Here is a 57,671-nt window from a genome sequence, read left to right as displayed (position 1 = left end):
TAAGCTTTTCGAAACAGCGATCAATGGAACGGCGAGCGCAGATTTAGGAATGTTGTCAGGAGCTGCAGAATACGTCGGCTCCATTTACACAACGGTTCAAGATTTTTCGATCTACATTTTATTTCCTCTGCTTCTGGTTTTGACCGTATTGAGTATTCTAGTCTTTAATCAAAAAGGTTCGTTCATGAAAAAGTTCGGGCGTTATGGAGTTCGTGTATTTATGCTTTTCGCAGGTCTGCCGCTGATTGGTGCCACGTATACGGGCGTTATTAAAGATTTAAACAACAAAGTGGCAGTTGGTTCTGAGTATGCGGATTACCTGGTTCTGTCCTCGTACGTGGATTTCGAAAACTGGGTGAAATATTCCCGGTTGGCCCCACCAGAAGAAAGTGAAATTCACAATCCTCGTTATGAGGAAGACGAGCGAAGAACGTTGAGTAACCGGAAACTTATTCTGGAGATCAACGGAACCCGAGCAGCAAATACAAGAGCTGAAGAACTGAAAAATCGGTATTCGGGTACATCGAATATTAGCGAGATCTTTAATGAAGGTGGCGGTCGTACGGATGTGGACGCGCCTGGATCGACGGTGCCTGGTATGCCGCCAGGCACCCCGGGTTCGCCTGCACCAGGCGATGTAAACCGGGGTTCTTTTTCTAAAGTGTTCAGTGTATTGAGCCGTCATATGACGAGCACCCTCTATTCGGGGAGTGATTATGATGGTGAGGTTGCTGGCCAGATTCAAAAAATACGTGCGTCGAATCCTTCAGAAACGAACGACCAGGAAATAGCACACATGTATTCACTCTCGGCCAGCGACAGTCGGACATGGAGTTCAAAGCTTAGCTCGTGGAGTAACGATCCGGAATGGATGAGACCGATCCACTGGAACGGGGAAGACAACAAAGTGGGTAGCAGTGCGAAAGGATTGTTCACAGAAGGAGCTGCGCTTAACCCACTATTTCAGTTTGGTATCTACAGTTATAACATCTATAACGCGGGCAATTTGCAATATAGTGCGACCAAAGGATACCACGTACCAGATATGCCTCCGATCGTGACACAAAAGGTGGCCCCGATCGGTAGCGACAAGACGGGGACGATTGGTGGTCTTTCCCCGATAGCGATGTACAATTTCTTGAATACGACGTTCTCAAACACCGGATTGACGGTGTATTCGCCTGCTAAAACCGCGAGTGATTTGTCTCGTGATTCCTATGCGTCTGTTGCATTTGGTGGCTCAGGTATGTCGTCGTTTACAAGATGGATCGAAAATATAACAGTCATGCTTAGCTTAGCGATCCTCTCCATTATGTATGGTATCGCAATGATCAGTATTGCAATTAAAAGCATTCCTCGTATTCTTTCCGGAGTGTTCGGAACGGCTCTCGGTTCGATAGCTTTTATTACAAAGCTACTCATTTCTACGGCCGTGCTGATCGCTCAGATCATTGGTATGATTTTCTTCTATGCGCTGAGCGAAAATCTTATTATGACGGTGCTGCTTAATTTCAACGATCTTATTGACTCGGGAGGAAATTACTTCGGTTCTGGTGTGATCTTTGATTTTGTTGGTAGTTTCCTTACGATCGCGATTACGGCAGGCATGACCATCTTTATGATCAGAAACAAGACAGTCTTTAACGAAATGATGGAAGAAGTTGTGTCTGGTGCGATTAACCGTTTGATGGGTGCCTTGGATAAAGGAACCGGCGGCAACGGTCTTGATCTGGGAAGAATGACCGATGGTCGTATTGGCGGAAATGGAAGGCTGACGCAGGATGCCAGAAATGCGGACCGTGGTGGACTGTTAGGTGGTGCAGCTAGTCTTCTGAGTGCTGCTCATGGTATCGAGTCTAGACGGGAACAGCTCGGCGAAGAACTGGGCAAGGATGGAGGATCGATTAAAGATAAAATTAAGGCTCGGATGGATACAGCAAAAGACCTTGCGAGCGCGAAAGGGAAAGATATTGCAAAAGGAGCAATTGGTATCGAAGGACAGTCGCTTGCTCGGGAATTGGCGGCTAAGGAGGCTGGTATCAACGCGCTACCGTATAGTCAGCTCTCGCAGGATGAATTTGATGATGCTCGTGGGGGCCTCGGAGGTCAATTGCCGGATACCACAAATAGCGGGCAACGGATCGACGAAAACGGCGAAATTATGCATAACGCTGAAGGCCATGCTATCGACAGGGAAGGCAATCCCATCAGTGCCATGTCTCCAGTAGGTGCTATTGGCGCCCGAGCCATGGTAGCAGCAGACGGATCTCTTATTGATAGCCAGGGCAATACGTACAGAGACGAAGCAGGAAATGCCTTCTATCAAAATGATCGAGGTCAGCTTGTCGATCAAAAGGGTGCGTTCGTAGCACTTGGTAAAGACGGTGTTTTAATTCCTATCGCGGACGTTCCGGGCGGAAAGGGTAAACCTGTATCGGCTGCTAAAGAAGCCAAAAAACTGGATAGTATGCGGTTCAATGCTGGGGAGTTTGCAGCAATGAAGGCTGAGCAGGACGCGACTCATTTCGGTATGAATAAAGATGGGAATGTCGTAGGTAAAGACGGCGAATTACTGAAACATCGTACCGGTAACAGTATGGTCCCGGTTACACTTGATGAGAAAGGATTCGTGACGGATCGGAATGGTAACCGCGTGGACGCTGGATCGATTGTTGGAGCTGTAGACGGCCGAGGTTTTGAGGAAGTTCTTGACCAAGAATCGGGAAGAACGCATCTGCGTCACAAAGGTGATGGAGCCATCAAACCTACGGCTTCAGTGAATGGAACAGAAGCAGGTGGTGCTCAAAATCTGACGGCGCTGGCGAAGAATTCTAATCGTGCTGATGAGATTGCTCAGCGAGCGAATGCTCGCGTGGAAGAACTTAAAGCGAATGGAGCCTCGCCGTATGCTGTAATGCAGGCGCAGCGGTTTGCGGATAAGGCTGGTAAAGACGCAAAAGTGGCCCAAGGAGCCTTTAATAAGGCGATGGAAATGAGTTCGAGTATGTCGCCTGCAGCTGCCCAAGCAGCTACGTTAGCGCCTGTCTCACTCGTAACGAACGATCATGTGTCCAGTGCATCTCGACATTTGAGTGAACAGCAATCAACCCTTCAAAAAGAAGTAGGCCAATTGAGAGAACTGCAAGCGCAGGGAGCTCCGGCGAAGGAAATCTCACGCCAGCAGCGTAAAATCGATGATCAGCGTCAAGTTGTTCAGAAGGCAATGGCAGCGGAGCAAGATATGAAAATGGCTCAAGCGGTGGGTCGTTCGTATGGCGAAGTCAGTGGAGCAAGGAATCGAGTGGATAAAGCTTCAAAGTTCTTCCTTAATGCACAGGCAGCTCATGCTCAAGCTGTTGCCACGAAAGCGCCGCCAGAAGTGATTGCGAAGCATGAACAACGCCTTAATAAAGCATCGAAGTACTTGTCAGATTCACTGTTTAACCGTGATCGGGTTTCTAGGGCACCAAGTGGAACACCTGCACAGATCGACCAAGCGACAGCTAGATTTGAACAAGCTCAGGTGCGATACAAGCAATCACAGAACCGAGTAGAACAACTCCTTCAAAGTGGGGCGCCTAAGAACGAAGTTATGGCCGCTCAGCGTGAGCAAGCACAGGCGAAGCGAAAAGCATCGCAAGCGTACGCGCAGAAGTTGAAATTGACTAGTCCCGAGGGATGGAATAATCTGCAATCACTATCCGTCCAATCTACACCGAAAGTGAATGCAAATAAAAGCTTTACCGAGCTGGCTGCAGCGGGAATTAATAACTACGGCGATTATAGCCGTGAGGTAACCTCGCAAGCGGCGACGATTAAACAAGGTCAATCGAAACTGAAACAAGCCCAACAACGTTTAGCATCATTACGAAGTGAGGGTCGTTCACCGCTCCAAATCGAGCATGCAGAGTCCGAGATACGTGGACTGCAGAGTCAAATTAAACATGCTCAGGGAAAAATGGGGCATTTGATGGAACACGCGCAAGGACTATTGAAAACAGGAAACTTCCAACCGATAGTAGCGAGCCGACCGATTCGTAAGGACGGATCTTCTATCATTAATCAATTAATAAATTTGAGTCACACGCAAGGATTGCATGATGGTCTTTTGCATCGCGAAAAAGCAGGGACAATCACACAAACGGAACGTCAGCAGCTCGAAACTTTGGGTGAACGGCTTTCATCCCTTCGTCAAGGATTGGTTGGTGCAGGTATTCGTGAAGATGCGATCCGTGATCAGTCGCGAATCGTGGAGAGTACCAAACAGATGCAGCAGTCTTGGGAAGCGTTTATACAAGGTAAAAGCATTGAGTAACTAATGCGTTAAATATTTTTTGTAACTGAATAATAAAGCTTGTAACCAATAAAAGAAGTATGTAACTGAAAAATAAAGAATGTAACTGAGCAGTAAATGAGTTTTGTTCTGAGTAAGGAGGACGTGCGATTTGTTAACCTAAGTATGCATGTTGTTTACCAAATCGTATTGTCTTCCTAAAAGGGATATGATACAATGATCACGTTATTAAATCACTGAACGCTCAGTGATTTATACATAATATTAGATTCAATTCATTCACATTTTATCTATGAAAGAGGTGCAAAAATAGCTCATGGATTATACGTTGAAAGAGAATGTTTTTAAAGTGGATTATTTAACAGGTGCTTGGGACCTGGGAAGTTTTTTAGAAAATGCCCGTGAGACGCTGGGGGTTTGGGGTAGCAGTTTTATAATGATCCTCGGTGTACTTGCCTTGATTTATTCTGTTTATCAAATTGTTACAGGGCTTTGGTCTCAAGGGAAAAAGCAGACCAATTGGTTCGTTGTAATTCTCTTACTGATCGTAGGTGGTGTTATATCGGTTCCTACGGGCTTTGAATTTGTCAAAGACATTGCTGGTGGTGGACGGAAAACGATCGAAGATCTGGGCGGAGGAACAATTTTATTTCTTGATTATTGGAAATATTACTTCTTCAAGTGAGTTTCGATATTCACGACTGAAACTAAAAAGAGCGGGTTAACCGCTCTTTTTTTTGCCTATAGAGCCTAAAAAATTCATTATATTTATTCCACCTTATGGTTACGCAAATGCTAAATAACATGATATATTAATTAGGAGTGTTATTAAAAATGCTTTGTATTCAGTGTTATTAAGATATTTTAAAATTATATTTAAAGTAGAAAGGAGCGAGGTTGATTTGGGGAAGAGGAATATGAAGGGACTTAAAAATCGAGAGCCTGAAATCGTTGAAGTCGAAAGTACAGATAAAGTACCTCTCTTTGAACATCTCACTCGAATGCGTGATCGATTTAAACTCGGGCCTCATCACCGGATGGAACGATTTACGGTTACGCTGAGTGCAACCATAGTATTTCTTCTTTTGTTTTCGGGTTTGTCGTTAGCACAAGACAGGTCGAATGCGGCGCGACAGGTGTCGGTTCAAGCAAAGTATACAGAGAGCTTTATTTTTTCGTTGTCGGGCCAGAAAATGTTTGTAGAAGGTGTTTTCGGCGATTCAAATCATACGGATGTCATGGTGCTTTTGCGTTTGCAAGATCCAAAAGGAATGTCCGTAGATGCGAGCAATTATCAACTTTTTATCACAGGATTAGATAAAAGTATGAACTCGGGTCCGAAAACGACCTTCTCAATGTTCGGGTCAACTGGTTATGCAATTGTCCGTTTTCAAAGTGATGAACCGATTCCAAAAAGGATCTTAGACGTAACGATTCGAGCGAATGAACAACTGTCTGCACAAGGGGAATCGAAATCAAGCGGCGATAAGAACAACACTGATGGATCGTTCGCAAAGTATGATCAGGGTCGATTCTATGTCAATCCTGGTGCGGAGAATATTAAAATATTGGATTGGTTAAATCCAGGGGAAAAGAATCCAACAAAGCTGTATACAGCTCTGGTAGCTGAAGCCAAAGATGATCAAATACGTGAACAGATTAAGAAACAAACAAGCGAAATGAAAAATCTATTGAATCGAGCTAAAGAGTATACGAATCGTTTGGTGGCAGCCGGTTATGAAGCGCCGAAAACACCGTGGTTTGTGGAAGGCGATTATATCGACGAAAACAGGGGATTGGTGGCAGCAAAGAATTTGGCTGGTGCGCACCTTCTTGATTATTCAACGATGACCATCCGGGATGGATATATCAAACAAGTGATGGGGAGTTTCTCCGAATTTGATTCGTATATGAAAAAGAAAACAGAATCAACGAACCTCGCAACGGACGATAAAAAGGCGGATCGTAAGGAGCGAGTTGACCAAGTGGACACCTTGAATAATGATGACGGATCGACACTTGATTTACGATTGGTATCGACGGGCAGCAGCCCATCAGCTCAGGTGGCGGCGAAAGATTCGACGGAGTCCCTTGTACAAACATGGCGATCTTACCTCACGATTAAACAAAAGGTTCAGCGTGATTTGATGCGTAGCTTGTTGGTGCTCGATGCGGATGTGTTATCTCAAGAACTAGGCTTCTCAGAGCAGCAGAATGAAAACAGTGTAACGTATTACTAAGCGTATCTTTTACTAAAATGCACATGAAATGATTGCCTATAGAGCCTGTTGAGCGAAAAAGGGTTTCAACGCTCGGCAGGCTCTTATTATTACTACATAATGCAACGGGGTCAGAGAGAGGAGTAGTAGCATGGGGAACGGGGGAACTGGGAGAATGAACCCGCCAGGAGGCGGTAAGGATAGAGGATCTGTTGACAGATCTGTTTCTATCAATAGGGAAAGCAGCGCGGTTGAGACGCCGAACACCGGCAGTGATACAAGATCAAAACTTGCCAGCGGTGTTCGAAGCGGCTCATCAGCCCGGGGGAGGAATGCTTCAGATAATGCAAGATCAGGTCACTCGAAGTCGAAATCAGAAGCAGGCGCGAGAAGCGCTTCGAATAAACCGGCAGGCACTGCGAATGCTGCGAGAGAGAAGGATGGTAAATCTGATCGGTCTTCAATGTCAGCAAAAAAAGGTTCCGCTGCTGGTAATCCGGAGTCTACTCCTTCGAGTAAAGGGGGATCATCTGGTGTCAATAGCGCTAACTTAGGCTCGGAAAAAATAGAGAACACGAAAAACAGTAATGGATCTGAGGGTTCAAACGGTGATCCTAAAGCCAAAGATATGAATTCTCAGGCATCCGGTGATTCTAGCGATAAGAGCAAGAAGAGCAAGAAAGATTCACTCGAAAACCAGGCAGCGGATGGAGTAATGAATCTAATACCTGGTATCGCGCAAGCGAACTCTGCGCGAAAAAAACTAAATGAGTTGAATAAAGGAAAAAAAGAGTCAGGTAAAGCAGACAAAGGCAAAGCGGATAAAGCGGAAGAACCATCAGAGAACCCTTTGAAAAAAGGGGTCAAAATTATGGCTGGTACAGCGGCCGGCAGCAACGTTGCAGGACATGCACTCTTTGGCCTCATGTTGATGAAAATGCTAATGATGCTCAAAGGGTTCGCTATGGCCATTATGAGTAAGGTATTGGGTGTATTTGGAGCTATTTTTAATGCGATTAGTTCGTTTATTGCTGGGGTCCTTGGTGTAGCAGCTGCCATAGCGAACGTGATTACGGCGGGTGTGGTAGCTGTTTCGGTTGCAGTCGTGAGTGTATTCGGTTACGGAGTTGCCGAAGAATTAACCTTGAAAGACGATTCGTTCGGAAATTGCGTTCCCGAAAGGACCATCGTAAGATCCGGATCGCAGGATTACTTGCTGGATGGGGCATTGGAAGTGATTCGTGAAGAGAATGCTGTGAAGGTTTGGTCGGTATATGAGCGGCTCGGCGGGTCGAAGGAGCAGACAGCTGCAGTGCTTGGAAACTTGCAACACGAAAGTGGACTTGATCCAACGGGGGTCGAAACCATTTATAATGAGCCTTTTGAAATTGGTCCCCGTAAACTGTCCGCGATGAGTGCGGGATTCCTCGTTAGTAAGATTGATGCGAAATATGCTGCGAAGTATCCGGCCATTAAATATGTTGGTATCGGGCTTGGCCAGTGGACGAATGGACGAAATACGTTATTGCTCAAATATGCGCAGTCCCAAGGGGCAAATTGGTATGACTTCGATACACAGATTAAGTTCATGCTTGAAGGTGATGATACCCTTCGTAAGCGGCAGTTGATAGATTTTCTGGAGACAGCCCCGAGCAACGTAGAAAAGGAAACAGAACGGTTTATGAATACTTGGATTGGTCTTAGCTCTCCAAATAATTCGCTCTCGCAGCGTATTAAAAATTCGGTAAACCTCATGTTTGTCCTTGAACGCTCTACGACGGATACGGCCTATGCCGATAGCATCTTGAGCTCGGTTAACGTAGGAAGATCCGAAGGGAACAGTGCAGTTGCAGCGTACTACCAGGACGACGGCTGCGGAAATCCGATTAAGTCGCATTACGGGAACCAATCGATTGATGGTACGGGGGAGGTTCCTGCTGATTTGGTTTTGGTACCCTGGTCGCGAGAAACATTACCTGCATCGCTTCAAGCCTATGCAAAGAATCCGGAAGATGCGGGGCTTGTATGGGGAAATGCGACAGGATGGGCGAATGGGATCATACCGGACCAATGCGCGGCACTTGCGCACAGTTACTTTATGCGCCTGTATCCGGATTGGAATCAGGGAGGAAGGCAGACAGAGCGGCCGTATGGTGACGGAAAGGACGTTGCGGATAATTGGGCCAAGCATTACGACCAAGCCGTATCAGGGATACCAGCTGCCGGCGCCCTATTCAGTGATGCGACCACAAGTCGGTATGGTCACACTGGAATCGTGCAGCATGTATTTGCCAACGGTGACATTCTCGTTGTTGAACAGAACATTCGAGGCGTTAGTGGACGAAATGCGCCTGGCCTTAGTTACTCTTGGAGCTGGCGTGTAATTAAAAAAGATCGTTATGAGAAAGATCATTGGAAATTCTTCAAACCGATAGATGGAATACCACAATGGATTGAACCCGAGTACATTTAAATTGTTGTTAAAACGCTGAGTGTACAGTATAATTTAGATATTATTTATTAAATGCTTAATAGATTTGGCATACAATATGATATAAAATGCTAAATAAATTTAGTGAAAAAATACGGATTATATGCTGTGATTAAAAACTACCTACATCATGAGCAAGAAAATACATAAAAAATGAGAATTGGATTTCGAAAAAAATGAATACCAAATGGGAAGGGGTTTAAGTAAATGCGGGGTCGATCCGTTGGCGTTACAAAAAGATATGGAATACCGATCGGTTTGTTCTTGATTGTTTTAATCATGGTTGTCTTAATCTGGGGGCAGAACAAAAAAATAGATAGGTTGAACATTGATATGGCTAGCACGAAAGAGTTACTACAGGAAGCCGTGGCGAAAAAGGAAAACATGGATCAACCGTTTGACTCAAAGGAACATGAAAAGGTACTAAAATCAAGAACGGTTTCGGCAAAGAAAATTGGAGCGGAAATCATTGCAGTTGAAAATGAGCTCGCCTCATTTTATAAATCGAATGAGTCGTTGCCCGAGGATCAAGCAGCATATGATGAGTTGATCAAAAACCTTGAGAGTGCGAAAGCTGAAAATACCCGTTTAACGAATGCAACCGAAGGCGACCATATTCAAACGTGGAAGTTGAATCCCGAATGGACACTCAAGCTCGAATCCATTGTAACGTACCAGGATACCGACAACGTTCCCGTGTTGTTCAGTATGACGACAAAGAGCGGAAAATCGGCGGGGTTAATATACGCCGTTTATGATGTGGTCAATTATAAACTGACTAATATTAGCCGGCACTATACGACGGATGGTTTGGATGATGAAGTCGATGTTGGGGGGGCGTGACCGATGGGAAAAGTTCTTAAAGTAAATTATTTTATAACGGTGACATTTATACTGTTGATCGTATCAGTGTACATGTTCTCAAAGAACCAGAATGAGATCAAAAAACTTAATGTTGAATATACAGCGCTAACTACTCAGCTGAATCAAACAGAGCGCGATATTGCGACAAAACAGGCTGAGCTATCGGCCAAAAAAACGGAGTCCGTTAAAAAAGTAACCGGTCTTGATCCAGCTCTTATTCAAACGGATTCTTCTGAAGCCGAAAAATACTTTGTAGCTGCCTTCAGCTGGAGTAACGGGGCCGAATATGAAGGCGTGCGTAATCAGTATATTGAATCGCTTGGCGAAGATAATTCATTCACGAAAACGTATCTTCCACCGGATACCAAGATTGAAACGAATGAGGGTATGCTGTCCTATATTGATTTCAAGAAGTTACGAACAACGATGGACAGTATTTATGTTGTTCCTATCACCGCAGAAGGTAATCGTGTCCGTTATGTAGCTTTTGTGCAATATATCATGCACAAAGATCAGAGTGATTTAGTGAACACGAATGCGCTGGAACGAAGTGAAGCTATTATTGAATTTACTGCTGCTGGTGACCTTGCTGATGGAAAGCGGCGGATTACAGAGGTTAGCGCGAGAACTGGATATAGTGCGGGGCTGTTAAACAAATAAAACAGGGACGAGCAAAGGAGACTGCAACTTCGATGAAAAATAATAAAGTCCAATCTCAGACCGAACGAAAGTTTAATGTGGTTTCAACTCAAAAAGCACTAGAGGACGACATTTTGACTTCAGGGGAGCCGAGAATGAGTAAAGCAGCGATGTTTGTGAGTCGATCTGTAGGTGTGTTCACACTCGGCATAAGCGTTTCACTTTTTGTGCAACTTGTCCCGTTTATATTTCTCTTTTTAGCGGGTTACATAGGTGTTCCGGCTGATAAATCATTAAATAACTTGAATTCGATGGTTTGGATTCTTACAAGCGTCACCGTGATGATTGTGACCGTCTACGGATTTATCACCTGGATGAAGTTTGTTTGGCACCGCTTGATCAACCAGCCGAAGTCGTTTTCTTTATTTATCAAACGTCGAAAGAAAGATGCCGAGTAATCGGCTCTTTTTTTGTCTCCGCTCCGTGGCTGCGTAAAGCGAAGGGCAGGAACGTACAACCTCTTAGCGGCTTTGCTGCTTAGGGGTTGTAGTTATCGCGCTGAGAAGTAGCCAGCGGCGCGTAGTGGCCCCTTAGTCGGCGTTCTGGGTCGACTTAAGAGCCATTAGCGTGAGCCCTTAAAAACATAGAATTGTTTTTCGGTTAAATTTTGGTTTTTATTATCTTTTGTTTAGAGAAACATGTGCAATTTGAAGGGACTAGACGGTACATATCAATATTTCGATGCCCTGACTCCGGCAACCGAAATATCCGGTGACTTACCTGCAGTTACAGGCCGGTTGAGCAGCTCGGGCGGATTCACATGAGCTACCAGGAGGGTGCCAGCCGTTGGAAGACCGATCTAACCGATGTCTGCAGAGCGGAATTATGCGGTATAAGTGATTGTTGACCTCAGTTGCTGAACTGGCTTATGACTCTTGTCTCTAAGAAATAATAAGACCAACTTTTACACGATGGTGTAGAAATTGGCCTTATTCGAGTTTAATACATTTTCAATGAATATTCTACCGAGTACAATGCACTCCAGGCCATTCTCCAATTGCTGACTATTATTAAAAGAAGTCGATTATTGCCTCTCATTATCGCTCCTCAAATATATCAACTTAATTTGACAATTATATTCCTCAAGCTACAGAAAAAACCAATTATTTTCCGTATTTACCCCATATCTTTATTTTATATGGTATAATTACCATTAATCGGGTAATTTTATCTCATCTAGTTTATAGGAATTTGAAGATATAAAGTCATAAGTAGCAAGATAGGTTTGGTCGACCATCACTATGTTCCAAACATTTTTCTCTTTAATATAAATTTTCACAGGTTCAGCTTCTGGATCGTGAGGATTAACTCCTACAATAAAATAGTCTTTATTATCTTCATTGTGTTTTTCTATCACTTTAATGTATGAGATGACCATTTTATCCGGTTTATAAATATCCATAATTACAAATGATGCTATGATCATCACTCCGATAATGAGCAGGAAAAGAATTTTCTTCTTTCTTGGCACTTCATCACGACTCCTTTTTCTGTTTATTATAAAATAATTTTAGCAAAGGAGATAGTGAAAATGAAATCAATGTCAAAAGTTACAAAATTATTCACGCTGGCTCTGGTATTTTGTCTGACTTTCTCTATGTCATCCTACACTGCAGCAGCAGATGGGGACACACCTTCTCCGAAAACTTACACAGAAGATGAATTGGACCAGATTCTCACAGATTCCGGAATGACAGATCGGGATCTCCAAGAGTTAGATTTCTATGAAAAGGAATTCATTGTTCAATCCTCTGGAGAAGACTTAGAGTTTCTAGGTACAAGTTCAACATATTATATTCAAGATTCTCAAACAGGCGAGCTTAAACCTGTTGGAGATGGGATACAACCACTGGCAATCCCAAGCTTAAAGGTTGAGGCTACGAGTTATGGGGTTGTTGTCGGCGGGGTTCAAATGAGAGATATCTATGCAAGCTTTGAATGGCTGCAAGTTCCTTCTATGAGTCCTACAGGTATTTATAAAGATTCCATTGGTATTTCTCTTCCTGGTGGTTGGGAAATTCAATCAAGTAGGTACTCAGGAGCTGTTCAAGTCAAACTCATTTCTGGTTGGCAACCTACAACTTCAAGTGGTGTAGGGACAAATGGTCAACCATCTGAGCACCACATGTATGGAGCGGTTTGGAATATCGGATCAAGTCATGGTACTCCTAACCCATACAAAGGAACTGTTAAACTAACGGCCAGAAAAACGACTAGCAGTGCATCAAATAGAACTATTGCTACTTATATTCAAGCTCACAACGATCCATTAGGTAATTACCAGGCATCATTTACTTTCGGCCCTCTGAGCATCACGCCGACTCCTTCAAAAGGTAAAGCCGATAAAGCGACCGATGACTTTTCATGGTAAAATGATAAGAAAACAGACCGCCTCCAAATTTGAGGTGGTCTGTTTTTAGTTGTCCCGTCATTTCGGCTTGCAGAGATCTCTATAAAAGCTGCAACGTCAAGATGCCGCCGAGCAAGAGAGAGTCAGCTGAGAACCAAGGAAAGACATGGAGTGGTTTACTGCAACTGCAAAATACATGAAAATCACGGTCTTAAACCCATTTAGGTATGGCATGAATGAAGACATACTTGACTATTATCTTATGTTGATTGTTTAACAAATGTGCTGAAATGTTCCGCTAAAACGCTTGTCGCTCAGCATTATTAGCGTATAATTGAAATATAAATGGTGTTTAAAATGAAATATAAAGGAGCGAATAACTCATGGCGAAATTTAAAAAAGGTCAGAGTTTTAAGAATCAGCGCGTACACGTCGCAGCTGTTTATGATCAAACCGGGAAAGGCATGACTGGCAAGAATGTATCGTTTAGTATTTCAAACGACACTCGCGAAGGGGATGGCATATTTACAGACCCGATGCTTGTCTATGATACATATACCCGAGATGGGAAGCAGCAAAATTCGTTCACGGCAAATTATTCGGCAAAACAATGGGAAGCCATTGAAGCTGCGGCGAATAAAGATGGTGATGCTCTGGTAATTGAAGCGGATCTCTTTGCGAACAAGAATGGCCCTGGCCTCCTGGTGAACACGAACACATTAAAAACACCTGAGATTCCTTTTAACAAAGAAAAGCATAAGGCCAATACGTTAGCCGCACGCGAGGCAAAGAAAGCAGCTATGGCCGAACAGAGAGCAGAACAGGAAACGCAAACAGAGGGAGAAAAAGAACTTTCGGTGTAAGTGGAAGATTAGGATTATTAAAAAGACACGGGTGATTATCGACCGTTGTCTTTTTTTGATTAGAGAAAAATCGATTCGAAAAGATACTTGAAAACATTGACTGTATAGTTATTTGACAATCGATTTTTCTATTAATCCATCCAATGACGTGATATAATGAGGCTAGAACGAAACAAGTCAGATACCATCGGCGAGCTGCCGAAAGAGAAGGGACGATAGAAAAGATGGAAGTGTTCTCTTACAATCGAGCGAGTCTTGAAGGAGTGCGTATACGACGACTCCTTGATGTTCAATACAATGAAAGCCAGCTTGACATGAATGGCCAAACCAAAACGTTCGGGATTTATCCGGTGCCGGCCGTCATGCATAGCCGGGTAAATAAAGTGAAATTTCTATTCAATAGCAACTTGTCGGGGCTAAAACGTCCTCAAATTCACGTTGAAGCAGATGTGGAAATGGCATGGGGAGACTTCGCTGACCACATCTCGCAGCTGAACTTTAAGCATGATAAGCAAGAGCTCCCGCTCACATATGTGCAGCCGCTCGAAGACGACACGCTGAAGGTGTTGATCGACGCTGGGTTGTATCGAGACGATCGATTCGAACTGTTGATGGACAAGCTGATGAACGGGGAGACGTTTGATGCCGAAGGAGACATGAATCTTACATATCTGGACGTAGCGGACGCTGTAGGCTCGGAAAGAACGGTTCCCGTAGTACTGGTTGAACCAGTCAACATTGTGCATGACAAACAAGATCCATCGGAACGTACGAATTTGGCAGATCTTGTTCGTATGGCTGCGAAAAATGCCATCGAACTGCAAAACGAAGGCGTTAAATCGGAAGACTTGGTTCGGACAGAACCTGTAGAAACGAAGGAGATTATGATCGAAACACCGATTCAAGATGTGGTTATGGCCCGCCAGGAAAAGCAGATTATCGATGAAGTAGATGAATCATTGAAAACCTCATCGGAACTGTTTGGCCAAGAAATCGATATCACCGAACAGCTCAAAGGTGTATTGAATTTGGGTCGTTTGAGCGAAGATGATCGTATTCGTGATGTGAAAGAGCGTGAACGTCATGAACAACTGCAAGAGCAGCAGCTGGTAGCGGAGGCGATTGCTCCGGAAGAGATAAGTGATGTCAAAACAATTGAATCCGAACGAGAGCTTGATCCGGATTTATTTGTGGGAGGAATCGGTTCAAGCCGGCGATCGCGGGATCAAAACGATGATCTCATCCGAGATGAAGACGGTCCGAGTATATAAGGAGTTCGTTCCTAATGTGCGTAAGCGATAAGGATTATCCTTATCGCTTTTTTGCGGGAAAGGAGATGCCGCGATGGGTTTGAAGCAAGACATCGTGATTAAAAGTGAATATACCAACAATGCACGCAGCAGCCCTGGGAAAGGATCGAGGGGATCGTCTCCTGGTCAATATGTGATGCGCTATATGGCGCGTGAAGAGGCTACAGAAGTGCTTGCGCCGGTTCGAATGTCGTCGGCGCTTGGAGCTAAAGGTGCTGATGGATATGATAGTGCGGCGTTCACCAGGTATATGGCTCGTGATCAGGCGACCGAGCGTCTGATCGCTAAAGAGGATGAAGATCTGCAGGAAGCGGATGCGTACGGTTCTCCGCTCGTGTTGAAACAAAAATTCCGTCAGATCGATAAGTTGTCGGGGCGAGCGTTCGGGCGGGGTGGGATTAGCTTGACGCATGCGGAGTTAGAAAAATCCTCACAGAATATCCAACAAGCCTTCGATGAAGGGCATTCCGTTCAAAAAGTGGTATTGAGTTTTACTGAGGATTACTTGAGAGAAACCGGTGTACTTGATCCTAAATTCAAACATAAAGGAAGAGGTTCGTACAAAGGGCACATTGATCAGCTCAAGTTAAGGCAAGCCATTATGCAAGGTGTAGAACGGATGACAAAGGCTGGGCGGTTTATTGACCCGGAATGGGTCGGTACAATCCAGCTTGATACGAGTCATGTTCATGTTCATATTGCCCTGGCAGATACCCAGTTTTCGAAGTCGCGAATGAAAAGCGATGGGGCGGATCGAGGAAAAATTAATGAGCGTGAAAAAGCGATGCTTCGCAAAGGTATTCATTTCGCTTTAGAAGACATGAAGCAGTTAAAATCATTCAATAGTCAAGCTTCGGTTGAACGGCGGAACGTCGTCTCTTTCGTCAAGGACTACGCTTACGCGACACTTCATGAAAATTCTCAAATTCAGCTTTTAATCGCCGGGTTGCCAAAGAATAAGAGGGATTGGAGATACGGAACTAATCGAAAATCGATGAAACACTCCAATGCACTTGCTGTACAGATCGTTGAGAAAGTGTTTGCGGAAGAGCCTGAAAAAAGCGGGTATAACAAAGCGATGCAGGCTGTACTTGATTATGCGGATGAATCCAGCTTTAAAAACAAGTTGGATGATAGCGCCAAAAAAAAGCTGATCAAGGAAGGCCGCGATCGGATTATCGAGCGCTCCGTAAACGGGCTATACAAAATGCTTAAAGGGATTGATCCTGCAGAATTGACGACTCGGACGAAAATGACTGACATTCAATCTAGTTCCGATGAGGAACTGGCACAGGCAATTAAACAATCGAGTCAATCTGCAGCATTTGATCCGGCTGCTTTTGAGCTGCGAGTGAGAGGCTACAATAAACGGCAAGAAGTTCACACAGTAAGCGTCAGTACCTTCTATGCGCTGACTACCGAATATGATATCGCCAAAGAAAATAGGCTTACCGATGAAACGTCCCATGTTATGAAACTCTTTTATGAAGAAGAACTGGAATTCCATATGGGGCTCGTCGATAAATACCGGACCTTCTTGTCCTTTCATCATAACAGGGATATGGATCGGGTTAAGCGGTTGAGACCGAGGTATGATTCGCTGGTATCTCGCTATAATCTGATCACCAAAAAAGAATCAGAGACGCAGCGCATGGATCTACAAAGCCGAAATGAGTATGCGCGTGATTTGAGGGCTTACACGTTTGAGTGCTTCAGACAAGGTGTAGGATCGCTGAAAGAGTGGAGGGCCATTACAAAATACGATCGGGAAGCCGGAACGGTGGAAACCCGTTTCGTTCTACCGGTTAGGCCGAAGACGCCAGCTGAAAATTTAACTCCGATTCACTTTGATGCCGTTAAGGCATGGGATGTGCATCACTTAGGGCTCGATTATTATAACAAGCCCGATGCGCGGATCGATACGAAGAATGCGTTAACGTTCGCTGCTGTTTTCGAAGCTCGTAAGCATCGAGTTGAAGCAGCGGAGATTTATGTAAAAGCGACCGGACAGGAACTTCAGGCGCTTACTTCCGCAAAGCGTGATATTGACGACATGGAACAAGCGGTAAAAAAAGCGGTGGATGAAGGGTTGATCCAAACCGTGATGCTTACGGATCTAAGCTCACAGGATGAACGTCAGCTGTACACGATACCGCTCGATCGTTCAGTCGATGTAGCGCGGCAGGTTCGACAAAGCCTGGAGCATGTTGAAATGATGGAACAGATGGAGGAAGAATTGGAGTAATTCATCGATTTTTTATAGTCCGAAATACGTTAAATAAGGATACGAATCTATCTATAATATGATATAATAAGTTAAACATAACACTGAATACACAATGTTTTTGATACAACTATTTCGATATTATGATCACGAATGTAGAAAATATTTGATTTAGGAAGGTTTGAAATGGGAAAGCAAATTTATTTAACAGAAGATCAAGTTGAGTTGCTTCGCCGAATTCTTGCTCCGGAGAATTTTTCATGTGAGACTGAAGATGAAGAACACGACATTAAGATGTACTGTATTCGAGATCAACTTATTGAGAAGTTACAGAAGAGAGGATGAGCGCATGATGTCAAAGGATTTTGCAATGCTGGCTGCTGTAAAGCGATTGGATCAGTACTTCTTGCGAGAATTTGGTAGGTTGAACGAGATTGTGCATGTAGATGATCCATTGATACAAGAGGAACGATCGATCCGTATCTCTGAGTTCAATGAGTTATCTGTTACGTTGAATGAACTGTTTGGTGCACTTACAGACAGTCCGGAGTCGAAGCTGTTTGCAACCTATCAGGAGCAGAAGGGAGAGAGTGATCCCGGAGGTCCGTCTGAAACTGCGGAGTGCGCCGATTTGGTAGGAAGTAATTCCGAAGATATGAAAGAACGAGTTGATGAAGATGCGAAACAAGATCAATGGACGAATGCTTCAGAAATCAGATATACAACCCCTGCGCAGCAGCGCGCCGATCGAATACTCAAAGAATATGCGGAAGCAACACCACGTGATATCGCTCGTCATCTCCCTGAAGATTATCGCCCTTTTGAAATGCTAAACGGGATACCGGAAGCGGCAACGGTGGGCGACTTTGACAGCCATGATGTGAAGCATCCCGCCGAGGCCATCCCGCTTGACGATTATGGGGTACAATCTGCGGCTGTAATCCCAAGAGCGGAAAAGGGTGGCGAAGAAGATTTCAAAGGAACAGATATTGATCTTAATTCTTATTTAACTAGAAGTAGCAGTCCGATTTTTACAGTCGAACTTATGGAGGCGGATATTCGTAAGCTGCGCTCAGATCATATTGAAGACCGGCAAGGTGTCGACATGGAATAAGGACACATAAGTTATTCGGAATTTGCCGATGTATGGCCTCGATTTTGAAGTAGAACAACTTCAATGAATAGGAGAGTGTATGAAATTAAAAATTTTAACTTAGTTGAATGGATCGATCTCATTGATACTTCTTATGAAACGATCAAAGGATCAATTAAAGATTTATATAGACTTAAAAATCAACTGGATAGTGAACTATCAGAGTTGTATGTAGAAAAACTAACTGATTTTTATAGTCAATTTCTCCGTATGTGGGATAAGTATAGTTTAGAGGGATCTGAAACTGAATATCAAATGACTATTCAATTCGTAGTCGATATAAAGAAGTTCATGAACAACTATTCAAATTTGTTATATTTTCAAACTATCGTTAAGGATTTTACCGGAAACGAATTTGACTATCCTAAATGCATACGTGACATGTGGATGATCTTCAAAGAAAAAAACATAAGGGATTTTCATTCAGTTGATGAAGAAGAGATAGAAATTATATACCAAGGAACATAACGAATAAATCCGTGTATTAGAAGCTAACGTATACGGCCACATGGATCAGACATTTTGTGTCTTGTCGTGTGGCCCTTCTCATGGCCTGATATCACATCCCCTGCTTTGAAATATAAATGTGGGGTCCTATAAAGATGACGGTTTCAAAGTTATAGAGGGGGTAACCTTATGGGTCTGACAATAGAAGCGAATAAGTTGCAAACGGTGTACAAAAAAGAAGAGGGATTTGACGCAAAGGAATACCCGTTTCTTGCGAGATACGCCACGTTTATGCTACCACCCAGCCGCCCGGTTCTTGGTCGAGAACACGAGATACGCCGGCTGCTGGCGTCGCTTAACCGCGCAGAGTTGTCTAATGCTTTTTTGCTGGGAGACGCGGGCTCTGGTAAAACGATGCTGGTGCAAGGAACGCTGGCGCGGGATGTTGATCGAATCTACGTTGAAGTAGACCTGGCGAAGATGGCAGCGAGTGAAAACGGGGAGGATGGAGCTACACAAATGGCGTCTAGGGTTAAAGGATTGTTCGATGACGCGGAAAGATTCAAAAGTGATGTGGAGCGAAAGGATGGAATGGCTGAAGCAGGATATTACTCCCGCGAACAATCTTCAGAGCTCGTTTTGTTTATGGATGAATTCCATTTGCTTGTGCAGCTCTCTCCCGCTGCAGCTCAGGCGATCAAGCCGGCGCTTGCTGAAAGCGGACGCCGAGGTATCAAAGTGATTGCCGCTACAACGTTTGCTGAGTTTCACCAATATATCGAAAAAGATCAAGCACTCATGCAGCGGTTGCAGCGTATTAATATCCGCGAACCAGATAAAGAAACGGTGGTTGCCATTTTAAAGTCGATTGCAAAAACGCATAAAGTTGCGGATTTTATCTATGATGACCATTTATATGATTTGATTTATGAACTAAGTAACCGGTATGTGCCGGCGGATTCACAGCCGCGTAAAAGTATTCTGATGCTCGATAGTATGATTGGCTGGATGCGTACGTATCCCGATGAACACAAAATGGACAGGAAGCTTCTCGGTGATGTGATACACGATAGTACGGGGGTTCAGGTCTCATTCCAGGTTGATGGCCGGACAATTGAGGAGCAGCTCAATGATCGTGTCTTTTCTCAAAAATTCGCGATGAAAACATTGGAAAACCGACTGCAAATTGCGGTGGCTGATCTACATGATAAAACGCGTCCGATATCCAGCTTTTTGTTTACTGGGCCCACAGGTGTCGGTAAGACCGAAACGGCTAAAGCGCTCTCTGGGCTCCTGTTCGGGGATGAAAGAGCATTGATTCGTTTCGATATGTCTGAGTATGCTCTAGAATCTTCCCTTAATCAATTTCGTGAGGAACTGACAGATCTTGTTTGGAACCGATCGCATAGCATTGTGCTTCTGGATGAAATCGAAAAGGCACACAAGTCTATTACACGATTATTGCTTCAAGTGTTGGACGATGGCCGGCTTTCGAATGCACAGGGAAGAGAAGTTACTTTCCTTAACACCTATATTATTTTAACGACAAACGCTGGTAACGAAGTCTATAAGGATATTGCCCATTATGCGTCAAGCGATGATGGCTCAGATGGTTTGCAAAAGTATCAGAAAGTTATTCGGAATTCTTTGATAAATCATAATTCGTTTGCGCCGGAAATTATCAATCGTATGAATGCCATTATTCCTTTTCAGCCTCTTTCCGAACGAACGTACGAAAATATTCTTACTAAAAAGCTTGAAGATCTGCAAAAGGTAGTTTACCAAACGCACGGCGTCAATCTTTTGATCGATAAAAAGGTTGTAACGTATTTGGTTCAGGATGTGTTCGACGTTGATACAAATTCTGGAGGAGCGCGGGGATTGGTTGCTTTGATGGAAACACATGTTGTTGCGCCGCTTTCTCGATATATCAATAATCATCCGGATGCTAAGAATATAGGCGCATACGTCAAAGGTGAAATGGCGATCGGCAATAAAAGCAAGCTAAAATCATCTGCTGTTATTGAAATCGGGACCGTTGATATTAAGAGAATGAGACGAATGTCAAACTAGATTACTCTAAATGACACTCGCATTAATAAGCCGAAAGACCCAACCGGCCACAAAAAAATAATATATATTATTGATAAAACAATCTAAAAACGTTGTCTGCACAGTGAGTTGATTATTGTATCCATATATTTTATGTGATAGAATAATTCTAGGCATTATGGCGTGTTTTTTGTTTTAAATAAGGGGGAACAAGTAAGATATTGTGCGGTTTGGATTGATAGTGTTTATGTCTTGGCACTATTGAGGTACAAGGATCACTGATGGTACAGATAAACAGCAGATTGACACTTGCGATGCTTACGGAATTCCTGATGTATTTGATTAAAAGGGAGAGAGGGTTCGTTTAATGGGATTATTCAGACGAAACAAAAGAGATAAAGCGAGCGATACTGAAGAAAGTGCGGTGGCGGTCGCGGTCGCGGATAATGATGTTGATGAGAGATCCGGAGATAAAGGATCAAAACGTTTGGGTCTCGGTGGGAAGAACACCAAAAAAGATAAGGGCAAAGGAAAGCTTTTTGGTGGCAAGCAAAAAGATATGACACTGGTTGAACGAATGCAGCTCGAAGAATCTGTTGCTGCATCATCACTGGACGTTCTACATGAATTGGTGAGAATCGGCAACTCTGCGATCCGTGAAGTAGATGATGGTCTGTTGATTGTCGTTATTACGAACGACATGCTTGTTGCATCCGGTGTAGACTCATCTGACGAAGAGTTCGGATCTTTTGCAGAAGCGCTTCTTTCCGAATCGATTGAATCCATCACATTAGCAGATGACTTGGAAAATGGAATTATTGGTATCATTCCTTCCAGTGAGACGTTGATTACTCTTGACGAATTTGAATTTATTCACGATATGCCACTTCAATGGGCGATTGTTCCTTTTGATTTAACCGATGATTCCCAGTTGATCCTACTCGATTCGACGGTTCATCTAGACCGTTTGATAGAAATTGCTAAATCCCCATCGATTGAGCTTCATGTGAAAGGTAATGAAGTTGTAGATAGTGGAGATAACGAGCGGACCTGGCAGAATGAAAGCTCTGAACAGGAGGATGAAGACCAGGACGTCGGGGATTATGACGGTGATGAAACATCATCGTACAGCTCTGCGGATGATGCGCATTTTGAATCATTCGATCCTTTTTCGGCTGAAAACAACGTTGGATTTGGTGTTTCAAGCGAGGAAATGGATTCTCTTCTTTCCGGTGGCCACGATGAATTTTCTGACGGTGATAATGAATTTGAGGAATTCGAGGATTTTGAGGAATTCAATACCGGTCAGGAAGAGGAAGAAGTATATGGCGCAAGGGAAGAGCAAGAGCTGGATGTTAGCGGTGGGTATGCTCCAAGTTCAAGTGATCAAGCATCCAGCATGACGGCTGAGGAATCAAAATCAGTTGTCACCAAGGCGCTGGAACATTCATTTAACAATTCCGAGTTGAATTTATCCATCGATCTTAGCAAGTTTGATGATTACTTTGCTTCTTTTTCAGTAGTTAGGTTCGATGAAAAACCAGCTGACGATAGCGAACTTCAACGTGTGGTTTCAAATTTTCGTAAAGATGCTAATGTGGAGATTTCGAAGTTTCACGAAATTGAGATTTCCATGTTACGCAATAATTACATTACAAACCTTCGCGATATTCATGCTAAATTAATAACTTCTCTTGATCATAATGATAATGGTACTGTATACGGAAGACGTTTCAATGAGATAGATACGGCGTTTGATGCTGCTATGTCTGATATGGATAGGCTGATAGCTGCCGAAGTTAAAAGTATTCATGCTACATATAACGAAGAACGGGAAGCCTATGGAGAAAATGCGAAGCGTGAGGCACTGGCAGTTTATGATACTCGGTACCGAGACGAGCGAAATCGCAAGATCGAGGCCGTCAAAGACACTCTAAAGAGTGAGATTAAGTCGAATCGAGACGTAGCTCGTGGTGAACTGTACAATGATCGCCGTACTGTCGCGAGCAGCTTGTTTGATAAGGCTACTACGCACCTCCTGAAGAGTTTGCATGAAGACTATCAAACCATCATGGAAAAAGAACTGCACATGTACGATGCTTTCCGTAAGCAGATCGAAATGTACTTGCGTGAGCATTTTGCCGATGAGGTGCTTCGGGCAAAAGCGGAAGTCGAAAGACTCAAGCAGAATGAAGAGGCTGATTCCGTACGTCGTGAGTACGAACTGATGCTTGCGACAAAAAATAAGTCGCTTGCAGAGGCGGAAGAGCAATCACAAAAAGCGCTTCAGCTGTTGGAAGTCAAACATCAAGATCAGATTAATGAATTGAAAGCTGACTATGAACATAACATGGACCGTGAAAAAGAAGATAATAAAAATTTGCGGGAAATGCTGCAACAAGCAAATGAGAGTATCACTAGAATCGGAGAACAAAAAGATCGCGAGGTTAAACACCAGTTGAAGGTATATGAGGACCAAATCGAAGCACAGAAAAAAGAATTGGCTTACGCGAATGATCGGGCTGGCAAAGGTCTTAAGCAATCGATGTTGGTTTATATCGCGATCGGATGTGCTGCCCTTGCGATTGGAGTCCTCTTTGGTTTCCTATTTGGTGCGAACTCAACTCAGCAGCAAATGCCTGTCGCGCCTGCGGCACAGGTACAGCCGGTTGGCACCGTTGATCGAGCTGACATTCCATCGATAGGCATGGAGCCTATAAACGGCAGCGCAGCCTAACGCTTACGTTTTGAGCTTGAACCGCTCCTATTTGGGGCGGTTCTTTATTTTCAGGCGTCCTGCAGTAAATGTTGTCCAATAAAGGAATCGGAGGAATTCTCAATGTCAAATGCAATTGAGATTTATATTTGCACTATTTGCAATAGCTATTGTGATGGTGAAGAATGTTTCTCGTGTAATGAAATGTCTGGTGTTCTCACTGAACTGGAAGATACCAGCGAACAGGATCTAGCCTTAATTAAGCAAACTATTTCTACAAATGAGAATGTAAGGCTATACCTGAGTTCTTTTGGTGATGCACCTGGAGAAATTGCTACCATCGATTATGGGACAGACAGCTTGCTTTCTCTCCTTCAGATGAATAAGTTCGTATTCAATAAAATCTCATCCGTATTGGTTAAAGGACAAATGCAAAATTGCCTGGGGATAGCTTTTCTGAATCCAGTAAAGATTCAACATAAAGACCTATCTGATCTAGAACCTATCTATGGCATTATGATTTTCACAGAGTAAACTTGATACGCTAAAAGATCACGTTATCTCATCGATTTAGCACCTATGTCAGTCTCAATTTTTTTCGATAGCTATTGTTCTAACAAATAAAGGGGTGGTTTCGTGGCGAAGAAAAAACCATCGAAAAATTGGAATCAGATTAAGAACCAGAAGTATAAAGAGCGCGTAAAAAACCGCGAAGTCCATGAGACGCAAAATATGAAGCGCGGTGAACGCGGTGAAGTCGATAAGCCGATCAAAGAGCGAATTGGTGCTGTGTTTTTCGCGTTAATCTTTGCTGGTTTGGGTTATGTGGCTGGCATCATCGTTGCGATCGGTTGGCACTTCTATCAATATGTCACATCATCGGGTGGGGCCTCTTTTTTTGATTTCGATGCCAGCGAGCTCACGGTTTATACGAGTACGCCGCTGTTTTTATGGACTGGTTTTGTATTTCTGATGGCTTGGCTGATACTGAACGACCGCATGATGGCATTATGGCGGTCTAGGAACAGCATGATTGATTCCACAGATATCAATACATACGAAAATGATCAGCATATTGCCCTTCCGGAAGAAATGCGGAGAATGTATGACTGGTTTCCGGATGCAGGTGCCGAGTCAAGCGTCCAGGTATCGAGCATGCTCAGTCATGTCATGCTTAGCAACAAGGGGCTCAAAAGTATCGATATGATTCAGCGTTACAAGGAAGACGTTGTCGAGGACGGCGTCATTGTCGCCTATAAAGGTGAGGTTATGTACGATGCGAGCGGTCAGCCCATATCAAAAAAGATGCCTATCATTGATGAGGAGTTTGGACGCGATCTATTCACGGCCAGCGGCATACCGCTATCTGAAAAAGAGATTCGGACTCCCGTTGATGTTCGTAAGATTGAATATAACGAAATCGATGATTCGGGGAACCGGAGCGACCGGGATAAGCAGCCCTACGATACTGTAGCGGATTTGATCAATAACGACTGGACGTTCCTGGATCATGAAGTACAGCGGCCTGCCGGAGCGTATCTGGTGGATACCGCGCCAGTCAATACGATGGTTCTGGCGATCACACGTGCGGGTAAAGGTCAGACGGTTATTGAACCGACGATTGATATGTGGACCCGTGAAAAACGCAAAAATAATATTGTGGTCAATGATCCAAAGGGAGAGCTCCTTGTTAAATTTTATATTCCCGCTACGATTCGGGGTTATGAGATTGTCCAGTTCAATTTGATTAACCCGCTGAATACGGATATTTATAATCCACTTGGTTTCGCTGCCGAAAGTGCCCGAGAGGGTAACTTCACGAAAGCAGCATCGTATATCGAAAATATCGGTGATATCTTCTTTCCAAAGGAAGGTGCCGATGATCCCATGTGGCCAAACGCGGCGAACAACGCATTCAAACGTTCGTCTTTTGGCCTGATCGATTTCTACCTGGAAGAAGAAAAGCGAATCCGCAAGCAGGCTGAACTTGAGGGTTGGCCTGAAAAAATATTGATGCAGAAGTTAGATGACATGTGGGGGGTCGTTACACTTTACAACGCATATCAGCTTTTCGTTGTACTATCGGCAAAAAAATCAACGGATGTAGAGACGATTCATATCGATGAAGATGATTCGTCAAAGGAAAAGGACTTCCTAACACTCTTTTTTGATGCGACGGCAAAACTTCCGCAAAATGAAATGCGGAAGCTGGTTCAGAATACGGACAATGCCCTTCGAGCGATGGCCGGATCAGACAAAACGATTGCATCGGTATACGGGATTGCTCTGACAGCAATGTCATTTTTCACGGACCCTACGATCTCGACGTTAACAAGCGGTAAACCTTCTCAGAATTTCGATGCGAAAGGATTATCCTTTCCGCGCCGCATTGGCGTTCGGTTCGCTTCAGAATATTTGGAGAAGCATCGTTTAGTTGGTTTGCAGTCTGTTTGGTCGGCGTATGAGGACCCGAAATTTGAAAAGCAGCTGGATCAAAAATTATTTGGCCACACGCAAATCATTGACCGCGAAGGCTGGGCACGGTACTTCTTCGATGGTAAATTTTCAAACCGGAAAAGTTATGTCAAACTTGAAATTCGCAATCCGAAAACACAGCTGCTCGTGCGTACATTTTATTTTGAAGTGGAGCTGACGTATAAAACGGATCTATCCGGTCGCCGGTATGTCAAAGATCCCGTACTGAATAAAAAGATCATTAAAGATGGAGCGCTTCGTGAAATGCGGTTCAATCGAAGAAAAGGGGAGTACGAATATAAAGACACACTGGTGAAACGTCGGTATCACGATCTTTTGAACCCGGAGCTTGGCGAGCAGGTCGTCGAGATTCCTGCGTTTAGCCAGAAGACGGTGAAATACACGGAACGTCCGAAAGCGATCTTCTTTATTACCCCGCCGCACCTGATGAGTTATGCGAAATTGATTCTGATTTTGATTAAACAGATGGTCGACGTGAATTTTGAAGGTTCGTATATGACCAAAGACAACCAGAAACCGCTCTATAAGACTCGCTACATGCTCGATGAGGTCGGGAACTTGCAATCGGAGGGTAATGGTATTCCGGCCCTGCAAACGATGCTCTCAATCGGTCTGGGACAGGATCAGCAGTTTACCCTGATTTTGCAGACGCTGCAGCAGCTGCGGGATGTATACGGGGAATCCGTTGATAAAATCATTCAAGGTAACACAGAGAATATCGTCTTTCTAAAATCGACCGATGATTCGATGATTGATACGCTTGTAAAAATGAGCGGCACGACACACGAATCTAGGGTCGATCAAAAAACGGTCACACGAGATAATGAACGGATTTTGAATCAGAACGAAGGCAAGATTAGTTACACCATGCAGACCAAAGAGCGCCCGGTCCTTCAATTTAATGATTTTATGTTTATTGAGGCACGCAACTCGATCATCATTAAGGCCGGGACGAGCCCGATCTGGAACCGTAATGAATCAGCCTATCCAATGTCGTTCCGTCTCTTTCAAAATCAAATTAGCTTGCCAGGCAAAAAATTCAGCCTGCAGACAATACCGACGAATTCATCCGCTAAGGATTTTGATGTCAGAAAAAACCAGCCGGATTTCTTTAACATGTTGGAACAACGCCTGAAACAGGCGCGGATGGCCGATATGATGAAACAGGCGTATTTGGATGCATATGATCTCAGTGAAACGGATTTGATCCGCCTGGATCAAAACGTCGTAGCGGATGATATCATGCATGCGATTAACAGCCGGCTTTTTAACATTTCACATCGACCTGCAGCCAGTGCAGATTTCCATGATGATATGGAAAACATACCGGCTATGGATGAGTTCGGTGACATTTTAGATACAGCGGTTGATAACGTAGAGGTCGCGCAAGAAGCAGCTAAAGCGCAGAGCATGCAAAGCGAGCACCAGCAAAAACGGTATGGCGGCGGCCAAATAAGCCGTGAGGATTTGATCTCGATCGGCGGCCAGGTTAACCGGCAGCTCGATAAGGTATTGGCAACGGCGTATGCGGAATCAAGAGTCTATTTCGAAGACGCCCCGGGATTTCGGACGAGGGAGAACGGGGAACTGGAAAGCGATAGCGGCATGCTGTATGTTCGGAGCTCAATGGGTTCAAATAAAGGCGACATAGATGCCCTGCACGAAGCGGAGCGCAATGAGGAGTCCCGTGTATTCGGTGAGGGATATACCGGAAAAGAAACGTTTTATGAAGTCACAGATTCGTTTATCAAGTATTTATCCAGTCTAGATTCATGGAGGGATCTCGCGCAGGGTCGCTTCGATCAAGAAGTAAATCGTGCGTATCAACGTCATATGCAATAAGTCAAGGAACAAACGAATCGAACCTACGTTTGAGTTCGTGATTTTGTTCCCTGAGACAACAGAATGTTTAACAAATGCAAGGGAATGAGGAGCGAAAGCTCCTTTTTTCTATGGTATAATATACCTATAGAATTGTGTTGAAAACGCTGACTGCATAGCGATACGTGTGAGATTTTCGATGTGAAAGGGGTTTGGGAAAATGATTGGAAATTATGGAGAAAATACAAACGATAGACGTTATCGCGATCTTGCGGAATACATAACGATGCGAATGCTTTCTCAGGTTATACCTGATTTAAAAATGAAAGGTATCACCGCCACAGCCTCCATGATGCAGGGGTTTAGAGACAACTGGGAACAGAACGGGGTACGCTTTGATTTCACCACCATGCGCGTAAGGCCGAGCGATGTCATCCGGCTGCTGCGGGGGACCGGGGCTACCTCTTTCGGAGAGATCGGAGATAATGATTCACTCGAAGCCGGCGTGGCTGATTTTTGGAAAAAATGTGTGGTGGAATATGATGATGCTGCTGAGAAAGGAAACTTTCTGCATGTCGTAACTGATCCGGAAATTCGTCAGTTTGTTCTCAGTAATGGCCAGGCGCCTATGAGTAAAGCGTTCTTTGTACATCGGGGGAAATCGCTGAGAGAAATGAATCCGGGAGATTCTGTTACTTTGTATGATCGCTTTGATGTGACGTATCAATATACGAGCCGCGTTACGGCCGGTGTAGCACCGGAGCGTGAAGGGTTTAATCAAGCAGGTGTGGCACAGCCTACTGACCGGACAGCGGCGCAACAAGAGCAAACAAACTCAGGAGCTGCCACAGTCCCGGGAACAGAAACTGGCGACAGTGAAAGTGATAAGGAATTTGTGAGCGGAGAGATGCTTCTTGGCTGGCATGGTGGAGTCTTTGAACAACGCGAGTATCGAGGACTTCGTCATGTGATAGGGGCTTATCTTACCAAAGCGGATGCCGAGGAAGTGGCAAAGAATATTGACAGCAACTTACTGTTCGATGCTGAATTGGCGCACAATAGTGCAGATCTTTTAAAGCATATGCGCTCAAACGGGTACGATTTCAGCGTTCGGGATAACGGAAACCGAAATCAAATCGAAGTTCGGATGATGGTTGGCGACCGGACGAATGTCCGGGTGTTTGATACGGAAGCAAACGGCAGTTATATTGGCCGGATCTATGACGCATCGAACGCTTACTATTTCAACGTGAAAGGTTCGAGAGACGTAAAAGAAGCCACAAAGTTTACGGCTGCTGACTCGATTGCACTGCTCGATTATGTGACGGGTAACAAAACGGGTCGGGTTACAAAGTCCTTAAGTACGGATTCCAGTAGCGTTCAGATTACGGGAGTGGATTCAAAAAAATCACTTCAAATCAAGCCGATTTCAGGACGGTACCGCTCGCTCGTATTCACAAGTGAAGTTGAAGCTCAAGTGTATATCGAAACGGCCATTTCGGAGGCTCAACGATCCATTAACAATCAGTTTAAAGCGGACGAGCTTCAAGCATTAATTGACAAAGCTTTGGATGACGATGACATGTTGATTACAGGTCCGGAATTTCAAGGAGAGCTGGCCACGTTGTTCTCATCGGATGACATGATTCGGGAAGCACAGGAGCGAGCAGCCATGATGGCGTACCATTCGGAGGATGGCGGCCGTGAGTATCTGGAACGGATTCAAAACGAGATCGTCGGCAATTTCGAAGAGGGATTCAATCCGGAAGTTGTGATGAATCACATGATGCAAACCGGACGAGGTAATGAACGAGATGCGATGATGTCGGCTCTGAAGAAAGTCAAATACGATTTGTCGAAAATTAAGGGCAATGATTTTGCAGTTGGGGCCACGCGTGATCGCTTGATTGCATTCAACCCCGAAACGGCCAAAACCATTGATGAGATCGATAACCCATTGCTGAAGCAGGCGCTTCAAACTGTTCACGATACGCTAAGAGCGGGTGGTGTGATCGGCGATCAAGGGTTTGGTTCTGATCCGTCGGTGAAAATTGACGAGAACGGCATCATTCAATGGGAAGGGAACCGCCGGACAGGTTCCTCTAAAGAATCACAAAGATGGCAAAAAATCAGCGGCGAAGTCGGACAGGTTTTCGTTCCGAACGAGCACGGCATCATCGAAACCAAATTCCAGGGTGGCAATAACTACGGGATTGTACCAGGATATACGGGCTACTTTTCTTTTGAAGGTGACTATGAAGACCGGATGAGTCGGTTTAGGGTCAAAGGTTTTGAACGGCACTTGACCGAGCAACTTCGTGCGCAGGTCACCCATCAGCTGACGCGGCCTTTTGACCGGACGATCGGTAACATTCCGACAACACTAGATGCAAGCAGCATCAATGGACTGTATCACGGCGATGTTTACGGGAAGCGTGTTGAACTGGATTTCATGGAAGTGAACCAGCTCAATATGGAAACCAAGATAGCAATTCTGAAAACACTCTCGAATCGAGTTCGTTTCGATAACCAATTTTCTGAGCACGCAACAACGAGTGCAGAGACACAGGCTAAGCGCGATCAAGGCGCTGGAGATGATATTGCTTCCTTTAGCTATTGGAAAGCTGCAGGCGAAACCAATATGCGGGTGCTGAGCAAGGACCTTGAGAATTATGCCGACATGACCATGACGGGTACCGGTAAAACACAAGGGTTGATCTGGTATTTGGTGGATGGTGTAGAACTGAATCCGGATGGCAGCGTGACTCCGTCTCAGGGAATCAAAACAGAAAGCGGAAAAGTTATTCCGGATAGCACAGCCCTTCAGAAGCTTTCGTATTTCGATAATAAGGACCATAACGCGTGGGATCGTAACCAAATGTCGTCGAATCAGTTGATGACGGCGCTGAAGGTCGATGAAGGTGTCGGCACGGCATTGATGAGTTTCGGTGGCTGGACGTTCGACGACAGTTACGCCGTTTCCAAAGAATTTGCGGAGCGTAACAAGATATTCGGTAATACACCAAATGATGAAAGCATGGATGTATTGAAAGAAATAGTAGCTCACATCGCGAATGGCGGTGATAAGCACGAGATTTTGAGTGGTACAGGCATGATGTGGTCGGATGAAGTGCTGGCTGAGGGAGTGCGTGCCTGGAGTGCGGATCAGGACGTGGACGTTTCGTTCGACGCGTTCCTGGAAACGCACGGCAAATTCCGTCCGCTGCAACGTGGAGATAAGTTGTCTGACTTCGGCGGGAACAAAGGTACGATTGGTATCGTGATTGACCGGCATATGTCCGATGATGAAGCGAAAGCGCAGAAACTCGATAAAGAAGTACGCTTCTTACGTGCGAACCCAGATCTGGACGTCGTGAGCGCTCCGTATTCCATGCTCTCGCGCCATAACGCAGGTGTCGTGAAGGAATTGATGAGCGGGGAAGTAAAAGACCTTGTAGACCCGGATACGGGCGAAGTATTCAAAGCGGCGATGGGTCGCCTGAACATCATTGTGACGGATATGAAGGTCGACGACAAAACGCATGCTTACAGCCGTGAAGACGTATTGAATGGGAAAGGCCGTAAAGCGAGTGGGCAGCTTGCCTGGGCGCTTGGATCGAAAAATGCGACGGGTATCTTTAATGAGATTTATGGACGCAATGACGCTGCGTGGAGCACGTACAGGGAGTATCTCATCGCAACTGGTCTCGACATGAAGCCGGATGGCACGATCGTAAATGGTTATCAGCCTCATGCAGCTGAGGAGCGGAATCATTTTCAGTATGATCCGAATACGGACGCATCCAGCTTCCTCGATCAAATCAAGTCTCAAGGGGGCTTCCTGGATGTCCCATTTGAGGTTACGTTCCAAACAGGGAAACCCACATCCGAAATCCCCGTATTGTCGGCAAGCTTGCGACAAAATGTTGAACTGATTGATGGTTCGATGCGACGTTCGGATTTTACAAACTATTACGTCAATATTTATCAGGCCGTTGGAGAATATGAAGCAGCGGTAGATGATGAAGGGCGTAGGAGAGCTCAAATGAAGGCACAAGAACAATTCGATAAAATTCAATCGACTATCGTTGATCGTCAGTTTAACGGTGGCCATAACGGAAAGCACAGTTTCCTGCGCGACAAGATCATGGGCAAAAAACAAAGTAATTCGGCGACAGCCGTTGCGATGGTCGATCCTCGACTTGCCATTGGCGAAGGTGCAATGAATCAAGAAATGATGGATTCGCTGAATGCAAAAGAAGGCGATATCATCATGGGATGGCGCGATCCGGTTTGGCGGGACGGAGCGATCCGGGCCTTTAAAGTCGTTAAAGATGATACGGTTCATGGTATTGCGATTAACCCTATCGCGGATAAATCGCATGACATGGATTTTGACGGAGATACGATGGGTCTGGTTAAGTTCGAAACGGCTGCGGCGAACCGCGATCTCGTCGAGAAATTCTCCCATTGGGCGAACATGATCGACAAAGGGAGCGGAAAAAACCAATTGTACTATCAGACGGGTATGGATCTGGCGAGTGCGGAAGCGAAAGCGACTAAGCTCGGCGATTCATCAGTGGAAGAACTGTACAACCGTGTGAAGGAAAAGGCGACTTCGAATGATCCGAAGGTGCTGCAACAATCGCTTCGTGACCTAACCGCATACAGTCATAAATGCTTCCGCGAACATGGTTTTGGTGGAGACTTCGTATCGCTGGCGGATGACAAGGCTGTTCATCGTTCGTTTAAGCAGATGGTCGATAACAAGGCGAAAGGTAGTAAATCAAAACTTGAAGATTACATGAAATATCATATGGGCATGAAAACGGATCGTGACGCTCGGGAAATCCAATACGCGACAGGTGTTAAGTCCGACGATACAGGCCTTGCTGGCGCGTTCAGTCAAAAGCTTGTTTCGATCATGCGTAATGATAACATCACGGCGGCACTTGAATCCATGTATCCACTGACCCAGGGAACACTGCAAATCAAGCACGATGCAGAGCATGCTCGCACGGTCAATGAAATTCTGACAGAGGATATGAACAAAACGTTCCGTGGTAAGGATATCACTAATCCGAAACGTTCGCTTACGCCGCACACATTTAAAACGCAGCTCACAAGTATTATGGAGAACAAGATGCGGGTTGACGTTAACGAGGAGTACATTCAAGCGGTTACGGATACGCTGACCTATCAGGGTCAGATTATCCCGCTTAAGGATGCTATGGCACTCAAGGGTTCCCCGATGGACCGTGTAGCATATGGCGGCGGTTATGAGGAGCTGAAGCGGCTCGCAGATAACGGGGAGTCACTTCTGCAAGGGGAGCAAAATAAATTGTTTGCCCCGTTCTCGATGCGAAATGCGAATGAGCAAACGAAACTTGCGAAAAAAGATACGCAGCGTGTGATTAGACCGTCGATTACGCAGCCTGCTGCCCAGTTGGGTTCGGATGTTGTAGAAGTAGAAGAAGTGGGAATGACTCTTTAAAAAAAAGCGAGCTGGTGTAAACTCCATCCGCTCGCTTTTTTTGTCCATATTACTCGAAAAAATACATCAAAACATTGATTGTATAGTATTTTGTAAAGAACTTGTCTGTGATATACTCGAAGAAAGCAACTTACCAATCTAAGGAAAGGCGTCTAGTTCATATTAGCGGAAAGAGGGGGATAGTTTTGCGACATCGCGCTGAAAGAGCTGATGTTGGCCAGCGGATGGATTGAGATACCAAGAAGAAGAGATAGACAAACCTAAAATTCGGGGCACAGAGGCACACCCCCGTTTTCCTTAAAGGAGAATGAGATGAAATATTCAATTAAATACAGCCTGCTTCTATTTTTTATCGCTTTTGTTTCTAATATGCTTCTGCAGCAGCAGGCAAATGCAGCTGCTAATGTTGACTTCATTATCTCGCCTGTAAAAGAAGTGGAACAATCAAGCGGATATTACCGGGATGAGGTCAGCGGAGGGGAAACGAAAAAGTACACTGTTTATGTGAAAAATCTTATTAATAAACCGATTGATCTTTGGATCTATCCAGCCGACGCAGCACCAAATGTCAATGGAGGAAAGAGTTACACGATGAAAGGCGAAAAAGCCAGTTCTGTTGGTTCCTGGATCTCGCCTTCGAAAGAAGAAAAAGTTCATCTAAAGCCGCTTGAAAAGAAGAAATTTGTCTATACCGTGAAAGTCCCTAAAGATCTGAGTCCAGGGGAATATGTAGGGGGAATAGTTGCGGAGCAAATTCCGGAAGAGGACGAGAAGGCAGTTGAGGCAAGTAAAACCCAAGCAGTCTTGTTAATTGAACGGATTCCGCGACTCGGTGTTCAAATTGTGATGGAAAAGCAGAAAGAACTAGCTACCCATGATATGAGCATTGATGATTTTAAGCACAGCTACATAAGTAACGGCTACTCGCAGCTGACAGTCAAGTTGACAAACACAGGGACGATCCTGCAACGCCCTCATGGCGTGATCCAAATTCGAGACGCGAGCGGTAAAGGCATCTTCAACCAGGCCTATGATGCCGGACCGAGTGAACAGTCGATCTATGCTGCGAAAACGGCTGATATGGTCTATTACATAGAGGACCAAATCTTGTGGCCAGGTGAGTATACAGCCTACTTTGAAGCTAACTTCAACGAAAAAAAGGTATCAAGAACCTTTAACTTTACGGTCACTGAGGCCGAAGCGCAGAGGGCACAAGAAAGTCTGAGTAATGCAGGACTTTTAGAGGGTCGTGGCATTTGGGATTGGCTGAAAAATCATCCATGGGTCATCGTTTTGTTTGCTGTCTTACTTTTTCTAATATTAGGATCGTTAATTTTCCTTTTGATCCTTTTATTTAAAAGAAAAAAGAAAAAAGAAGAAGATGAGAAGAATCGCCGGCGGCCGGCGCATCAACCTGTTCGTCGTTCCACTCGCCGCCCTCAACATTAGTGCTTTTTCTCCAGGAAAGGTGGTGGTTTCGATGTGAAGTTCGTTCCGGAAGCGGAAGGTTTAGAACAAAATAAAAGGAGACGTGAAGGCATGAAGCGATTTTTGTTTTCCGGATTGTTAGTTCTTGCGTTGGCACTACCAACGGTGGCTTCGGCTCAAGAAGTTGAAAAAGAAGTACACGTGACTGGTGGAAATCTCTTGGTTACTCAATCCAATATTAAATTTTCGGATATTACGCTTGCCGTTCGCCAACAGCAACAATCACAAGCGGTCGTCACATCTCGTGTGATTGATGATCGGGGTAATGGCAACGGTTGGGTCGTAAGCCAGTCTGCCACAGATTTCGTAACGACACTCAATGGACAGGATTTTTATATTCCTATTGATGCAGTGAAAGTGACGGCAACATTAAAAAACACGATCTCAGGAATGCCACTTGATTTCTCTCACGGCGGACATTTAGCCCAAGATCAAGTGTTGTCGAACAAAGATATGCCTATTTTCTCAGCAGCTGTAACCACAGGTCAGGGTGCATATGATTTTGAGCTCCATTACACACTATCTCTTCCTCAGATCATTAGAGCTTCTGATGGTAAAGAAATCGGTGTGGTCGCAGGTACGTATAAATCTACATTTACAACCACGGCAACCTCGGGAATTTAAGGAGATCGATACGGAAGGGATATATCCAGAAGAAAAGTAAGGCTCGATTTGGTTGTAAATAATGAAAACAGTTTTGAGAAACTAAAACATGGAGGTCTTGGTACATGACGAGTGAAAAAGCAGTACATAAGCCAAGGAGAAGAGGCACTAGACGAGCGCTAACCATTGCACTAGCGGCAGCTTTACTAATTCCTAGTGTTTTAATGCCTGGTAAGAACACGATACAGGGGGCAGGGCATGCCAATATCGAAGACATCGTGTACTATTACGAAGATCAACAATCAAGTACTCGTGCTTATCTAGCCTTGAGTGATGGTAGGAAGATACTCTTTAGAGACAGGGGAGAATACTCCATTCCAGTTGATAAAGATAAGCTAGACGAAATAGGCGCGGATATTAAAAAGTATATTTCGCAAAGTGCCGATAACAAAGGCGTAGGTATGCGACTGATGTTTAACGGAGATTTTTACTACCGGAAAGATTCGGGTTACAATCCTGCGAATTCTTTTGAAAAGATAGCGTCTGGGTGGACCGATTTCGTCTACAATTCTGAAGGTTATAATGCATATACCTTTTATGGTCTGACCGCAGATGGCAGGGTAGAGGCCACAGGGGCTGGAACTTACGGACAATTAGGTAACGGGGTTAAATCAGATACGACTGTTCCTGTCGAGGTTGTAGATCCTGATCTATTCGATACCCCCCTAACAGGGGTTAAGAAAATGATACAAGTCGATAGAAACGTTGTTCTATTTGTTACTGATTCGGATGTATATAAAATCGGTCGCGAGTTTGGTGATACTTCTTATGCTAATGCGAAGCCGGTGAAAATAACATCGATGTTTCCGGGATTCTCCGGTCCAAGTACGTTTGATATGGGCTATATCGATGAAACATCCTACGGGACAAAGCAAATATCGTACAGCACGGACAATACTCGGATCGGGATGCGTTATTTCAAAGTCAACGGAAGCTATTACACATTGAGGGATACTTCAGTAGCACCGAACAATACAGATCGTTATACACCGGGAGCTACGGCTGAGATCAGTACGAAGACTTTATATCCCTTTAACGGCGATCCAACGACCATGAGTAGGGAAGTTTCAAATTTGTCGGATTTGACTGATGGCAGTATCAGTAGAACAAGTAATACGTTCATGCACTTAGATGGCAGTGGTAATCTGAAAGCATGGGGTCTTCCTGCCAGTAGGATAGGTGCCGATTTCTCTGCAGCGGACTACACAACGACCGAATCGACTGTGATGACGAATCTGAAAAAGTATACGGTTAACACGAACCGTGAAGTGTCTCTGGTTGCGGGTTTGGGTACTAATGGTAATGTGTACGTGATTGGGAGTAACGGTAACACAGCGTACAACGGCATCGTATACGGTAAAGGGATAACGGGTATTGCGGGTAGAATCGAAACACAGACAAGATTATCTGGACCAGATGGAGCTATTAAAGATATTACTGATCTGGCGTTCGGTACAAAATCACTTTACTTGTTGAAAAATACAGGTGATGTGTATGTATTTTCAGGCAATGATAAGTACACGAATACATCCGCATCTGGTATACAATTTGTTGGGTTGCTTGAGATCTCATTGGATCTCAATGTTCAAAACGTCTATGGTTTTGGTTCAGACGGCAATCTGTATAGAATAGATGAAAATGGAAACACAATCATTCAGGATGGGGCAACTGGTATCTATCCTCCGGGGTATACTCCAGCACCAACTACAATCGATAAGCCTACGGAGGGTATCCGCTTAACGGATAAATTCGAAAACACAATTATCACTTTGAATTATCCTGCAGTAGCAAATAAAAAAGAATACTCCTTAGACAATGGAGCTACTTGGCTGGATTACTCGGCTCCAATAACGTTGACGAACAAAGGTGTGATCAACCTTAAAGCTCGTGCCGGCTTGGACAGCCTGTACAGTGAGATTTTGGATGTCTCCTTCTTGAATAACCCTATTGTCATCCCTGCAGGGTACCCTAAGTTGCTTGAGCAAGATGGGGTTCTTACAGTGGATACTGGCTCCATTGATTTGAATCGAGTGATAGTACAACTTGATGTGGATGGGCAGCTTTCTAATTACTCTTCTCCAATTGTGTTGCAAGAGGGAGTCCATGTTGTAACTGCGATTGTTTCAAACCGAAATAACGAAGAACTCACAAGAGTAACAGAAAACATTACAGTCGATCCGCCGGCTCCAGGTACAATAACCGCTCCTGTCGGTACTGTAGGTGCTGTTGATGCAAACAATCAAAGACCATTGACCATCGGCTTTAACCCAACTGAAGGATCTTTACAAATTCAACATGATGGTGGTCCATGGGTGGACGAGGCCGATATCTTAAATCAATATAACGGCACATCAGAAGATCCAAGTGCTACAGAGCGTAAATACACACTGTATGTGGATAATATCCTTAATTCAGTTTACAAGGCTCGTGTTATTAACGGAACCAACTTCAGCGCTGAGACATCTCTAAGCTTGGGTGGAGTTGATTACGATCCATCTTTTGCACGAGATATCAATGATAAACTCCTGATCGACTTTTCAAATATTCCGACTGGAAACTGGTATAAGGAATATTCCGTCGATAATGGCGCCAGTTATCAAGAATACACCGGACCAATCGATATTGGTGCTTACCTCCCGATTAAGGTTAAGATCACTGATCCATCAACTGGTCAAATCCTGACGGATAAGGAGTATACAACGCCTCCACTCAATGGATCGACACCAACACCAGGTCCTGGTGGAACGCCGGTGGGACAAGAAGAGGTTGACTTCACGGTACATAGTGGAGGCCTTAATGCTCGTTTCGAGGGAGCGGACCTTTCTACAATCGTCATTGATAATACTAATCCGTATCAATCTATCAATGCAGTAAGCCGGGTATTTATTGAAGATAGCCGAGGGAACGGAAAAGGATATCATTACAGTATGGATGTGACTGACTTCGTGTCAGATCCTTTGCAAGATAACTCTACAAATTCCAAAAACCTTGTTGTGAGCATTCCGGCTAATGCGCTGTCTGTCGATGTGTTAAATACTAAAACTATAAACGGACCAGCTGCGGAGTTGTCAAACGTGGGGAAACATGTATTCACAGGGAATGGCCCAGAAATGTTGGTCACAGCGAATGCTTTCGAGGGTATGGGGTATAATGAAATCCCGCTGAACTTTACGCTGAGTGTTCCTGATCGCGTTAACATTGTTTCATCCGGATCTGGAAGTAAATTCGTTGCAGGAGAGTCTACTGGTCTAATGGCTGGCATTTATAAATCCAAGTTTACGATCACATTGACTTCGGGTATTTAATCACTCGAAGACCCTGTAAGAAATCGAAAAGCGGGTTGGTGGAGATATCCATCAATCCGCTTTTCTATATATAAAACTAACTAAGAAGTTACAGCAAAACATTGTATACACAGTATATTTTAATTTATATTTGTGATATAATGAAAACAGATGTTCAGTATTTATAGAGATTATAAAAAGAATTGAGCCATTGAATGTGTAATGTTGAACGAAGTCTATCATTGAGCTTTCCATCGGGTCGGGTTAAAGAAAACGCTTAATAAATTTAGTCTTTAAGTACCAGCAAGGAGATTGCGCATAATCCTTCCCAGGCTAGTGGGAATAATAAATATGAATCTTTAGCATCTTGCAGATTCAAAGAATCGGGTTGATGGAACTATTCATCAACCCGTTTTTTCTTAATTTAATTGCATAAATAGTCATGGAATCATTGATTGCTCAGCGTTTTGATAAACATTTTTTTGTGTTATACTGAATGAAGGTAGCTAGCGACCAAAAGTAACCCCTATTAAAGGAAGGTCATAAAGAGTTAGAAAAGTTATACATACATAAATTTGGAGTTTTTTATCATTAACCGTTTCTTTCAAATAGGTAAACAACATGCATAGCTTAAAGTCATTACTAAGGAGCCTACTTCTTAATAAGGCAGCTCTATTGGCTGCACTGCACGGATTGAGAGGAGACAGCTATTCAGTTATTATGCATGCGTGCATGTGCTTGAGCTGCGGTGATGAAGAGTGGTAGATAGTAAATTGATTGGCCGAAGGCGACCATTCGACGGAATAAACTTAGCGAAGCGGAGGCCGGATCAGATCTGGTGCTCTCTCTAATGGACTTTTGGATTGAAAAATTCCTTACTGGTGTTTTTAAACTAAATAGACCGGCACAATTTCGCTCAGATCTAAAAGGTCGGGTTTATTTGTTGTGAGAACCGCACTATATGAAAAATTCACAATAGTAAACCCCAAAACCCACAAACCCGTCGCAACGGACAAGTTCTCCCCATAACCTACCAGTAAAAAGGCTCCAAGTTGTTGTGTATGTAGGGGTTTGTTCGTGATATACTGAAAAAAGCCCCAGGTAAATAATATATAATGGCGTCAAATTTTGAATAATTTCATTTTTATTCGGCATAATTCGACATGGTTTCGACACAGATTCGACATGAAAAGGAGAGTTGTATTGAGCATGACGATTATCAATATGTCGCCAGAAATACGGGTCAAAAACAGTTATGAGTCACTTTATTACTATGTTGACTCAAATGATCCAGAAGCTGATGAAATTTTGCGTGAGCAAATTCAGAAAGCTTTTGTAGATCACGATCTGGTTCTTTCCGATCGCCCAAGCCAGAAAGAGCTGCAGGAAGTAATGCTGGACGCTTACAAAGAATCCATGAAGCAATTAGGTGGAACAGAACCGACAGAATTAGAGATTCAAGCCTTCACAAGAGAATTCAATCGTTTTACAAAGGAACATCAAGATTTTTATGATGTATCATTTCGAATGTTTGAAGAGAAGTACCAGGGAGACTCGGTTGATCTTGCTGCTGAATATGAACGAACCGTTCGAGGTCACGACGGAATTTCCTCTTTCGTGGCGGGGCAACCTAATGAGGAAAGTGAAATCGTGGAAGTTGGTTCAAAAATGTCGTATCTGGGTCATGTTCCTCATGCTTCTGTTCCAATCGCTCGTTATCACTATGAGCCGGCTGCGTCTACATTGACTCGTAGTCATGAAGATGAACCCGAGCTCAAGCCAAATCGGCAGTATGCTGTGAATAATCAAGAATTGGATAGTAACGGGCCTGAAATTTAATGTATAGATGAATTCGTGTTGATATATTTTGTACTAGTAAATTCGAAAACACACTGGACTAAGAGGAGTATTTTTTATGAGAAAGAACAAAAATGTACGTGATGATGAACTAGAACAAGAAGATAAAGCTAATACTAAGAAATACGGCGATGGTGTTGAACGAAAACAGAACTATATTATCCAAGTCGCGGCAGATGAGTCAGGAATCCATCCAGATACGGTTAAAACTTCGTTTGATGCATGTTGGGCAGTCATACAGAATGAATTAGAAATGGGAAATTGGGTTAAGCTGCATGGCAAAGGGACCTTTTATTTATCGAGACGGAAAAAACGAATTGGTAGAAATCCTGCGACCGGGGAAGAACACGAAGTACCTGAGAGAGAAGCAATGGCTTTTCAAACAAGTTCGGCGTATGGGAAGTACTTGCGTGAGGTACGGGCTAAGCGCAGCCGTGAAATGAAAAAAAAGAAAGGAAAGAGTGGCCAGAACGAATAAAAAGAACTTGATAGAGATGTAAGGTAGAAGAGGCGTAGCCTCTTTTCTATTGGGGTTTGAAAAAGTGGAAATTAAATTTCACTTTTCGGCTCAACTTGAAGTGATTAGGAAATAAGTCTGGATACTTAGGAATAAATGAAGACACAGCCGGTGATGCCCCTACAAGATGGAGTCATTCTTACTGAGCTCACTTGGCCATAGAAGGAAAAAAGACGAACCCCTTTAAGGGTTCGTCTTTTTTTGGTGTGATTGATAAGAACGCGGTGAGCGCATATTATTTTGTATTAGATGAAGAACTCTCTACCACATTCCGAATTGCGGCACCGATATTGATGAACATCGGCTTCCAGCTCATAGCGTTTACCGTCCCATTCGCCGGATTCAACGAAGGCATGGCCGATATTTTCAGCATCAGCCAGGCATTTCGGACATTTGAGGTCGCTTTGATTCTTTTCGGTGGCCGGCGTTTGAATTGTAGATTCATTCGGAACGAGCCCGAGCTCTTCTGCTGTCGATGGTTCATAACAGTAGGCGCAGGTGAATTGCGAACCGGGTTCAGCATTCTGAATCCGATTGTTGACTGTATCGGGGTCTCCAAAGAAGTCCCACGTAGCTGCGTTCCAAATAACCTGAGAACCGTTTTTAAGACACTTAGGGCATTTGATCATTGCATTGTCTGCACCCATGTTAGGAAGATCAGCATAATTGTCGAAGTTGATGATAACGACGGGTATATCAAGCGGGTTTCGGGCAATGTCGGCATCCATGCCACTAATATGGATAACGATTTTGTTGTTCATAAAAAAGCCTCCTCTTGAATCAAATAATGTAATTTTGAAGAAATATGATGGCAGCTACCGTTAATTGATACTGCGAAGTGCATTCCAGAAGTTGTTACGGCTATTGCATTGGAGACAACCAAACCATATCGTCGAAATGAATGAACCCTCCAGTGGCCATAATCGCTTCCAGCGCGTTTTTCCCACCACAAGGGTTATAGGGACCCGTTGTATCGTTAAAGGCAAGATAGCCATATTCAGGATGCTTAAAGGCGTATCCGGTAGGCTGTATGTATCCCCCTGGAACAGTAAAACGTTGAGATTCCAATTTTACAATCTCAAGCGCCCTCATTTACTGCTTGTATTTGATGAGCTCCGGTAATGTTAATCTTTCTTCGGTACTCATTTTTATTGCTTTGCAAATTAGCTCATCTCCTTTGTGTAAACTCTTCAGATATTGTATTGGGTTTTCTAAGTTTACTTAGATAACCGAGGTCTATCTGAGTAGCCGTCATGTTCATAGAAACGAAAAAAAAAGACGAACCCATCTTGGGGTTCGCCTTTATTGCAATTTATAATCGTAGTAGTTGGAGTAGGGGTGGTTATCGACACTTTTTCATTTTAACGCTGGCATTTCTTTAGAAACCATTCCGCATTTTGTATCAAGGTGCTATTTAGACTGATTCTATTGAAATTCAACTTTCACTCCCAATTTCCCCAAAGCCTGATACACTTCATATTTCAGGTCGTAAACGACTTGCCAATCCACATCATCTACGTTTTTTGTTCTAACGCCATGTATTTGAGCGACCTGTTTGAGGAAGTACGCCAGTGCATGATTGACTGTATTGTCTACGTAATCATTCGTTTTGACATAAGCTAGTCCGCCATCATCGTATGTCTCTTGCGGACTAGCCCACTCCAGCTCGTCGGCGTATAGGTTTGTTAAGTCGTCGGGCGTATTCCCATCTTTATCTCTCAAATTGTAGAGGATTTCTTCTTCTGGATTATCGCTTGTGCCAAGTCTGTATACCGTCAAAATTTGATTCTTGTATTTTTCCAAATCGGGCGTTTGAACTTCCTTATTGATTTTAACTCGACTCTCAATGAAAAACCTCTTACTATTTCTTTCTGTCATTTTCATTCTCCATTCTGAATAAAAGTACAACTTCAATTTAAATTCCGCATGGATTCTTTTTATTTTACGTATCCGCTTATAACTCCATCAAACCAAACAGTACCATACAAAAGCGGTTTTGCATGTTGAATTTTCACTTCTCGTATAGTTTTTTGTAGTCCCTGAAGCCCTCATTTATACAACTCCTTTGGATTGATAAAGAAGCTGTGGAAATCGATGATCTCAATCTGGTATCCATTTTTTTGGAAGAACTCTTTTACCTTCTTGAAATTATTCGGTGAACGATCATAGTTAATGTTAATTTCATGAAGAACGATCAACGTTTCTGGATTGTAATACTTTACGAAGGACTCAATCACGTCTTGTTCACTATCAAAAGCCATTCCATTAAAACCGATGGTGATGAACTTCCATAAGCCGTTCTCTTGTAAAAATGCTCTGAACCGTTCTGCTAGCTCTGCTATATCTGCTTTCTGTCTCTCTTCCAAACGGTTGGGGCGATATTCAAAGTTACTGCTCTCGATATCATAATGAATGGTCATGTACCATCTCTCCTTATATGTGAGTATGAAAGTCTACTTCCGGACTATAATCCATTTACATTTTTATTGATTGGGATTATTTGTTATATCCCTTTAGTATCGTATAGGAGCTCTTGGCTCAGCCTGAATTTAGGCAGCTACCGCAGCTTGGCTCTCTCTACGCATAGCGGATGATTTTAAAGTTGTTCACGTCAGTCACCCATTTAGCCTTCAGTGCAAGGAGTCTGGCGATACGTTCCTCACATGACCGCTTTGTCCCATGAGTAAGCTTACCTTCTTCGTAGAACAAATCGTAGCGTACAGGCTCTTCATCAATTTTCCAGTCCTCTGGTGAGAAGCTAGTGCAGCCCCATTCGTCACTCCAGATGATAACGTGTACGTCTTCTGGGCCGTAGGGAAACTGTTCAGTATGTGTACGAATTGACGTAAACACATCACGTAAGGTGCTGAACTCAACGTCATTGGCGCCATTTCGGTAATCGTGAATATTGAATTGAACTTTGTTAACGCCATCCCAATCATACTGGTACAAATTCACGAAGTATTTCTTAATATTCTTGCTCTCGTCTGTGTATTTATAAAGGCGTGTCCCGTCTTTCACGTAGGAAGTGATCCCATGTCTGAGAAGGCTCTCTGTGTTATCCTCATAAGAGAGGCCTAAGCAGGACAAGACAAGTTCTCCATCTACGTACAGGTCGCCTTCATAGTTGCATGTTTCCTTGACAGCTGTAAGCAGATCGTCCGTCTTCAGTGTCCTCGTACCTTCATATAGTCGATCCATTTTGAATGTTGGCATAATTATGTTCCTCCTCGGATTTGTATGTGGTATTTCGTTGATTGTCTCTTGAGGTAGTAATTCACTGGATTTTGCTGCTACTACCAGGCACAACACTTGAGACAGTGCATAGAAGGCGGCTTTAGCTATAGTGCAGTTACTTTTGAAATAATCAAATTTTGTATTGGGTTATCTAAGTTCACTTAGAAAACCGGGATATCTATTGAAGTAGTCGGCATATTTTTCATCGACATAGTGTAGAACTCAAAAAAAGACGAACCCAGCTTTTGGGTTCGCCTCTATTGTGATTTATTCTCGTATGTATGTTGGAGTAGGGGTGGTTACTTGGACCTCGGTTATAGATACCATAACCGGTATCGAGCCCTGCAAATTCGTTTGTAGGACCATCCCAGGTTAAGTCAAGGCGCGGCCCCTCCTTAATACTCATGCGATGTGTGGGGTGAGCGTTGATAACCGATCTGCAGATTCTTTTGTTCAGTTACCACTTACTACACCTTCCGGCTGGACAAGGATCAAATCAGCATATTTAGCGATATGTCCGCATTCATTTTCCCAAACATGTACGTTATAAAATTCTCCGTCTTCACAAAAAGTTTGTAGCTGAGGTTCCCCACCATTGGATTCCTACATATGGGGCAGTCCCAGGAAGCTAAAACAACTTTTGTACCGTGCAACCAACCCGCAGAGTCTCTATTAGGAATCGTTATTGCTCTTACTTGATTACCCATATCCAGGTCACCTCTCAGTTTTGTTTATATGATATCACGTAATATATTTTATGTAATCTATTGTTCGGCGTTAGGCAAAAGTTCGGCCAGACGTTCCTGGTTCGGCGTGAACTCATAGATAACTTTGATATGGCAATCATAGTCACATAAATATAATTGCGTTCCCATTTCTTCGCCGTTAGGAACCGGCTCACCATCGGCATTTTCAATCATGTTAAACGATACTCGGCCGTCATCCATAATGGCGAGATAATCCTGCTTATACCCAAAATTATCAGCCAGATATTCGGCTAATTGTTCAGCAAAGGGCTTGTCCGGATTTTCATGAATACGTGCTTTATTGGCATCTACATCTACCATCCAATGACTGAAATCTCTGGAACCATCAATTTTTACGCCGGCCCCGTGTTCATTGTTCCAGTATTGAGCGGTTTTAGTGAACTTCAGGTCGTATACCGCATTGCTTTTTTGAATCTCGTTTACATTGTTATTGGTTGTCATTGTATTATCCCCTTAATAACGTATTTTTGGTTCTGCTGAATTGGTTAACATGTCATTTAATTGGTCAATCTCGATGTATTCTCCGCCGGTTATCATATTTTGTCCTTGATGATGCTTATCCCGAAGCTCTTGGACCCGCTCCTGGTAATAGTTCAGGATGTCTGACAAAGGCGGGTACGTACGGGAAATGCCGTCACTTTTATCTATTTCCCGGAGGTACTCCACAGCTTGAAGATAATTGGTCTCTACATCGTGAGCGCCTTCGATATACCCGTATTGTGTCCAGTGTGCCAGTTCTTCGATTAATTCCCGTTCTTTCTGGTCACTCATGCGGACGCCTCCAGGATAGGTAAGCTCTCGACGATCTGCAGGGCTTTATCGTCTTTCAGTCGAATTGCCCGGACTTGATCCACTTTGTAAAGCTTATTCTCAACGCGGTTCTCATTGATGTAGTAGTTCAAGGATATGCCGGCGTTTTCCCGCTGCCGTTCAGATTCGAATGAACAGGCCGGGTATATGTTGGTCCCAGCTTCTCTGGTCATCCATATGACGTCCTGGCTATACTTGAAATATAAATAGACGTCGATGTGGAAAAAGTCGTTGATATGGTGCTTTACGTTCGTCTCCGCGATCTCTCGCATTTGATTGATGGTAGCATGCTTGTTAGGATTGATGCCCAGCGGCAAAAAAGCATGACGGCCGCCGTGCTGCTTGTCATATTCGTCCAATGTATCCAGGTCAGCACAGGACAAGCCTGGTCCGATCATGGTAACGTGTTTACGTTTCATCCATCGTGTGCCAGTAAAGCCCCAGATAACCGCTTTTTCTTTTTGATTATTCATCCTTCGATTCCCCTTTTTTGATTAGTCAGATTTTTATCCGGTTATCCAGGTTTACCAGGATAACTTGTGTGGAAAGGTGCCGGCTGAACATAGCGAGTGAGCACAAAAAAAGACGAACCCAGGTAGGGCTCGTCTTTTTGCGGCTTATTTGAATTCGCGGTCTCCAGTCGTTGACCAGACGCAGGACGGTCAGAGAGAGGCTGAGAGGCCTTCAGGCTTCATTACATGCGTAGCATTAAGCAGCATATCTCTGAGCGCCATACTCCGTAATAGAAACCATCTGAGTACCAAATGAGGCTTCACGTACAGAAATCAATCCTGCATTTTCAAGAAGCTTCATACGAAAGTTCAATTCGTCTTCAGTCATGCTTTGCTCCAAATCATCATAGTTGGGATACATCATAGTAACGGTGATCATGGGTACTTCTGCATTATCATTAAGCTGAATAGTGTTCAAGATGGTTTTAAAAGCTTCTCGGTTCCTTGAAGCAAGCTCTTTGTTATCTCGGCCGGAATTATAACGCTCACGCTGTGCCTGCAGTTCCTTTGATTCTGTTGTCATATGTATAACCTCCAGTATGTTGAGAGTAGGACCTCTATAGAGAGAGCCACAATGAATAAACTGCTCAAAAACCACCGTGAAAGAACGATGGTCATTATCTTGGATTGTTTCTTGTATCATTCAATTTTTTCACCGGTTAGCCAGGCATACCTGGATAACTTGTTTTGATCTTCATCAAAAGAGAGAGGAGGTCACATATTAAGGAGAGGGAGGCTGCGACATTTTGTGGAGAGGCTGCCAGGCGCGAGTGATCAAAAAAAAAGACGAACCCCTGTTGGGATTCGTCCGGATCTCGACCGTTACAAAGTTTACCCGATCATTTGCTTTTCGTAACTTAAAACCTCTTCCCGGGGACATCCAAGTAAATAGTCAAAATATTTCTTAATAAGAGATAAGAATTCGGGTTGAGTAGGATAAACGGGTGAGGTGTATTCCTCTTTGAGAAAAGAGGAGTCAAATTTCTTTATTTTCTTGAGGTAAAGCTCGAATGATCTTGCGAATATTTCAGTACTTTCGAGGAAATACGATTGATTATATTTTGAACTTCCATTCCAGGCTAATTTGAACGGGTCGTTTTCCGGTAGTTCCGAAACCTCTTTTTCGACCAGTTGTTCGTATAAGCTGCTAACCGCATAGAACCCAGATAATTCTGAAACGGTCGTACCGGGAATCATGGTGCAATCCAATTGATGCCCCAACTCATGGACAAAAGCATCGGGCGAATCCAAATCAATTACTAGTGCTTTGTAATACGGGTAATACAAGCCTGCTGCTCGGTGTCTTCCCAGTTTTCGAATTCTAAAACTGTGATCCGAAGCAGGGGTTAAGCTTAAATATTCTCGTAATTGAATAAATTCTAATTCAAGTTGCCTAAACTTCGTTATGTCCGTATCGTTATCTAATTCAATCTGTCCATAAACAGAAAGAAATTCGTTTTGGGACATCACTTCAAGGTTTTTGGTTTTGATATGTTTTTTGGTTTGAAATGCTTTTGCATACGAGGAGTGTTCATCGAGCATGCGTTTAACCTTTTCTTGGATAGAACAGAACATGCGGCACATGCGAGGGATAACAATCTTTTTTAACCCGTCAGATAATTTAAAGCTTCTCTTTTGTAGAGAAAGAAGATAGTCATCCAATGAATACGAATTGTCATAAATAATGTGGTCTGGATCAGTATTCGGTAAGGATAAGTTCATGGACTGAGCATTTTTCCTGATCAGTTCCTGTAGTTCTGCACATTCCGGAAGAGTTAGCAGCCCGGAGATTTCAGAACGTGTCACATAGTATTCCGTAATCTTAAACTGAATAAAATCTTGCTGCTGTAGAGTGAATGAAAGAATATTGTTGTCTACAATAAGTGTCGATAGCGATCGTACAAAGTCTGCAAACATAAAATACCCTATCGAGTTCATATTCCTTTTTAAGCCCCATCTTCTTTTGTGATATTTTGTAGGCAGCTCTTGTTTCAATAGCGTGTAAGCAACTTGTTGTTGATCCTCAAGCATGAAGCAGATTTCTGCAGGATAGTAATCCAATGTGTTCAACTTACCCTTTAATTTACCTGCATCTCTTAGTAACTCCATGATTGTTGATTCCGTTTCATTTTGTGGTTCAGCAAGCAATTTTATCCCAATCTTATGGGGGCCACTCGATGCCTCATTCACTAAATCGAGGATCTCGTTTAATCCCATTTCAGTCATAAGAAGTTTTTTTACTTTTCTTTTTACAGCACTTCTAAGCTTTTTCTCAAATTCTGAAGCTGTAGCTCCTGGGACCATTGAGATGTTGATATCAGACAAAATGTCACCCACACCAATTTTTTGATACTCCTCTTTCAAGAGTACTTCCTTTCTTAGTGAATAAACCCGTTCAGTCATATAAATACCTCCAATAATTATATTTTTAACCTTCAGCAAGGGATTGACATACGAAGCTAGATACACCTGCTTTACGTCATCACCAGATATAGATAAAGGAATTAAACATTGTCTTAAATGTTCCATTCATTTGATTGGCGGCGGTAGCTGCTTGGCTTGAATTTAGAAATCTGTATTAGTGTTGATTGAAAAGAAGAGAGAAAGGCTCACGCTCAAAAGTAATGGGGTGGGGGAGAGAGGAGGGATTGCTGCAGAATAATTCTTGACGGGGACTGTCTGAAACATAGCGAATGTCACAAAAAAAAGACGAACCTGTTTTTGGGTTCGACTTTTGGTGAATTCGAGTCAAGCTTATTGCCCAGATACCGGTTTCTTAAAGAAGACCATACCCTAAATAGTTTCTCTTCTATAGGGTTAAGCAATATTCTTGGTTTACTTCGGCCGGCTTACAAATTGGTATCATGAACGTTCTAATTGCACTAACATCTGCCTTCATTATTATCACTCGTCTTCATACCATCCTCGAATTGAATTTGGTAACACCTTGTCCTTGCTTGAAATGGGTACGAATCATGGTTATGTTTTCTATACAGAACTCTGTTCCCGGTGTTCGAATAGTAAAACGTTGAACAGCAATAGCTCTTTTTTCCCCATGTGAGAGCAGTTCTTCTAGGATACAGTTGTCCGTCGTCTGTAAATGGTACAAAGCCTAATGCTACTAAGAGTTGCTTGACCGTAACGTTTTGATAATGGTATGAGACCATAGAATTCGTGTGAGCGGCTGGGATGTAAATCTGTTCCGGGAAGTGAAAATCAAAAAATTGGGCTAATTGTGCGATCGGAACATTAGTAGCCTTTGTTTCAAGCAGGATCGTATTCTCTAGTAAATGGATATTGGGGTCGAAGTTATCAGAACAAAAACTCCAATCAGATGTGCAGAAACAAGCATGGTCACAACATATGCACGTACAACACGTTAAGGTAGGTGTAGAACCCCGAACGGACGAGTAAATGATGATCACCTCTCCATTTTGCTTTTCCACACCCTATTCATCACTTGGGCTAAATGTGACAAAAGCTTATAGAATCCGATACAAATAGGAGCGCATTACGCATGAAAGTAGAAAAAAAGACGAACCTAATTACGGTTCGTCTTTTGGTGATTTTGCAGGTCGAGTCAAGTTTATGATCCGGATACCAGTTTCTTCTATAGGGATAAGTAATCAGCAGGATCTATAACAGCGTCACGATCTTTTAGATCTTCGACACGGTATAGGCTCCAGGATAAAGCTAATCTTGTATTACGATTGCGATCGTTCGAATCCGCTTTATCAATTGCAATGAGAGCACCGGCACAGAACTTATTTTGCTCCTGCAGGAATGGCTGATCTTCATAATGTTCATTATAGTCAATCGTCTTGTGGCAGGGGAAGAATCCATCTTCCCTGACAACATGGTTCACGATCTCATTCATACGGCCTTCGGCTAAACTTTTAAGCATGGCGCCGTCCTTGCGAAATGGACAATCAGCACAAGGTTTCTTTAAACTGAACATCGACATAGTGGTTCCTCCTGTGGAGCGGGTGCAGCTCTCGCTTTTATTTCAAATAGAGTAATTATTTATGTACCGTATAGCCGTATAAATCCCCTAAATCATCTACATGTTCTTGAAGTTCGTCCCCATTTTCTTCTTCATACCATTCATGCATTAATTGTTCTAAGTGATTAAAAGAGTGTACAATAAATTCTTTTTCATTTTCATTCTGTACAACCTTAAATTCATATTTCATAATCATTCCTCCAGTATGAAATATAACATATTCTGAAATAATCAGTGGTATCAAAAAAAAGACGGACCCGCAATGGGTTCGTCTTTTTTTTTAAGAGGCTATATATAATTCATTTATTTAACTTTGATGAATGACGGTAAACCATAGTTTGCTTTACGTTGGTAAACAACAATTACTTCGCGATCAGCACCACCATCTACCGAAGGAGCCATGAGTTTCACTTTCGAAGAGTTACTAACTGGCTTTTGAGTATTCAACTCTTTATTTGTTTTACTCATTTTAATCCCCTCCAAAGAGATAATTTAATGTGGTAAGTAATTCTTGATTTTCTTCATCGAGAACAGCAAACTCTTCTTGTGAAACCTCTTTCTGACCTCGGATATGAAGAGTGACAACAATTTCTGTACCCAGAGGATAACACAATATATACTCAGAAGCAAATGCTGCTCTCCCAGCATAATGGAATTTAACAGTGCTTTCTAAGTAACAATCAACAACCATAATTCGCTCTTCACCATCAGATTTTGAATCATTTGCGCTGAATGGGAAGAATCGATCCTTACCAACAGATCCGGCAACATACCGGATACCTTCACTACCTTCAGCTTTCCATACAGCTCCACCTCTTATTTTAAATCCAGGGAGTACATTTAGGTTGTAGGAGTTGCGTATGGCGTTGTACAGCTTATCATATCGATCCTCCAACATATGACGATCAATAAATTCAGTAAAGAATTCCAAAAGCATGTTCTTCGATTCAATTTCCCGTTGTTTTTCAATAAGGTGATGTTCCGGGTCAATAAATAATCCCTCTTTGGCAATAGCCGTTTTTATAGCGTGACAAGAAACATTAACCGCCGCGGTATAATTGCCATCATCCCGAATTTCATACGTGAGGACTGTCAAACCAGCAAGGTCCGATGGGATATGGAAATCTTCGACAGTAAATTCTCCTACTTCTCGGGTGACCGTATTGGGGATGATATAAAATACCCGTCTTCTTCTCAGTTTGCCCCAAAATAAGCCCATTTCAAATATGGTATTGTCTCTTGGTTGCAAGTATGTTTTTCCACGCATAATTACTAAATCGTCAGGAGAAAATACAAACACAGCAAAATCGTTAGAATCTACTTGTGCTTCTAGATCTTCCATTGGGTAATTGTTCGGTTTAAAAGCTCCAGCAGACCAAGGAGTAACTTCTGCGACGTAATGTAACTGTGAATGAATTTCGTTAACATAATGGATCGCTTCTCGGGCTGATCCAATAAAAACCCGTGGTTTCCTCAAAGAGTTTTTCTCCTTTTCTATATGAATTGATTGATTAATTCAAATATATCATATACCCCTTGGCCAATTCCGCAAAACCCTCGATCCCCGAAGAGGTTTCGAACGTTGTCCAGGTCGGTCAGGTTATTAATTCATCCGGGAATCATTCTGCTTCTCTCATCCCTGGATAGTATGTATCAATGTATACCAACCACTGTTTTTCGGCTTCTTCTTTGTCTGCACTCCGGAACAACCATGATTCTTGACCGGTTACATAGAACAATTTTTCGAACTCATCTTCCACTAGATATAGATTACCGAAGCTTCGAAGTATGGATGGTTTGTTAATCACTTCAGGCAACTTGATCTCCCGGACGGCCCGGGTCATAAATGAAAAGTAATTACTCCACAGCAGGTATTGCATATCGAACACGGTACCATCCGGTGCCGGCTTTACATCGTCGATCGGGCTCGTAATATCTCGACAGGTTACGACGATGTCGTATTTGAGTAAAAAGGTAAGGATCTCTTTAAATTCTTCACGTGTCCATTGAGGGATTATAGAACTTTCACCATCTTTGCCCCGTTTAGATCTAGGACTGATCTGGAATGCTCCTGTCGCGTATTTCTGTGTATGTTGCTTCATGTTCACGGGAAAAGATATCTCTTCCTTTGCCAGCTCCTTAAGCTCGCGCAACTGCTCTTTCGTAAAGCCTTTCATCCCGATTACTTTTCCTGGTTTAAGCATATGTCATCCAGCTCCTTAAGTGAATTGTGGTGGTTATTGCGACGGCCGGCCTTGGTTGTGTACCGATTCAACTACTTAATGCGGTTATCCAGCTTCACCTGGATAACTTGAGTCCATGATCATCATCGAAGAGAGAATATAAGGGACAGCTAAAACGAATGGAAGGGGTAGAGTGATTTGTGCAAGTTCACGCTGCTGGGAGTGAACTTAGACAAAAAGACGAACCCGAAAGTTGGGTTCGTCTTTTGTATTCTTTCTGGTCTAGATTGGAGAATGCTATTGAAGTTATTTTAATCAAACAAGAATTTTTTCGGATTACCACTCTCTGCCGTTCTTTACTGCTTCTAAATTTTCCTTTGCGTAGCTAATGTACTCTTCTTTTCTTGAATCATTTTCATAGGCTTTAGTTACCTTTTCCAATTGCCGTTCATAGTACCTAATTAATTCTTCTCTTGTTTTCATTTGTTCATTCCCTCCTTGTCACCGCCTAGACGGTTTGAACCATTGCTTTTAGTTCTTCTGACCATTCATTTCTTGTTTCGAAATACCCTTTAGCAATATGCGCCTGACACATACTAATAGTCCAGTCTGATGATCCTTCCTGCACTTCTCCTGATTCAATGCGCTTGCGGAAAGCTTCCAGTTCGGCTAACATGCCTAACACTAGTTTTTTTTCATGGTTCATTGTTATCAACTCCATTTTTATATTATTAAATGAATTCACTAGTTCACGCTGATGGGAGGGACCTCAGACTAAAAGACGAACCCGTAAATTGGGTTCGTCTTTTTTCGTATTATATTTTTATGATCTTTATAGACTGGAGAATGCTATTGAAGTCTTCGCAAACAAGAATTTTATAAGGACTTTAAACTATTTCTGAATTCCTTGGTAGTCACCTTTCTAAATCCTTCCCTTAAAAAATTCTCAGTTTCGAAATTAATCAGTTTATCTGATACAGGTGATTTCCCCACACCCACAATGTTATCAGGGCACTTTATATCTTTGACTGTTACACTAATCAATTTGGCAGGTCTGTTGATATATAACATCATAACTACCTCCTTTTAATATATAGGGGCTTAGCCTCTCCGAACGAAATCACTCTTTCATCGATTGTTGATCATTTTATACTTAATCTTTGCACGACTCCATATCTTGTTAGCCTGAATCTTTGTTAGTTGTAGCTCATTTATCAATGTTACAACTTCATTTACTGCTGTTTCATATTCTTGTCTTGTGCGGTTCGCCAGATATGAAGAAACATCAGAATAGAACGTATCTTTGTCAATTTCTTTATTTATGAATTGCTGCTTGAGTGACTCTAGAATGCTCATTCCATGCCTCCTGTTTTTCATCATTTTATAGCCACCTAGCCGCCTGGTATAGACAGCTAACGCTCTAGTCTTAAGACTGCTTGACTGTTATACTGTCACCGCCTAGACGGTTTGAGCCATTCGTTTTTCATAGTCCAAAATTTGATCCCAGGTAAGCCACTCGGGTTTTTCATCTTCTTCAAAGCCATTCCAGTAGTCTTTCATGGCTTGTATTGTGGCTTTCATTTCATCTTCCTTTAATTTTCGTCGGTACTTATTTTCAATATCTAAATGAGTCTCACAATCGCTCTTTAGTCTATTTAGCATCATGTATTCAAACCTTTTGTTATTCTTAATAAAAGGTGTTAAAATGACAAATTCCTTGTTGATGGGACAATCAGGCTCACCGTCAAAACTGTTACCGGATACAGAACATAGGGAAGGTGTTTCTCTATCGCCCAGTTCAACATCCTTCCATAACTTTTCGAATTGGTCTTTATAGACAGGACGCCCCCAATCATCAGTATCAATATAGCTTAATTCTAAAACTTCTTTCATCTTAAAAAACCTCCGTCATTATTATTTTATTTAACAAATTCCAAAGATCATCATTGAACAATCTGACCCTTTTTATACGATTCAACTTTTTAACCGGTTATCCGGATCACCAGGATAACTTGAGGCAATGTTCATCATGGAAGAGAGAATATAATCAAATGGAAGGGGTAGACTGATTTTGTGCAAGCTCACGCTGATGGGAGTGACCTCAGACAAAAAAACGAACCCGTAAAATGGGTTCGTTTTTTTTTGTATTATGCTTTTTCTGTTCTTGATAGACTGGAGATTGATATTGAAGTCCTTCGCAAGTTCATTTCATTCATTTATTTTCTCTAAGACCTTCTTTATTTTATCATTGAATTTTTTTTGATTTACGTCATGAGGAAATAATACAGCTTGAATAAACTCCTTATCCGATATAACACTTGCATAATTGCCGATCTGTTCACCATAGATTTTATGGCCATGCGATATCATTTCAATTGTATCGCCAAAGGTAACGATCTCATTATTATTTAAAAAAACAGTAGCGGTTCCTTGGGTAACAGATTGTCTATTTCTTTCAACTGTAAATGTGTATTGCATTTTTAATACCTCCATTATGATTCAATGAATTTCCTTTATGTATAAAGGATCAACACTCTTCCATTCTAAGGATCAAATTTTGATTGTACCTTCCTTGATATGCTTCGATCCACCGCTGTCCTTGAACCTCTTTAATCATGAACCCTTCTCTTCCGACCATAGAATTGGTTTCAATTTTAATTGTTTCTTTTGGTTCGATTGTTAAATGATCTTCAGAGTTTAAAATAATTGTTACTGGTTCCACGTAATTAGAATTGTACACATTTACTATCATGATATTGCCTCCATCTTTTATCATCTCTGTTTTATAATTCGCAATAATTGAAGAAACCATGTTTCAAGTGGAAATTTATTCCTCATGCGTGACAATTGACTGAATGCCACGATGGCTGCCCATTTAACTGCCGATACATCAACTGCATAGGTTTCAATTGTATATAATTCTTCCTCACAAGAATCACAGGAATATGTATAACCTTCTACCTTTGATTTCAGCACAAAATTTTCGCATCTATTACATTTCACTTGTTTCATATAAATCAATCCCTTCACTATTTTGATGAAATTATTATTTTAGGCTTAAGGCTGCTTGACTGTTATACAGTCACCGTCTAGATGGTTATTGATTACTTACAACCTCCTTAATGTTGGTCAAATAATCATAGTTGGGAGCTTTGCTCCCTAATATCTCTACTACTGCTACTTCAATTCTGTTTCCATTTGCTTTTTCTGTGTCTCTTGCTCGTTTAAATGCTTCATCTTTAGTAGCTGTAATATCTTGTATCCAATTCCCTGATACCATCCCATTTTTACGTTCGGATACGTTTATTAACGAAAATTTATTCATTTTTCATTCCCCCAATTTTAATGAAATGAATTATTTGATACTGATATGTATTTGATAAATACCAAAGATCATCATTGAACAATCTGAACTCTATGCTTTTTGTATGCTTCAAATTTATAACCGGTTATCCGGATTCACCGGGATAACTTGAGTTCATGTTCATCATCGAAGAGAGAATATAAGGCCCACTAAGGCGGAATAAGCTTCTAGTAAGCTGCGGGAAGATCCGGTTCCCTTTCGATACCTTGGGGTGTGAGGGGGAAGGGGAGTGAAAATGACGTACATGATCATACCTTTCAAAAAAACACCCCCCCTTCAGTTATTGACATACAGACGAGCTCACAGCCGCTGTACCCGGCAATTATTAATTCGAGGAAGAATTTCTTGCACCCGCATTGTTAAGCTGTCAGAAAGCAAATTAAGACGAATGGAGCGGGATTGGAGCTTAAGAGAATAGGCTGGGTATATAACAAAAATTCCCCTTGATTAAAGAACGTCTGTTCGGTGTATAATAAACTCATTACAAACAAACGTTCTTATCAGGGGTGATTATGCGTGTTAAAAAACAAAGAAAAAATCATTATGTTAATTGACATGCAAAGTTTTTACGCAAGTTTTGAAAAAGCCAAGATGCCTCAATATAGAAACAAGCCCTTAGCAGTTGCCGGCGATCCAGCTAAACGTGCTGGTATTATTTTGACCGCTTGCCCATTAGCAAAAGCTAAAGGTGTGCAGACAGGTGAAGCACTCTGGCAGTCCCTTCAAAAATGCCCAGATCTGATAATAGTCAGGCCTCATATGCAGGAGTATATAGATGTTTCCATACAGATAAAGTCCATTATCGAGGAGTTTACAGATTTAGTTGAGGTGTATTCGGTAGATGAATTATTTGCCGACTTGACCGATTCGATGCATTTGTTTACCAGTGATCCGATTGACTTGGCCAGGCAGATACAAGATAGAATTTATGCTCAGACCGGTGTATATGCAAGAGCCGGAATTGAAGAAACCAAAGTGATCGCCAAGCTTGCAACTGACCTAATAGCCAAGAAAATTGATGGAGGCATATTCCACCTTAAAAAAGAGGAGTTACATCAACATATAGGGAATAAGCCAATCCGCGATATGTGGGGCATTGGATCTCGTATGGAAAAACATCTGTGGAAAATGGGAATAAGAACTATTGGAGATTTAGCTCGCACTCCTCTGGCTAAATTAAAACGTAAATGGGGAGTGAATGGGGAAGTAATCTGGCGTGTTGCCAACGGAATCGATCACTCGCCGGTGACAGTAAACACCCATAGTACTCAAAAGGATATTGGTAATGGTATGACCTTGCCTAGAGACTACACAGTGGCCTGGGAAGTCGAAGTGGCCATGTTGGGTATCTATATAAAAACATGTGTGCATAAAGGGTCTAATCTTTTAATTCTTTGGAGGAATAATATTTTTCAAGTTGTTTGATATAGAGCACAAATAAAAAATGAGCATAATTCTATCTATTTATGCTCATTTTTAGTCGAATGAAGGAC

48 protein-coding genes (1 of these 48 running past the window's edge) are annotated in these 57,671 nt (G+C 42.9%); 25 read left to right on the top strand and 23 right to left on the bottom strand.

The window, feature by feature from the left end:
- From ACPV3A_RS17060 to ACPV3A_RS17030, 7 genes are all read left to right on the top strand, one after another.
- Positions 1-4,315, top strand: the 3' portion of a protein-coding gene (locus tag ACPV3A_RS17060) for a hypothetical protein (protein WP_426200405.1). 614 nt of this gene lie to the left of the window's left edge; 4,315 of the gene's 4,929 nt are visible here — the last part of the coding sequence; its start codon lies off the left edge, out of view; it ends in the stop codon at positions 4,313-4,315.
- 295 nt (positions 4,316-4,610) lie between these two features.
- Complete coding sequence (locus ACPV3A_RS17055; protein ID WP_426200404.1) at positions 4,611-4,979, top strand: hypothetical protein; 369 nt, start codon at positions 4,611-4,613, stop codon at positions 4,977-4,979.
- Between the two features lie 232 nt (positions 4,980-5,211).
- The gene (locus tag ACPV3A_RS17050; protein WP_426200403.1) at positions 5,212-6,534 is read left to right on the top strand and encodes a hypothetical protein; all 1,323 of its coding nucleotides are present in this window, start codon (positions 5,212-5,214) and stop codon (positions 6,532-6,534) included.
- A 154-nt stretch (positions 6,535-6,688) separates the two neighbouring features.
- On the top strand, positions 6,689-8,986 hold the full coding sequence (locus ACPV3A_RS17045) for a phage tail tip lysozyme (RefSeq protein WP_426200402.1): 2,298 nt from the start codon (positions 6,689-6,691) through the stop codon (positions 8,984-8,986).
- Positions 8,987-9,211: 225 nt separating this feature from the next.
- Positions 9,212-9,847: a hypothetical protein gene (locus ACPV3A_RS17040; protein WP_426200401.1), complete on the top strand. Its 636-nt coding sequence runs from the start codon at positions 9,212-9,214 to the stop codon at positions 9,845-9,847.
- Positions 9,848-9,850: 3 nt separating this feature from the next.
- Positions 9,851-10,528 carry a hypothetical protein gene (locus ACPV3A_RS17035; protein ID WP_426200400.1) on the top strand — a complete coding sequence of 226 codons (678 nt, stop codon included), beginning with the start codon at positions 9,851-9,853 and terminating at the stop codon, positions 10,526-10,528.
- Between the two features lie 32 nt (positions 10,529-10,560).
- On the top strand, positions 10,561-10,965 hold the full coding sequence (locus ACPV3A_RS17030) for a hypothetical protein (RefSeq protein WP_426200399.1): 405 nt from the start codon (positions 10,561-10,563) through the stop codon (positions 10,963-10,965).
- A 755-nt stretch (positions 10,966-11,720) separates the two neighbouring features.
- Here the strand turns inward: ACPV3A_RS17030 and ACPV3A_RS17025 are convergent.
- Positions 11,721-12,038 (bottom strand): hypothetical protein, encoded by a 318-nt coding sequence (locus tag ACPV3A_RS17025; RefSeq protein ID WP_426200398.1) that lies wholly within the window; start codon positions 12,036-12,038, stop codon positions 11,721-11,723.
- Between the two features lie 60 nt (positions 12,039-12,098).
- Between ACPV3A_RS17025 and ACPV3A_RS17020 the strand changes: the two genes are divergently transcribed.
- The 17 genes from ACPV3A_RS17020 to ACPV3A_RS16940 all read left to right on the top strand — a co-directional run bounded on the left by ACPV3A_RS17020 (position 12,099) and on the right by ACPV3A_RS16940 (position 41,263).
- Positions 12,099-12,938: a hypothetical protein gene (locus tag ACPV3A_RS17020; RefSeq protein WP_426200397.1), complete on the top strand. Its 840-nt coding sequence runs from the start codon at positions 12,099-12,101 to the stop codon at positions 12,936-12,938.
- Between the two features lie 362 nt (positions 12,939-13,300).
- Positions 13,301-13,780 (top strand): hypothetical protein, encoded by a 480-nt coding sequence (locus ACPV3A_RS17015; RefSeq protein WP_426200396.1) that lies wholly within the window; start codon positions 13,301-13,303, stop codon positions 13,778-13,780.
- A gap of 263 nt (positions 13,781-14,043) precedes the next feature.
- Positions 14,044-15,051 carry a hypothetical protein gene (locus ACPV3A_RS17010; protein ID WP_426200395.1) on the top strand — a complete coding sequence of 336 codons (1,008 nt, stop codon included), beginning with the start codon at positions 14,044-14,046 and terminating at the stop codon, positions 15,049-15,051.
- A gap of 73 nt (positions 15,052-15,124) precedes the next feature.
- On the top strand, positions 15,125-17,335 hold the full coding sequence (gene mobL / locus ACPV3A_RS17005) for a relaxase MobL (RefSeq protein ID WP_426200394.1): 2,211 nt from the start codon (positions 15,125-15,127) through the stop codon (positions 17,333-17,335).
- Positions 17,336-17,500: 165 nt separating this feature from the next.
- Positions 17,501-17,659: a hypothetical protein gene (locus tag ACPV3A_RS17000; RefSeq protein ID WP_426200393.1), complete on the top strand. Its 159-nt coding sequence runs from the start codon at positions 17,501-17,503 to the stop codon at positions 17,657-17,659.
- 4 nt (positions 17,660-17,663) lie between these two features.
- On the top strand, positions 17,664-18,428 hold the full coding sequence (locus ACPV3A_RS16995) for a hypothetical protein (protein WP_426200392.1): 765 nt from the start codon (positions 17,664-17,666) through the stop codon (positions 18,426-18,428).
- A gap of 75 nt (positions 18,429-18,503) precedes the next feature.
- Entirely contained in the window at positions 18,504-18,935 is a 432-nt protein-coding gene (locus ACPV3A_RS16990) for a hypothetical protein (RefSeq protein ID WP_426200391.1), read from the top strand.
- A 168-nt stretch (positions 18,936-19,103) separates the two neighbouring features.
- Positions 19,104-20,987, top strand: coding sequence for an AAA family ATPase (locus tag ACPV3A_RS16985; protein ID WP_426200390.1), 1,884 nt, complete (start codon positions 19,104-19,106; stop codon positions 20,985-20,987).
- A 346-nt stretch (positions 20,988-21,333) separates the two neighbouring features.
- Complete coding sequence (locus ACPV3A_RS16980; RefSeq protein WP_426200389.1) at positions 21,334-23,703, top strand: hypothetical protein; 2,370 nt, start codon at positions 21,334-21,336, stop codon at positions 23,701-23,703.
- Positions 23,704-23,805: 102 nt separating this feature from the next.
- The gene (locus ACPV3A_RS16975) at positions 23,806-24,216 is read left to right on the top strand and encodes a hypothetical protein (RefSeq protein ID WP_426200388.1); all 411 of its coding nucleotides are present in this window, start codon (positions 23,806-23,808) and stop codon (positions 24,214-24,216) included.
- A 102-nt stretch (positions 24,217-24,318) separates the two neighbouring features.
- On the top strand, positions 24,319-28,020 hold the full coding sequence (locus tag ACPV3A_RS16970; protein ID WP_426200387.1) for a type IV secretory system conjugative DNA transfer family protein: 3,702 nt from the start codon (positions 24,319-24,321) through the stop codon (positions 28,018-28,020).
- Between the two features lie 199 nt (positions 28,021-28,219).
- Positions 28,220-33,493 carry a hypothetical protein gene (locus ACPV3A_RS16965; RefSeq protein WP_426200386.1) on the top strand — a complete coding sequence of 1,758 codons (5,274 nt, stop codon included), beginning with the start codon at positions 28,220-28,222 and terminating at the stop codon, positions 33,491-33,493.
- Between the two features lie 312 nt (positions 33,494-33,805).
- Entirely contained in the window at positions 33,806-34,942 is a 1,137-nt protein-coding gene (locus tag ACPV3A_RS16960) for a WxL protein peptidoglycan domain-containing protein (RefSeq protein WP_426200385.1), read from the top strand.
- A 33-nt stretch (positions 34,943-34,975) separates the two neighbouring features.
- Entirely contained in the window at positions 34,976-35,605 is a 630-nt protein-coding gene (locus ACPV3A_RS16955) for a hypothetical protein (RefSeq protein ID WP_426200384.1), read from the top strand.
- A gap of 104 nt (positions 35,606-35,709) precedes the next feature.
- Positions 35,710-38,949 (top strand): hypothetical protein, encoded by a 3,240-nt coding sequence (locus ACPV3A_RS16950; protein ID WP_426200383.1) that lies wholly within the window; start codon positions 35,710-35,712, stop codon positions 38,947-38,949.
- 1,188 nt (positions 38,950-40,137) lie between these two features.
- The gene (locus ACPV3A_RS16945; protein WP_426200382.1) at positions 40,138-40,767 is read left to right on the top strand and encodes a hypothetical protein; all 630 of its coding nucleotides are present in this window, start codon (positions 40,138-40,140) and stop codon (positions 40,765-40,767) included.
- A gap of 76 nt (positions 40,768-40,843) precedes the next feature.
- Positions 40,844-41,263: an HU family DNA-binding protein gene (locus ACPV3A_RS16940; protein WP_426200381.1), complete on the top strand. Its 420-nt coding sequence runs from the start codon at positions 40,844-40,846 to the stop codon at positions 41,261-41,263.
- A 284-nt stretch (positions 41,264-41,547) separates the two neighbouring features.
- Here the strand turns inward: ACPV3A_RS16940 and ACPV3A_RS16935 are convergent, their stop codons facing one another.
- The 22 genes from ACPV3A_RS16935 to ACPV3A_RS16830 all read right to left on the bottom strand — a co-directional run bounded on the left by ACPV3A_RS16935 (position 41,548) and on the right by ACPV3A_RS16830 (position 56,139).
- Positions 41,548-42,063: a hypothetical protein gene (locus ACPV3A_RS16935; RefSeq protein WP_426200380.1), complete on the bottom strand. Its 516-nt coding sequence runs from the start codon at positions 42,061-42,063 to the stop codon at positions 41,548-41,550.
- 664 nt (positions 42,064-42,727) lie between these two features.
- Positions 42,728-43,180: a hypothetical protein gene (locus tag ACPV3A_RS16930; RefSeq protein WP_426200379.1), complete on the bottom strand. Its 453-nt coding sequence runs from the start codon at positions 43,178-43,180 to the stop codon at positions 42,728-42,730.
- Positions 43,181-43,350: 170 nt separating this feature from the next.
- Entirely contained in the window at positions 43,351-43,722 is a 372-nt protein-coding gene (locus tag ACPV3A_RS16925) for a hypothetical protein (protein ID WP_426200378.1), read from the bottom strand.
- 157 nt (positions 43,723-43,879) lie between these two features.
- Positions 43,880-44,518 carry a hypothetical protein gene (locus tag ACPV3A_RS16920; protein WP_426200377.1) on the bottom strand — a complete coding sequence of 213 codons (639 nt, stop codon included), beginning with the start codon at positions 44,516-44,518 and terminating at the stop codon, positions 43,880-43,882.
- A 785-nt stretch (positions 44,519-45,303) separates the two neighbouring features.
- Positions 45,304-45,747: a hypothetical protein gene (locus ACPV3A_RS16915; RefSeq protein ID WP_426200376.1), complete on the bottom strand. Its 444-nt coding sequence runs from the start codon at positions 45,745-45,747 to the stop codon at positions 45,304-45,306.
- A gap of 12 nt (positions 45,748-45,759) precedes the next feature.
- On the bottom strand, positions 45,760-46,077 hold the full coding sequence (locus ACPV3A_RS16910) for a hypothetical protein (RefSeq protein WP_426200375.1): 318 nt from the start codon (positions 46,075-46,077) through the stop codon (positions 45,760-45,762).
- Positions 46,074-46,589 (bottom strand): hypothetical protein, encoded by a 516-nt coding sequence (locus ACPV3A_RS16905; RefSeq protein ID WP_426200374.1) that lies wholly within the window; start codon positions 46,587-46,589, stop codon positions 46,074-46,076. The genes ACPV3A_RS16910 and ACPV3A_RS16905 overlap by 4 nt, the downstream gene beginning before the upstream one ends.
- 235 nt (positions 46,590-46,824) lie before the next feature.
- Positions 46,825-47,151 (bottom strand): hypothetical protein, encoded by a 327-nt coding sequence (locus ACPV3A_RS16900; RefSeq protein WP_426200373.1) that lies wholly within the window; start codon positions 47,149-47,151, stop codon positions 46,825-46,827.
- Between the two features lie 308 nt (positions 47,152-47,459).
- Positions 47,460-49,031 (bottom strand): LPD1 domain-containing protein, encoded by a 1,572-nt coding sequence (locus ACPV3A_RS16895; RefSeq protein WP_426200372.1) that lies wholly within the window; start codon positions 49,029-49,031, stop codon positions 47,460-47,462.
- 1,207 nt (positions 49,032-50,238) lie between these two features.
- Positions 50,239-50,592, bottom strand: coding sequence for a hypothetical protein (locus ACPV3A_RS16890; protein ID WP_426200371.1), 354 nt, complete (start codon positions 50,590-50,592; stop codon positions 50,239-50,241).
- Between the two features lie 55 nt (positions 50,593-50,647).
- A complete protein-coding gene (locus tag ACPV3A_RS16885; RefSeq protein ID WP_426200370.1) occupies positions 50,648-50,821 on the bottom strand; it encodes a hypothetical protein in 174 nt (57 codons plus the stop codon).
- A gap of 113 nt (positions 50,822-50,934) precedes the next feature.
- A complete protein-coding gene (locus ACPV3A_RS16880) occupies positions 50,935-51,099 on the bottom strand; it encodes a hypothetical protein (protein ID WP_339193482.1) in 165 nt (54 codons plus the stop codon).
- Position 51,100: 1 nt separating this feature from the next.
- On the bottom strand, positions 51,101-52,108 hold the full coding sequence (locus ACPV3A_RS16875) for a TIR domain-containing protein (protein ID WP_426200369.1): 1,008 nt from the start codon (positions 52,106-52,108) through the stop codon (positions 51,101-51,103).
- A 142-nt stretch (positions 52,109-52,250) separates the two neighbouring features.
- Positions 52,251-52,835 carry a hypothetical protein gene (locus ACPV3A_RS16870; protein WP_426200368.1) on the bottom strand — a complete coding sequence of 195 codons (585 nt, stop codon included), beginning with the start codon at positions 52,833-52,835 and terminating at the stop codon, positions 52,251-52,253.
- A 315-nt stretch (positions 52,836-53,150) separates the two neighbouring features.
- Positions 53,151-53,297 carry a hypothetical protein gene (locus ACPV3A_RS16865; protein WP_339193491.1) on the bottom strand — a complete coding sequence of 49 codons (147 nt, stop codon included), beginning with the start codon at positions 53,295-53,297 and terminating at the stop codon, positions 53,151-53,153.
- A 25-nt stretch (positions 53,298-53,322) separates the two neighbouring features.
- On the bottom strand, positions 53,323-53,520 hold the full coding sequence (locus ACPV3A_RS16860) for a hypothetical protein (RefSeq protein ID WP_426200367.1): 198 nt from the start codon (positions 53,518-53,520) through the stop codon (positions 53,323-53,325).
- Between the two features lie 422 nt (positions 53,521-53,942).
- Positions 53,943-54,170 (bottom strand): hypothetical protein, encoded by a 228-nt coding sequence (locus ACPV3A_RS16855; RefSeq protein WP_426200366.1) that lies wholly within the window; start codon positions 54,168-54,170, stop codon positions 53,943-53,945.
- A gap of 102 nt (positions 54,171-54,272) precedes the next feature.
- The gene (locus ACPV3A_RS16850; protein WP_426200365.1) at positions 54,273-54,707 is read right to left on the bottom strand and encodes an LPD11 domain-containing protein; all 435 of its coding nucleotides are present in this window, start codon (positions 54,705-54,707) and stop codon (positions 54,273-54,275) included.
- Positions 54,708-55,022: 315 nt separating this feature from the next.
- Positions 55,023-55,292, bottom strand: a complete 270-nt coding sequence (locus ACPV3A_RS16845) for a hypothetical protein (RefSeq protein ID WP_426200364.1) — start codon at positions 55,290-55,292, stop codon at positions 55,023-55,025.
- 49 nt (positions 55,293-55,341) lie between these two features.
- Positions 55,342-55,566, bottom strand: coding sequence for a hypothetical protein (locus ACPV3A_RS16840; RefSeq protein WP_426200363.1), 225 nt, complete (start codon positions 55,564-55,566; stop codon positions 55,342-55,344).
- A 20-nt stretch (positions 55,567-55,586) separates the two neighbouring features.
- Entirely contained in the window at positions 55,587-55,826 is a 240-nt protein-coding gene (locus ACPV3A_RS16835) for a hypothetical protein (protein WP_426200362.1), read from the bottom strand.
- 85 nt (positions 55,827-55,911) lie between these two features.
- A complete protein-coding gene (locus ACPV3A_RS16830; RefSeq protein WP_426200361.1) occupies positions 55,912-56,139 on the bottom strand; it encodes a hypothetical protein in 228 nt (75 codons plus the stop codon).
- Positions 56,140-56,694: 555 nt separating this feature from the next.
- Between ACPV3A_RS16830 and ACPV3A_RS16825 the strand changes: the two genes are divergently transcribed.
- Positions 56,695-57,603: a DNA polymerase IV gene (locus ACPV3A_RS16825; RefSeq protein ID WP_426200360.1), complete on the top strand. Its 909-nt coding sequence runs from the start codon at positions 56,695-56,697 to the stop codon at positions 57,601-57,603.
- Positions 57,604-57,671 lie beyond the last annotated feature (68 nt).

The sequence above is a fragment of the Paenibacillus sp. Dod16 genome (assembly GCF_049893405.1).
Lineage (GTDB): Bacteria > Bacillota > Bacilli > Paenibacillales > Paenibacillaceae > Paenibacillus_AQ.
This window is presented reverse-complemented; position numbering and strand designations above follow the sequence as displayed.

What these genes read in the sequence shown, in the direction of transcription:
- ACPV3A_RS16845 (WP_426200364.1), bottom strand. Translation starts at nt 55,292, where the DNA reads ATGCAATACACATTTACAGTTGAAAGAAATAGACAATCTGTTACCCAA.
- ACPV3A_RS17055 (WP_426200404.1), top strand. Translation starts at nt 4,611, where the DNA reads ATGGATTATACGTTGAAAGAGAATGTTTTTAAAGTGGATTATTTAACA.
- ACPV3A_RS16880 (WP_339193482.1), bottom strand. Translation starts at nt 51,099, where the DNA reads ATGAGTAAAACAAATAAAGAGTTGAATACTCAAAAGCCAGTTAGTAAC.
- ACPV3A_RS17030 (WP_426200399.1), top strand. Translation starts at nt 10,561, where the DNA reads ATGAAAAATAATAAAGTCCAATCTCAGACCGAACGAAAGTTTAATGTG.
- ACPV3A_RS16840 (WP_426200363.1), bottom strand. Translation starts at nt 55,566, where the DNA reads ATGATAGTAAATGTGTACAATTCTAATTACGTGGAACCAGTAACAATT.
- ACPV3A_RS16945 (WP_426200382.1), top strand. Translation starts at nt 40,138, where the DNA reads ATGACGATTATCAATATGTCGCCAGAAATACGGGTCAAAAACAGTTAT.
- ACPV3A_RS16935 (WP_426200380.1), bottom strand. Translation starts at nt 42,063, where the DNA reads ATGAACAACAAAATCGTTATCCATATTAGTGGCATGGATGCCGACATT.
- ACPV3A_RS16915 (WP_426200376.1), bottom strand. Translation starts at nt 45,747, where the DNA reads ATGACAACCAATAACAATGTAAACGAGATTCAAAAAAGCAATGCGGTA.
- ACPV3A_RS16950 (WP_426200383.1), top strand. Translation starts at nt 35,710, where the DNA reads ATGACGAGTGAAAAAGCAGTACATAAGCCAAGGAGAAGAGGCACTAGA.
- ACPV3A_RS16985 (WP_426200390.1), top strand. Translation starts at nt 19,104, where the DNA reads ATGGGTCTGACAATAGAAGCGAATAAGTTGCAAACGGTGTACAAAAAA.
- ACPV3A_RS16980 (WP_426200389.1), top strand. Translation starts at nt 21,334, where the DNA reads ATGGGATTATTCAGACGAAACAAAAGAGATAAAGCGAGCGATACTGAA.
- ACPV3A_RS16910 (WP_426200375.1), bottom strand. Translation starts at nt 46,077, where the DNA reads ATGAGTGACCAGAAAGAACGGGAATTAATCGAAGAACTGGCACACTGG.
- ACPV3A_RS16895 (WP_426200372.1), bottom strand. Translation starts at nt 49,031, where the DNA reads ATGACTGAACGGGTTTATTCACTAAGAAAGGAAGTACTCTTGAAAGAG.
- ACPV3A_RS17050 (WP_426200403.1), top strand. Translation starts at nt 5,212, where the DNA reads ATGAAGGGACTTAAAAATCGAGAGCCTGAAATCGTTGAAGTCGAAAGT.
- ACPV3A_RS16920 (WP_426200377.1), bottom strand. Translation starts at nt 44,518, where the DNA reads ATGCCAACATTCAAAATGGATCGACTATATGAAGGTACGAGGACACTG.
- ACPV3A_RS17015 (WP_426200396.1), top strand. Translation starts at nt 13,301, where the DNA reads ATGGCGAAATTTAAAAAAGGTCAGAGTTTTAAGAATCAGCGCGTACAC.
- ACPV3A_RS16965 (WP_426200386.1), top strand. Translation starts at nt 28,220, where the DNA reads ATGATTGGAAATTATGGAGAAAATACAAACGATAGACGTTATCGCGAT.
- ACPV3A_RS16940 (WP_426200381.1), top strand. Translation starts at nt 40,844, where the DNA reads ATGAGAAAGAACAAAAATGTACGTGATGATGAACTAGAACAAGAAGAT.
- ACPV3A_RS16860 (WP_426200367.1), bottom strand. Translation starts at nt 53,520, where the DNA reads ATGAACCATGAAAAAAAACTAGTGTTAGGCATGTTAGCCGAACTGGAA.
- ACPV3A_RS17000 (WP_426200393.1), top strand. Translation starts at nt 17,501, where the DNA reads ATGGGAAAGCAAATTTATTTAACAGAAGATCAAGTTGAGTTGCTTCGC.
- ACPV3A_RS17035 (WP_426200400.1), top strand. Translation starts at nt 9,851, where the DNA reads ATGGGAAAAGTTCTTAAAGTAAATTATTTTATAACGGTGACATTTATA.
- mobL (WP_426200394.1), top strand. Translation starts at nt 15,125, where the DNA reads ATGGGTTTGAAGCAAGACATCGTGATTAAAAGTGAATATACCAACAAT.
- ACPV3A_RS16835 (WP_426200362.1), bottom strand. Translation starts at nt 55,826, where the DNA reads ATGAAACAAGTGAAATGTAATAGATGCGAAAATTTTGTGCTGAAATCA.
- ACPV3A_RS16870 (WP_426200368.1), bottom strand. Translation starts at nt 52,835, where the DNA reads ATGCTTAAACCAGGAAAAGTAATCGGGATGAAAGGCTTTACGAAAGAG.
- ACPV3A_RS16885 (WP_426200370.1), bottom strand. Translation starts at nt 50,821, where the DNA reads ATGAAATATGAATTTAAGGTTGTACAGAATGAAAATGAAAAAGAATTT.
- ACPV3A_RS16905 (WP_426200374.1), bottom strand. Translation starts at nt 46,589, where the DNA reads ATGAATAATCAAAAAGAAAAAGCGGTTATCTGGGGCTTTACTGGCACA.
- ACPV3A_RS17040 (WP_426200401.1), top strand. Translation starts at nt 9,212, where the DNA reads ATGCGGGGTCGATCCGTTGGCGTTACAAAAAGATATGGAATACCGATC.
- ACPV3A_RS16995 (WP_426200392.1), top strand. Translation starts at nt 17,664, where the DNA reads ATGATGTCAAAGGATTTTGCAATGCTGGCTGCTGTAAAGCGATTGGAT.
- ACPV3A_RS16930 (WP_426200379.1), bottom strand. Translation starts at nt 43,180, where the DNA reads ATGACAGAAAGAAATAGTAAGAGGTTTTTCATTGAGAGTCGAGTTAAA.
- ACPV3A_RS16830 (WP_426200361.1), bottom strand. Translation starts at nt 56,139, where the DNA reads ATGAATAAATTTTCGTTAATAAACGTATCCGAACGTAAAAATGGGATG.
- ACPV3A_RS17045 (WP_426200402.1), top strand. Translation starts at nt 6,689, where the DNA reads ATGAACCCGCCAGGAGGCGGTAAGGATAGAGGATCTGTTGACAGATCT.
- ACPV3A_RS16865 (WP_339193491.1), bottom strand. Translation starts at nt 53,297, where the DNA reads ATGAAAACAAGAGAAGAATTAATTAGGTACTATGAACGGCAATTGGAA.
- ACPV3A_RS16855 (WP_426200366.1), bottom strand. Translation starts at nt 54,170, where the DNA reads ATGAGCATTCTAGAGTCACTCAAGCAGCAATTCATAAATAAAGAAATT.
- ACPV3A_RS16960 (WP_426200385.1), top strand. Translation starts at nt 33,806, where the DNA reads ATGAAATATTCAATTAAATACAGCCTGCTTCTATTTTTTATCGCTTTT.
- ACPV3A_RS16900 (WP_426200373.1), bottom strand. Translation starts at nt 47,151, where the DNA reads ATGACAACAGAATCAAAGGAACTGCAGGCACAGCGTGAGCGTTATAAT.
- ACPV3A_RS16850 (WP_426200365.1), bottom strand. Translation starts at nt 54,707, where the DNA reads ATGAAAGAAGTTTTAGAATTAAGCTATATTGATACTGATGATTGGGGG.
- ACPV3A_RS16975 (WP_426200388.1), top strand. Translation starts at nt 23,806, where the DNA reads ATGTCAAATGCAATTGAGATTTATATTTGCACTATTTGCAATAGCTAT.
- ACPV3A_RS16925 (WP_426200378.1), bottom strand. Translation starts at nt 43,722, where the DNA reads ATGACCATTCATTATGATATCGAGAGCAGTAACTTTGAATATCGCCCC.
- ACPV3A_RS16890 (WP_426200371.1), bottom strand. Translation starts at nt 50,592, where the DNA reads ATGTCGATGTTCAGTTTAAAGAAACCTTGTGCTGATTGTCCATTTCGC.
- ACPV3A_RS17020 (WP_426200397.1), top strand. Translation starts at nt 12,099, where the DNA reads ATGAAATCAATGTCAAAAGTTACAAAATTATTCACGCTGGCTCTGGTA.